Origin of the sequence: Pseudoclavibacter terrae, from assembly GCF_008831075.1 — a bacterium.
Taxonomy (GTDB): Bacteria; Actinomycetota; Actinomycetes; order Actinomycetales; family Microbacteriaceae; genus Pseudoclavibacter; species Pseudoclavibacter terrae.
Genome location: NZ_WBJX01000005.1, coordinates 171,834 through 229,504, shown reverse-complemented (window position 1 = coordinate 229,504; position 57,671 = coordinate 171,834). Strand labels below are relative to the sequence as shown.

General features: G+C 68.2%; 48 protein-coding genes (2 of these 48 cut by a window edge). 19 read left to right on the top strand and 29 right to left on the bottom strand.

Features of this window, described 5'->3' with window-relative positions; translation table 11 throughout:
* Both F8O03_RS14830 and F8O03_RS14825 read left to right on the top strand, forming a co-directional pair.
* Positions 1 to 881 carry the 3' portion of an alpha-mannosidase gene (locus F8O03_RS14830; protein WP_151424550.1) on the top strand. Its footprint begins 2,173 nt before the window's first position, so 881 of the gene's 3,054 nt are visible here — the last part of the coding sequence; its start codon lies beyond the left edge, outside the window; the stop codon is at positions 879 to 881.
* Positions 882 to 1,177: 296 nt separating this feature from the next.
* On the top strand, positions 1,178 to 1,576 hold the full coding sequence (locus F8O03_RS14825) for a VOC family protein (protein ID WP_208851878.1): 399 nt from the start codon (positions 1,178 to 1,180) through the stop codon (positions 1,574 to 1,576).
* A gap of 110 nt (positions 1,577 to 1,686) precedes the next feature.
* Here F8O03_RS14825 and F8O03_RS14820 read toward each other — a convergent pair whose 3' ends face one another.
* A complete protein-coding gene (locus F8O03_RS14820; protein WP_151424651.1) occupies positions 1,687 to 3,297 on the bottom strand; it encodes an L-lactate permease in 1,611 nt (536 codons plus the stop codon).
* A gap of 183 nt (positions 3,298 to 3,480) precedes the next feature.
* On the opposite strand from F8O03_RS14820, the gene F8O03_RS14815 reads away from it, so the two are divergent.
* Both F8O03_RS14815 and F8O03_RS14810 read left to right on the top strand, forming a co-directional pair.
* Positions 3,481 to 4,476, top strand: a complete 996-nt coding sequence (locus F8O03_RS14815; RefSeq protein ID WP_244296307.1) for a Fic family protein — start codon at positions 3,481 to 3,483, stop codon at positions 4,474 to 4,476.
* Positions 4,477 to 4,529: 53 nt separating this feature from the next.
* Entirely contained in the window at positions 4,530 to 5,045 is a 516-nt protein-coding gene (locus F8O03_RS14810) for an O-acetyl-ADP-ribose deacetylase (RefSeq protein ID WP_151424548.1), read from the top strand.
* A gap of 6 nt (positions 5,046 to 5,051) precedes the next feature.
* Here F8O03_RS14810 and F8O03_RS14805 read toward each other — a convergent pair whose 3' ends face one another.
* The gene (locus F8O03_RS14805) at positions 5,052 to 6,215 is read right to left on the bottom strand and encodes a glycerate kinase (protein ID WP_151424547.1); all 1,164 of its coding nucleotides are present in this window, start codon (positions 6,213 to 6,215) and stop codon (positions 5,052 to 5,054) included.
* A gap of 100 nt (positions 6,216 to 6,315) precedes the next feature.
* Here F8O03_RS14805 and F8O03_RS14800 point away from each other — a divergent pair, with 100 nt between their 5' ends.
* From F8O03_RS14800 to F8O03_RS14785, 4 genes are all read left to right on the top strand, one after another.
* Positions 6,316 to 7,353, top strand: a complete 1,038-nt coding sequence (locus tag F8O03_RS14800) for a LacI family DNA-binding transcriptional regulator (RefSeq protein ID WP_104251384.1) — start codon at positions 6,316 to 6,318, stop codon at positions 7,351 to 7,353.
* 108 nt (positions 7,354 to 7,461) lie between these two features.
* Positions 7,462 to 8,619, top strand: coding sequence for a Gfo/Idh/MocA family protein (locus F8O03_RS14795; protein ID WP_151424546.1), 1,158 nt, complete (start codon positions 7,462 to 7,464; stop codon positions 8,617 to 8,619).
* A 14-nt stretch (positions 8,620 to 8,633) separates the two neighbouring features.
* On the top strand, positions 8,634 to 9,821 hold the full coding sequence (locus F8O03_RS14790; RefSeq protein WP_151424650.1) for a dihydrodipicolinate synthase family protein: 1,188 nt from the start codon (positions 8,634 to 8,636) through the stop codon (positions 9,819 to 9,821).
* Positions 9,818 to 10,696, top strand: a complete 879-nt coding sequence (locus tag F8O03_RS14785; protein WP_151424545.1) for a sugar phosphate isomerase/epimerase family protein — start codon at positions 9,818 to 9,820, stop codon at positions 10,694 to 10,696. The genes F8O03_RS14790 and F8O03_RS14785 overlap by 4 nt, the downstream gene beginning before the upstream one ends.
* 167 nt (positions 10,697 to 10,863) lie before the next feature.
* Here F8O03_RS14785 and F8O03_RS14780 read toward each other — a convergent pair whose 3' ends face one another.
* The 3 genes from F8O03_RS14780 to F8O03_RS14770 form a co-directional block, all read right to left on the bottom strand.
* On the bottom strand, positions 10,864 to 11,688 hold the full coding sequence (locus tag F8O03_RS14780; protein WP_244296306.1) for an ABC transporter ATP-binding protein: 825 nt from the start codon (positions 11,686 to 11,688) through the stop codon (positions 10,864 to 10,866).
* Positions 11,685 to 12,740, bottom strand: coding sequence for an ABC transporter substrate-binding protein (locus tag F8O03_RS14775; protein WP_151424544.1), 1,056 nt, complete (start codon positions 12,738 to 12,740; stop codon positions 11,685 to 11,687). Before F8O03_RS14775 ends, F8O03_RS14780 begins: the two co-directional genes overlap by 4 nt.
* A 64-nt stretch (positions 12,741 to 12,804) precedes the next feature.
* Entirely contained in the window at positions 12,805 to 13,656 is an 852-nt protein-coding gene (locus F8O03_RS14770; protein WP_104251378.1) for an ABC transporter permease, read from the bottom strand.
* 223 nt (positions 13,657 to 13,879) lie between these two features.
* On the opposite strand from F8O03_RS14770, the gene F8O03_RS14765 reads away from it, so the two are divergent.
* Complete coding sequence (locus F8O03_RS14765; RefSeq protein WP_151424543.1) at positions 13,880 to 15,208, top strand: NAD(P)/FAD-dependent oxidoreductase; 1,329 nt, start codon at positions 13,880 to 13,882, stop codon at positions 15,206 to 15,208.
* A 184-nt stretch (positions 15,209 to 15,392) separates the two neighbouring features.
* Positions 15,393 to 20,039, top strand: coding sequence for a metallophosphoesterase (locus F8O03_RS14760; RefSeq protein ID WP_151424542.1), 4,647 nt, complete (start codon positions 15,393 to 15,395; stop codon positions 20,037 to 20,039).
* 143 nt (positions 20,040 to 20,182) lie between these two features.
* Here the strand turns inward: F8O03_RS14760 and F8O03_RS14755 are convergent, their stop codons facing one another.
* The 5 genes from F8O03_RS14755 to F8O03_RS14735 form a co-directional block, all read right to left on the bottom strand.
* Positions 20,183 to 20,575: a hypothetical protein gene (locus F8O03_RS14755; protein ID WP_151424541.1), complete on the bottom strand. Its 393-nt coding sequence runs from the start codon at positions 20,573 to 20,575 to the stop codon at positions 20,183 to 20,185.
* A 61-nt stretch (positions 20,576 to 20,636) separates the two neighbouring features.
* On the bottom strand, positions 20,637 to 21,164 hold the full coding sequence (locus F8O03_RS14750) for a hypothetical protein (protein WP_151424540.1): 528 nt from the start codon (positions 21,162 to 21,164) through the stop codon (positions 20,637 to 20,639).
* A gap of 216 nt (positions 21,165 to 21,380) precedes the next feature.
* A complete protein-coding gene (locus F8O03_RS14745) occupies positions 21,381 to 21,563 on the bottom strand; it encodes an antitoxin (protein WP_151424539.1) in 183 nt (60 codons plus the stop codon).
* 96 nt (positions 21,564 to 21,659) lie between these two features.
* Entirely contained in the window at positions 21,660 to 22,430 is a 771-nt protein-coding gene (locus F8O03_RS14740; RefSeq protein ID WP_151424538.1) for an NADPH-dependent F420 reductase, read from the bottom strand.
* Positions 22,423 to 23,511, bottom strand: a complete 1,089-nt coding sequence (locus F8O03_RS14735; RefSeq protein WP_151424537.1) for an LLM class flavin-dependent oxidoreductase — start codon at positions 23,509 to 23,511, stop codon at positions 22,423 to 22,425. The genes F8O03_RS14740 and F8O03_RS14735 overlap by 8 nt, the downstream gene beginning before the upstream one ends.
* Before the next feature lie 96 nt (positions 23,512 to 23,607).
* On the opposite strand from F8O03_RS14735, the gene F8O03_RS14730 reads away from it, so the two are divergent.
* Genes F8O03_RS14730 through F8O03_RS14715 form a run of 4 tightly spaced genes read left to right on the top strand, consistent with a single transcriptional unit; the run spans position 23,608 to position 25,819 of the window.
* The gene (locus tag F8O03_RS14730; protein ID WP_151424536.1) at positions 23,608 to 24,099 is read left to right on the top strand and encodes a MarR family winged helix-turn-helix transcriptional regulator; all 492 of its coding nucleotides are present in this window, start codon (positions 23,608 to 23,610) and stop codon (positions 24,097 to 24,099) included.
* Position 24,100: 1 nt separating this feature from the next.
* On the top strand, positions 24,101 to 25,234 hold the full coding sequence (locus F8O03_RS14725) for an NAD(P)-binding domain-containing protein (protein ID WP_151424648.1): 1,134 nt from the start codon (positions 24,101 to 24,103) through the stop codon (positions 25,232 to 25,234).
* Between the two features lie 40 nt (positions 25,235 to 25,274).
* Entirely contained in the window at positions 25,275 to 25,475 is a 201-nt protein-coding gene (locus F8O03_RS14720; RefSeq protein WP_151424535.1) for a hypothetical protein, read from the top strand.
* A gap of 41 nt (positions 25,476 to 25,516) precedes the next feature.
* Positions 25,517 to 25,819 carry a cupin domain-containing protein gene (locus F8O03_RS14715; RefSeq protein ID WP_151424534.1) on the top strand — a complete coding sequence of 101 codons (303 nt, stop codon included), beginning with the start codon at positions 25,517 to 25,519 and terminating at the stop codon, positions 25,817 to 25,819.
* A 54-nt stretch (positions 25,820 to 25,873) separates the two neighbouring features.
* Here the strand turns inward: F8O03_RS14715 and F8O03_RS14710 are convergent, their stop codons facing one another.
* The gene (locus F8O03_RS14710) at positions 25,874 to 26,254 is read right to left on the bottom strand and encodes an SdpI family protein (RefSeq protein WP_167516600.1); all 381 of its coding nucleotides are present in this window, start codon (positions 26,252 to 26,254) and stop codon (positions 25,874 to 25,876) included.
* 135 nt (positions 26,255 to 26,389) lie between these two features.
* On the opposite strand from F8O03_RS14710, the gene F8O03_RS14705 reads away from it, so the two are divergent.
* The gene (locus tag F8O03_RS14705; RefSeq protein ID WP_151424532.1) at positions 26,390 to 26,746 is read left to right on the top strand and encodes a zinc ribbon domain-containing protein YjdM; all 357 of its coding nucleotides are present in this window, start codon (positions 26,390 to 26,392) and stop codon (positions 26,744 to 26,746) included.
* 65 nt (positions 26,747 to 26,811) lie between these two features.
* Here the strand turns inward: F8O03_RS14705 and F8O03_RS14700 are convergent, their stop codons facing one another.
* From F8O03_RS14700 to F8O03_RS14615, 18 genes are all read right to left on the bottom strand, one after another.
* A complete protein-coding gene (locus F8O03_RS14700; protein ID WP_151424531.1) occupies positions 26,812 to 27,597 on the bottom strand; it encodes an SDR family oxidoreductase in 786 nt (261 codons plus the stop codon).
* Positions 27,594 to 28,187 carry a TetR/AcrR family transcriptional regulator gene (locus tag F8O03_RS14695; RefSeq protein WP_151424530.1) on the bottom strand — a complete coding sequence of 198 codons (594 nt, stop codon included), beginning with the start codon at positions 28,185 to 28,187 and terminating at the stop codon, positions 27,594 to 27,596. The genes F8O03_RS14700 and F8O03_RS14695 overlap by 4 nt, the downstream gene beginning before the upstream one ends.
* A gap of 998 nt (positions 28,188 to 29,185) precedes the next feature.
* Entirely contained in the window at positions 29,186 to 30,235 is a 1,050-nt protein-coding gene (locus F8O03_RS14690; RefSeq protein ID WP_151424647.1) for a PLP-dependent cysteine synthase family protein, read from the bottom strand.
* Between the two features lie 102 nt (positions 30,236 to 30,337).
* Positions 30,338 to 30,922, bottom strand: a complete 585-nt coding sequence (locus F8O03_RS14685; RefSeq protein ID WP_151424529.1) for a hypothetical protein — start codon at positions 30,920 to 30,922, stop codon at positions 30,338 to 30,340.
* A gap of 138 nt (positions 30,923 to 31,060) precedes the next feature.
* Positions 31,061 to 32,014 carry an ADP-ribosylglycohydrolase family protein gene (locus F8O03_RS14680; RefSeq protein ID WP_151424528.1) on the bottom strand — a complete coding sequence of 318 codons (954 nt, stop codon included), beginning with the start codon at positions 32,012 to 32,014 and terminating at the stop codon, positions 31,061 to 31,063.
* 83 nt (positions 32,015 to 32,097) lie between these two features.
* Entirely contained in the window at positions 32,098 to 32,781 is a 684-nt protein-coding gene (gene deoC / locus F8O03_RS14675) for a deoxyribose-phosphate aldolase (RefSeq protein WP_151424527.1), read from the bottom strand.
* A gap of 32 nt (positions 32,782 to 32,813) precedes the next feature.
* Positions 32,814 to 33,827 carry an ABC transporter permease gene (locus F8O03_RS14670; protein ID WP_151424526.1) on the bottom strand — a complete coding sequence of 338 codons (1,014 nt, stop codon included), beginning with the start codon at positions 33,825 to 33,827 and terminating at the stop codon, positions 32,814 to 32,816.
* Positions 33,824 to 35,335: a sugar ABC transporter ATP-binding protein gene (locus F8O03_RS14665; protein ID WP_151424525.1), complete on the bottom strand. Its 1,512-nt coding sequence runs from the start codon at positions 35,333 to 35,335 to the stop codon at positions 33,824 to 33,826. The genes F8O03_RS14670 and F8O03_RS14665 overlap by 4 nt, the downstream gene beginning before the upstream one ends.
* On the bottom strand, positions 35,332 to 36,279 hold the full coding sequence (locus F8O03_RS14660; RefSeq protein WP_151424524.1) for a sugar-binding transcriptional regulator: 948 nt from the start codon (positions 36,277 to 36,279) through the stop codon (positions 35,332 to 35,334). Before F8O03_RS14660 ends, F8O03_RS14665 begins: the two co-directional genes overlap by 4 nt.
* On the bottom strand, positions 36,276 to 37,799 hold the full coding sequence (locus tag F8O03_RS14655) for an FGGY-family carbohydrate kinase (RefSeq protein ID WP_151424523.1): 1,524 nt from the start codon (positions 37,797 to 37,799) through the stop codon (positions 36,276 to 36,278). Before F8O03_RS14655 ends, F8O03_RS14660 begins: the two co-directional genes overlap by 4 nt.
* 44 nt (positions 37,800 to 37,843) lie before the next feature.
* Entirely contained in the window at positions 37,844 to 38,887 is a 1,044-nt protein-coding gene (locus F8O03_RS14650; RefSeq protein WP_208851877.1) for a galactitol-1-phosphate 5-dehydrogenase, read from the bottom strand.
* Positions 38,888 to 38,941: 54 nt separating this feature from the next.
* Entirely contained in the window at positions 38,942 to 39,913 is a 972-nt protein-coding gene (locus F8O03_RS14645; protein ID WP_244296305.1) for a substrate-binding domain-containing protein, read from the bottom strand.
* Between the two features lie 209 nt (positions 39,914 to 40,122).
* Positions 40,123 to 41,490 (bottom strand): APC family permease, encoded by a 1,368-nt coding sequence (locus F8O03_RS14640; protein ID WP_151424521.1) that lies wholly within the window; start codon positions 41,488 to 41,490, stop codon positions 40,123 to 40,125.
* A 166-nt stretch (positions 41,491 to 41,656) separates the two neighbouring features.
* Positions 41,657 to 42,928, bottom strand: coding sequence for a Fic family protein (locus F8O03_RS14635; protein WP_151424520.1), 1,272 nt, complete (start codon positions 42,926 to 42,928; stop codon positions 41,657 to 41,659).
* Positions 42,929 to 43,014: 86 nt separating this feature from the next.
* Positions 43,015 to 46,437: a helicase-related protein gene (locus F8O03_RS18135; protein WP_167516599.1), complete on the bottom strand. Its 3,423-nt coding sequence runs from the start codon at positions 46,435 to 46,437 to the stop codon at positions 43,015 to 43,017.
* Positions 46,434 to 48,317 (bottom strand): phospholipase D family protein, encoded by a 1,884-nt coding sequence (locus tag F8O03_RS14625; protein WP_151424519.1) that lies wholly within the window; start codon positions 48,315 to 48,317, stop codon positions 46,434 to 46,436. The genes F8O03_RS18135 and F8O03_RS14625 overlap by 4 nt, the downstream gene beginning before the upstream one ends.
* Positions 48,310 to 49,524: a DUF6361 family protein gene (locus F8O03_RS14620; RefSeq protein WP_151424518.1), complete on the bottom strand. Its 1,215-nt coding sequence runs from the start codon at positions 49,522 to 49,524 to the stop codon at positions 48,310 to 48,312. Before F8O03_RS14620 ends, F8O03_RS14625 begins: the two co-directional genes overlap by 8 nt.
* Before the next feature lie 4 nt (positions 49,525 to 49,528).
* Positions 49,529 to 50,527, bottom strand: coding sequence for a CBS domain-containing protein (locus F8O03_RS14615; protein WP_167516598.1), 999 nt, complete (start codon positions 50,525 to 50,527; stop codon positions 49,529 to 49,531).
* Between the two features lie 126 nt (positions 50,528 to 50,653).
* Here F8O03_RS14615 and F8O03_RS14610 point away from each other — a divergent pair, with 126 nt between their 5' ends.
* From F8O03_RS14610 to F8O03_RS14595, 4 genes are all read left to right on the top strand, one after another.
* The gene (locus F8O03_RS14610; protein WP_167516597.1) at positions 50,654 to 51,790 is read left to right on the top strand and encodes a PASTA domain-containing protein; all 1,137 of its coding nucleotides are present in this window, start codon (positions 50,654 to 50,656) and stop codon (positions 51,788 to 51,790) included.
* A gap of 54 nt (positions 51,791 to 51,844) precedes the next feature.
* Entirely contained in the window at positions 51,845 to 52,606 is a 762-nt protein-coding gene (locus F8O03_RS14605) for a DUF4839 domain-containing protein (RefSeq protein WP_151424515.1), read from the top strand.
* Positions 52,607 to 52,692: 86 nt separating this feature from the next.
* A complete protein-coding gene (locus tag F8O03_RS14600; RefSeq protein WP_151424514.1) occupies positions 52,693 to 55,590 on the top strand; it encodes an SNF2-related protein in 2,898 nt (965 codons plus the stop codon).
* Positions 55,590 to 57,671, top strand: the start of a protein-coding gene (locus tag F8O03_RS14595) for a DNA methyltransferase (RefSeq protein ID WP_151424513.1). The gene runs 2,628 nt beyond the window's last position; 2,082 of the gene's 4,710 nt are visible here — the first part of the coding sequence; it begins with the start codon at positions 55,590 to 55,592; the stop codon falls past the right edge of the window. The genes F8O03_RS14600 and F8O03_RS14595 overlap by 1 nt, the downstream gene beginning before the upstream one ends.

Sequence of the window (57,671 nt, the reverse complement as noted above, 5' to 3'; positions counted from 1 at the left end):
AGCGCCACGGCCGGCCGATCCGGTCGGTCGAGTCGGTCGAGGTCGTCTCGGAGAGCGCCGACCGGGTCGTCGTGAAGGTGTCGCGTTCGGACGGTGCGAGCACGTTCGTGCAGGAGCTGTCGCTGAGCGCGGGGCGCCCGACGCTCGACCTGACGACGGACGTCGACTGGCACGAGCGGCAGAAGCTGCTGAAGCTGGCGTTCCCGCTCGACGTGCACGCGGAGCGGTCGTCGTCGGAGATCCAGTTCGGGCACGTGAACCGGCCGATCCACCGCAACACGTCGTGGGATGTGGCTCGGTTCGAGACGAGCGCGCACCGTTGGGTGCACGTCGGCGAGACCGGGTACGGCGTCGCCGTCGCGAACGACTCGACCTACGGGCACGACGTGACGCGCACCACCCGGGACGGCGGCGGCACGACGACCCTCGTGCGGGAGTCGCTGCTGCGGGCGCCGACGTTCCCGGACCCGCACGCCGACCAGGGCCGGCACGTGCTGCGCACCTCGGTGCGCGTGGGTGCGGACGTGCTGGATGCGGCCGCGGAGGGCTACCGGCTCAATGTCGGCCCGCGCCCGGTGACGGGTTCGGCGCCGATCGAGCCGCTGCTCACGGTCGACAACCCCGCGGTTGTCGTGGAGGCCGTGAAGCTGGCGGAGGACAGGAGCGGCGACGTGGTGGTCCGCTTCTATGAGGCTCGCGGTGCGAAGGCTCGGGCGACGGTGACGCCCGGGTTCGCGTTCGAGGCGGTCGCTGAGACCGACCTGCTCGAGCGGGACGTCGACCAGACGGCGATCGTGGATGCCGAGGGCGCGCTGGCGCTGTCGGTGCGCCCGTTCCAGCTGGTCACGCTGCGCTTCCGTGGGGTGTCAGCGCTGCGCTGACATCTGGGGAGACCGGGCGGCGCAGACTGCGCTGCCCGCCCGGTCCGACGCTGTGGCGAACCGCACCTCCCGCTCCTGGGTGCCGGTTCGCCACAGCTGCGTCCGGGCGCAACGTTGTGGGCAAGCGCGCTCGCGACGCGCCGCAACCGCACTCACCCACAACCCTGCGGGCGATGCCGGCGCCCGGCGACCCTCCCACTGCAGGCACCCTCCCACTGCATGCCGGGGCTTCCCAGTCGGGCAGGCGTTAGATGGGTGGCGGAGCGCGCTGCCCCCGACGCGCGCAGGAATGAGCGATGGTGCCCACCTTCACGAACATCCATCACCTTGCCGTGACCGTGCGCGACCTCGATGCGAGCGTCGCCTTCTACGAGCAGGTGTTCGGCTTCGAACCGGCGACCGAGCTCGACGACGAGACCCTGCGCCGCACGCTCTTCGCGCTGCCCGGCGGCACGAACCTCGGGCTCACGCAGCACGACCGAGGCGGTGACGGTTCGGGGTCGTTCTCGCCGTTCTCGCCGGGCCTCGACCACCTCGGCCTCGCCGTCGAGACCCTCGATGAGCTGGATGCGTGGGCCGAGCACCTGACCGGGTGCGGCATCGAGCACAGCGGCATCGTCGAGGCGCCGTACGGCTACGCGCTGAGCTTCAAGGACCCCGACCAGATCGCGCTGGAGTTCTTCGTCTCGAAGTGAGGCCCTCGTTCTTCCGCAACGTTGTGGCAGAACGCTGGTCGCCGCGCTCGGAACCGCACCACGCCACAACTCTGCGCCCCTGACGCGCGCCGGACCAGCGGATGCGCGGGCTACCCCGGCAGCAGCACGGACAGCGTGTAGCTCCACACGCAGATGAAGGCGAGCATCCCGAGGCTGTAGCCGATGGAGGTCCGGAGGATCTCGCCCTCGCGCCCGGACAGGCCGACCGCGCCCGCGGCGATGGCGATGGACTGCGGCGAGATGACCTTGGCGGTCGTGCCGCCCGCCGTGTTCGCGGCGACCAGCAGCTCGGGCGAGACGCCGATGCGTCCCGCCGTCGCGACCTGCAGCGGCCCGAAGAGCGTGTTGTTGTTGACGACCGAGCCGGTGAGGAACACGCCGAGCCACCCGATGATGGGTGCGAGGAGCGGGAAGACGGGGCCGACTGCGGCGAGGGCGCTGCCGATGCTGGCCGACCCGCCTGAGTAGTTGGCGATGTTGGCGAGCACGAGGATGAGCGCGATCAGCACGAGCGCCTGCCAGAGCTCGCGGAGGGTTGCGACGAGCTCGTGCCACAGGTCGGCGGCCTTGAGGCTCGGCGTCGTCAGGAACGACACGATGACGGCGAGCAGGATCGCGGTGCCGGTGGCGCTGATGGGCGCGAAGTCCCAGGTGCTGGCGACGGGGTCGCCGCTTGGCAGGGCGACCTGGCCGGTGAGTCCCGGGATGGGGAACTTGATGACGGCGGCAGCGAGGGGGCCGTCGGCGGCGAAGAGCTGCTTGAAGGCGGGGATGCTCCACACGAGGATGAGGGCGGTGAGGATGTAGAAGGGGCTCCAGGCGACGGCGATCTCGCGCACGCTGTGCCGTTCGACGGCGGGTGCCGCTTCTCCGCTCTCGCGGAAGATGCGCTTCGGCTGCCACACGCGGCCGAAGGCGAAGAGGGCGAGCATGGCGGCGAGGCCAGAGCCGAGGTCGGCAAGTTCGGGGCCGAGGAACCAGAGGACGCTCGCCTGCACGCCGCTGAAGACGACGCTCACGAGGAGGGTCGCCGGCCAGGTCTCGCGGAGGCCCCGCCATCCGTCGAGGATGATGACGAGCAGGAACGGGACGAGGAACGTGAGCGGCTGGAGCAGGAGCATCATGGTGCGCGACATCTCGAGCACCTCGACACCCGCGACCTGCGCGCCGACGATCACGGGGATGCCGATGGCCCCGTAGGCGCCGGCGGCGACGTTCGCGACGAGCGACAGCATGGCGGCCTTCACGGGCTTGAACCCGAGCTGCACCAGGAGGGCGGCGCAGATGGCGATGGGCACGCCGAAGCCTGCCGCGCCTTCGAGGAACGCGCCGAACGCGAAGCTGATGAGCAGCACCTGGATGCGCTGGTCGGGCGAGATGCCGGAGATGGATGCGCGGATCACGTCGAAGCGTCCGCTCGCGACAGCGAGGCGGTAGAGCCAGACCGCCATGACGATGATGTAGGCGATGGGCCAGATGGCGGTGAGGATGCCGAGGAGCCCGGACCCTGCGACGGCGGTTGCGGGCATCCCGAACGCGATCAGGGCGACGATGATCTCGGCGACGACCGCGATGCTCGCGGCGAGGATGCCCTTCATCTTCAAGGCCGTGAGGCACACGAGGAAGACCGCGATGGGGATCACGGCGACGAGCGCGGACAGCCACGGGTTCCCGAACGGGTCGATGTCCTGCATCCACACTGCTTCAGTGACCACGGGAGGCTCCGTTCGCTGCGGGGCGGAGCGCATCGGGGAGAGCGCGCTCAGCTCTGCTGGTCACAGTAGCGGGCGCGGGTGTCCTGGTGCGAGCGTTTCCTCCCGGCACTGGCTTAGTGACACTTCCCGCGGGAAATGTTATTAAGTTCGGACCATGATGACATCGGGGTGCTGGGCACGGGAAGCGCAGCGCTCGGGCCGATGTCGGCCATCCTGCTTCGGACAGAGAGCGCGTCCAGCTCGCAGATCGAGAACCTCACCGTGAGCGCCAAGCAGCTCGCACTGGCTGAGATCGGTGCCGGTTCCTCCTCGAACTCGCGAACGGTCATCGGCAACGTTCGTGCGATGGAAGCCGCAGTCGCGCTGACGGAGCGTCTGTCCGTCTCGGCGATCCTGTCCATGCACCGTGAGCTGCTGGCGCGCCAGCCAGGCATGGAGGAGCATGCCGGTCAGCTCCGCAGTGAACTCGTCTGGATCGGGAAGGGGAATGCGGGTCCACGCGATGCCGACTTCGTCGCCCCCCCCCAACCCGACCTCATCACCTCGGCGCTCGCCGATCTGCTTGCGTTCGCGGATCGCGCGGACCTGCCGGCTCTGCTGCAGATCGCTGTCGCGCACGCGCAGTTCGAGACGATCCATCCGTTCATTGATGGGAACGGACGAACGGGTCGCGCCCTCGTACAGATCATGCTGCGCGCCGGCGGCATCGCCTCGCACACCACCGTGCCGCTTTCCGCTGGGTTGCTGACCGATCTCGATCGCTATCTCGATGCCCTTGGTGCGTTCAGGGCCGGGGACGCCGAGCCGATCGTGCGCACCTTCGCGGGGGCCGCGAGGTTCGCGGCAGCAGCAGGTGGGGACCTCGTGGATGCGCTGCGCTCGGCGCTCGACGAATCGCGCGAGCTCCTCGCGGGCGTGCGCCCCCAGGCGACCGGGTTGCGGCTGCTGCCGCTGCTGGTAGGGCAGCCGATCGTCGATTCGGCCTTCGTGCAGCGTGCTCTCGCCGTCGATGCCGTGACCGCGAATCGCGCGCTGTCTCTGCTGACGGAACGCGGCGTCCTCACGGAGCTAACCGGCAGGCGCAGAGGGAAGGTGTGGCAGCACTCGGGGATCCTCGACGCCCTGGAGGACTTCGCGGCGGGCGTGGGACGCGCCCGTCGGTGATCTCAGCGCCGCATTCACCGGTTCCGTTGACGCCGCTGCGGGAGACTGCTCGCATGACGCGCATCGTGCCGGTTCTCGGCGACATCACCCAGCAGGAGGTCGACGCCGTGGTGAACGCCGCCAACAACGGCATGCGCGGAGGTGGCGGCGTCGACGGAGCCATCCACCGCGCGGGCGGGGCCGCCGTGCTGCGCGACTGCGTCGCCCGCTTCCCCGACGGCCTCGCCACGGGGGACGCCGGATACACGACGGCAGGTGACCTCCCGACTCGGTGGGTCATCCACACGGTTGGGCCGGACTACGGCTCGGGCCAGCGCGACCGATCGCTGCTCACCTCGTGCTATCGACGCTCGCTCGAGATCGCCGACGAGCTGGGCGCGACGACCATCGCGTTCCCCCTCATCAGCGCGGGCATCTACGCGTGGCCGCTCGACGACGCGATCGCCGCGGCGGTCGACACCATCGCGGAATCGGGGACCGCCGTCGAAGAGGTGCGCCTCGTGGCACGCGACCAGCGGATCTTCGCGGAGGTCGAGCGCGCGCTCAGCGCTCGAGGCCTCGGCATCTGAGTCGCGCTAGCCCGCCACCTGGAACTCGAGGGCCTGCGCCATCCGCTCCCCTGCGACCTCGACCCAGTGCAGGGTCTCCTCCATGGCACGTTGCCCCGAGCCGGCCAGCTCCGACAGCGACAGGATGCTGACCCCGGCGAGCGCCAGGGCCTCGCGCTGCTCCGCGTCGAGCCCCACCCGCCCCGCGATCACCCCGAAGCGCGCGCCTTCCTCTTCCGCGAGCGCGCGCACGAGCGACGGCACCTTGCCCGCCTCGGACTGCGCATCGAAGCTGCCCTCCCCCGTGATGACGAGGTCCGCGCCGCGCACCAGTGAAGGCAGACCGATCGCGTCAGCGACGGCGACGGCCCCCGCCGAGATCTCGCCGCCGATCGCGAGCACCCCGAACCCCGTCCCGCCCGCCGCTCCAGCACCCGGCCGAGCCGTGAGCGCGGCCACATCCCCGCTCGTCTCCGGCGCCCCGCCGAGCACCTCGGCAAATCGTGCGAGCCCCGCCTCGAGCGTCGGCACGTCATCGGCGGATGCGCCCTTCTGCGGTCCGAAGACGGACGCGGCCCCGAGCTCGCCGAACAGCGGATTCACGACGTCCGTCAGCGCGACGACGCCGTCGACGGGGAGCGGCGCGAGGCCGGACACGTCCAGCGTCTCGAGCGCGTGCAGCCCGCCGTTACCCGGAGGGATGACCGCCCCGGCACCATCGAGCAGCCGAACGCCGAGCCCCGCGAGGAGGCCAGCCCCGCCGTCCGTCGACGCGCTGCTGCCCAGCCCGACCAGCACGCGCCTCGCGCCGTGCTCGGTCGCGTACCTGATGGCCTGACCGAGCCCGACGGTCGACGCGCGGAAGCACGAGTCCCGGTCGACCCGCTCAAGGAGGGCGATACCGCTCGTCTCGGCAAGCTCGACCACCCACGTGCCGTCGGGCAGCTCGACGAGCTCAGCATCCACCGGATCGCCGAGCGGCCCCTCGACCGTGACGACGACAACGCGCGCCCCTGGCACCGAACCCGCGATCGCAGCCGTCGTGCCCTCGCCCCCATCGGCCATCGGCACCTCGACGCACTCATCGTCCGACCTCGCGCGCTGCCATCCCCGCCTGATCGCCGCGGCGACCTCCGCCGCCGAGGCGGTGCCCTTGAACGAGTCCGGTGCGATGACGATTCGACGCTGCATGCCGCCAATCTACCGACGAGCACAGCCCGAGGAAAGCGTTTCCCGCTAGGCTCCTTCTCGTCAGAGCGGCGCGCAACGCTGCACGCCGGGGAGGAGACTCGTGAGTCGGCACGGAAACCACGTCACGCTCGGTGAGGTCGCGCAGGCCGCCGGCGTGTCGATCGCCACCGCCTCGCGCGCCATCAACGGCAGCGCGGGCAGGCGCGTGAACGAGGAGATCAGGAAGCGCGTCCAGGAGACCGCGGACCGGCTCGGCTACTCGCCGAACCTCTCAGCGCAGGCCGTCGCGAGGGGCGCATCCTCGACCATCGCCGTCGTCGTGAGCGACATCGCCGACCCCTACTTCAGCGCCATCGCCGCAGGCGTCATGCGCGGGGCCGAAGAGGCGAACCTCATCGTGACGATCGCCGCGGCCGAGCGCAGCGTCACGAACGAGCTCGAGATCGTACGCACCCTCCGCGGACAGCGCCCCCGCGCCATCATCTTGACCGGTTCGCGCCGCGTCGACGACCCGCAGCAGGGGGCGCTCGAAGAGCAGCTGCTCGCCTATGCGGCTTCCGGCGGGAGGGTCGTGCTCGTCGCCCAGGCCCCGTCGCCGTTCGACGTCGTCGAGCTTCGCAACCGGGCTGGCGCGCAGGAACTCGCCCGCCAGCTCGTCGGGCAGGGTGGCCGCGAGTTCGGCATCGTCACGGGCCCGCTCGAGCTGCTCACGAACCGCGACCGCGTCGACGGGTTCCGCGAGGGCCTCGCCGAATCAGACCTCCGAGTCGACGACGACGCCATCATCTCGGCGGCGTTCACTCGCGACGGTGGCTACGAGGCCCTTCGCACCCTCCTCTCCCGGTTCCCGAACACGGACACGATCTTCGCGACGAGCGACCTCATGGCCACCGGCGTCCTCACCGCGCTCCGGGACCTCGGCAGGGAACCGGGTCGGGATGTGTCGGTCGCGGGCTTCGACGACATCGCGCTCGTCCGCGACGTCACGCCCCCGCTGACCACCGTCGTCGCGCCGTTGAGCGACATGGGCTACCGCGCGGTCCGGCTCGCTCTCGCCGAACGCGGTGAGGACGGGCCGGTCGTGCTCCCCGTCAACACGGCCGTCGTCATCCGGGAGAGCACCCCGCGGCGCAGCTGACGGCGGCGTGCTCCGCCGTGCGATCTTGTTCGTTCCGCTTGTTCTGGTAAGCGCTTTCCAATACGCTGATCAGAGCCTCAACGCCGAGGCTCAGACGAGAGGATGAATATGACCACGGACAAGCTCGGGATCATCGTCAATGGCGCGACGGGGCGCATGGGCTACCGCCAGCACCTCGTCCGCTCGCTGCTGGCGCTTCGCGACGAAGGCGGCATCCCGCTCTCGGACGGGACACGCCGCCCGATCGAGCTCTACCTGGTTGCCCGCAACGAGGAACGACTTCGCGAGCTGGCAGCGAAGCACGGCATCGACAAGTACACGACCGACCTCGACGTGGCGCTCGCCGACGACGACTTCCCCGTCTACTTCGACGCCCTCATCACCCGCCTGCGGGTGCCCGTGATCCGCAAGGCCATCGCGGCCGGCAAGGCCATCTACACCGAGAAGCCGACCGCTGAGAGCTACGCGGATGCGCTGGCGCTCGCCGAGGAGGCCGAAGCCGCAGCCGTCAAGAACGGCGTGGTGCACGACAAGCTCTACCTGCCGGGCCTCCTGAAGCTGCGCCGCCTCATCGAGAGCGGCTTCTTCGGCGAGATCCTCTCGGTGCGCGGCGAATTCGGCTACTGGGTCTTCGAGGGCGACTGGCAGCCGTCGCAGCGCCCGAGCTGGAACTACCGCGCAGAAGACGGCGGCGGGATCGTCGTCGACATGTTCCCGCACTGGAACTACGTCATCGAGAACCTCTTCGGCGAGATCTCCTCCGTCTACGCGGAGACGCGCACCCACATCCCAGAGCGCGTCGACGAAGCGGGAAAGCGCTACACGGCCACCGCCGACGACGCCGCCTACGCGATCTTCGACCTCGTCGACGGCCCGATCGTGCAGTTCAACTCGAGCTGGACGGTGCGCGTCAACCGTGACGAGCTCGTCGAGATCCACGTCGACGGCACGCACGGCAGCGCCGTCGTCGGCCTCTTCGGCGCGAAGGTGCAGCCCCGGAACGTGACACCCAAGCCCACGTGGAACCCCGACCTGCGTGATGAGCACGACTACGCAGCCGACTGGATCGAGGTGCCGCAGAACGACGCCGTCGACAACGGCTTCAAGCTGCAGTGGATCGAGTTCCTCCGCTACGTGCTCGACGACGGCACGCACGACTACGACTTCCGCTCGGGCGCCAAGGGCATGCTGCTCGCCGAGGCCGCTCTCGAGTCGAACGCCGCGGGCCGCCGGGTGTCGCTGGCAGAACAGGGTGGTGCCAAGTGACCGCGACGCAGGTGATGGACGGGGCGCGCCACGCGACCGGCACGCGCCTCGCACTGGTGTCCGCCGACGGCGACGCGTCACGCGTGGGGCTTCTCGAGGCGCCGGCGTTCCAGCGACCTGCGGGTCCGCTGCGCTCCCGCGAGCTGTACGCGGCGGCGCACGTCATCCCGCGACCGACGGGCGAGAACGTGCCGGGCGCACCCGCCGACATCGACTGGGATGCGACGCTCGACTACCGCAGGCAGCTGTGGTCGTGGGGGCTCGGCGTCGCGGACGCCATGGACACGGCGCAGCGGAACATGGGTCTCGACGCCGCCGCCACGCGGGAGCTCATCGCCCGAAGCGCGGCCGCGGCGAAGGAAGCCGGTGGCAGCATCGCCGTCGGCGTCAACACGGATTCCCGCACCGAGGAGGTGCTGACGCTCGACGAGATCGAGCACGCCTACCTCGATCAGCTGGAGTTCGCGGAGGCGCAGGGCGCGCTGCCCGTCATCATGGCGAGCCGCCATCTGGCCCGCGCGGCGCAATCCCCCGCCGACTACCTCCGCGTCTACAACCGCGTGCTCGGAGCAGTCTCGTCGAAGGCGGTGCTGCACTGGCTCGGCACCGCCTTCGACCCGTCCCTGCGCGGCTATTTCGGTGCCGACGCCTGGCAGCAGGCGTCCGACCTCGTCATCGCCCTCATCGAGGAGCATGCCGACAAGGTCAGCGGCATCAAGATGAGCCTGCTGGACGCGGACGCCGAGCGGGCCGTGCGCGCCCGGCTGCCCGAGGGCGTCACGATGTTCACGGGCGACGACTTCAACTACGTCGAGCTCATCGAGGACGACGCCGACGGCATCCACTCGGACGCCCTGCTGGGGGCCTTCAGCGTGCTCGCACCGAACGCCTCCGCCGCCGTGCAGGCGCTCGACGCGGGTGACCCCGCGGAGTTCCGGCGCATCCTCGAGCCCACCCAGGAGCTCTCGCGCCAGGTGTTCGCCGCCCCCACCTTCTACTACAAGACCGGTGTCGCATTCCTGAGCTGGCTCAACGGGCATCAGGATGCGTTCCAGATGGTGGGCGGCCTGCACGCGGCCCGCAGCCTCCCGCACCTCTCCCGCATCGTGGAACTCGCGAACGCGTCCGGGGCGCTCGAACGCCCCGAGCTCGCCGCCGACCGCTGGCACTCGATGCTGCGCCTGAACGGAGTCGACGCATGAACCCGCATCCACGCCTGTCGATCAACCAGGCCACCATCAAGCACGCCTCGCTCCGCGAAGCCATCGACGCGACCGTCCGCCAGGGCGTGCAGAGCATCGGGCTCTGGCGTGAGCCGGTCGCCAAGGCCGGCCTCGCCGAGTCGGCGCGCATGCTCGCCGACTCGGGGCTGCGCTTCTCGAGCCACTGCCGCGGGGGGTTCGCGACGATGCCGGAGGGCCCCGAGCGACGAGCCGCGCTCGACGACAACCGCCGGGCCATCGACGAGACGGCGACCCTCGCGGCCGCCGGCGCCGATGGATCATCGGCGTCGCTCATCATCGTCGCTGGCGGCATCCCTGAGGGCAGCCGCGACCTCGTGGGAGCCCGCGGCCGCCTCGAGGAGGCCATCGCCGAGCTCGCGCCGGAGGCGCACGCCGCCGGTGTGACGCTCGTGCTCGAACCGCTGCACCCGATGTACGCATCCGACCGGGCCGTGCTGTCGACGCTCAAGCAGGCGCTCGACCTCGCCGACCGCGTCGGCAGCCCAGCCGTCGGGGTCGTCGTCGACTCCTTCCACGTGTGGTGGGACCCGGATGCCGAGGAGCAGATCGCGCGGGCGGGCCGTGACAGACGCATCGCCTCCTATCAGGTCTGCGACTGGGCCACTCCCCTGCCCGCAGACGTGCTGCTGAGCCGGCACCTCCCCGGAGCCGGTGTCATCGACTTCGCGCGGCTCACGACGTGGGTGAACGACGCCGGCTACACGGGCGACGTCGAGGTCGAGGTCTTCAACGCCGAGCTGTGGGCGAAGGGCTTCGACGAGGCCGTCGCCGACACCGTCACGGCGTTCGGCGAGCATGTCAGCACGCATCTGGCGGTGCCCGTCCACGGTTGAGCCGGCCGTCGCGATCCAGCAGAGCGCCTGCCCCCACCCGGGGCAGGCGCTCTGCTGTGTCCGTGCCGTGCTGCTCCGCCGTTGCCTGACTGCTCGCGCACGAAGAGGCCCGCCCACCGTGCGGTGAGCGGGCCTGGTCCTTGCGTGTCGCCGGTTCGTCCGGGCGGTCAGTCGCCGCCCATGGGGCTGCCGAGCAGTTCGCGGATGCGACCGGCGACCTTGTGGAAGCGCGGGTCCTCGAGCGTCGGCTCGTACGCGCGTTCGCGAGGCAGGTCGACGTCGAACTCCTGGATGATCGTTCCGGGACGCGGCCCCATGAGGACGACCCGGCTCGCGAGGTAGACGGCCTCCGGCACGGAGTGCGTGACGAGCAGCACGGTCAGGTCGGTCTGCGCCCAGAGGCGCTGGAGCTCGACGTTGAGGTGCTCCCTCGTGAGCGCATCCAGCGCCCCGAAGGGCTCGTCCATGAGCAGCACGTCGGGGTCGTGCAGCAGCGCTCGGCAGAGCGAGACGCGCTGCTGCATGCCGCCGGACAGCTCGTGCGGGAGCGCCTTCGCGAAGTCGGAGAGGCTCGTGAGCTCCAGGAGCTCGTCGCAGCGCTTGGACGCCGCGGCCTTGTCGAGGTTTCGCATCTCCGCCTGCAGCATGATGTTGCCGCGCACGTCGCGCCACGGCAGCAGCGCGGGACGCTGGAACACGAACCCGACGTCCTGCCTCGGCGAGGTGACGCGGGAGCCGCGAAGCTCAATGGTTCCCTCGGTGGGGATCGTGAGCCCGGCGACTGCCCTCAGCAGCGTCGACTTCCCGCATCCGGATGGCCCGACGATGGAGACGAACTCGCCCTTGCGGACGTGCAGGTCCACGTCGCGGAGCGCTTGCACGCTGCGACGCTTCGTCTCGAAGCGGATGCCGACGTCGTCGATGCCGAGGAGGTAGTCCTGGCTGCCGCCGCTCGAGGCGGGGGCGGTGCGCTCGTTGATCGTCATGCTCATTCTGCCGCTCCGCTTGGCTCGAAGCTGGCGTCGAAGTACTCCTCGACGGGCTTGGCCTCGTCGATGAGTCCCGCGGTGGAGAGGACGTCGATGGTCGCCTCCCAGTCAGCGGTCGTGTTCACGCCGGGGGCGTTGCCGTCGCTGTCCGGCGAGGTCAGCAGCGGGATGGTGTTGTTCCACTGCTCGATGAGCACTTCGGCGGCGGGCATCTGCGGGTCCTTGCCGTCCATCGCGGCGACTGCGTCTTCTGGCGCCTCGGTGGCGGCCGCGTACGCTTCGGAGGTGGCGGCGACCATGTTCTCGACGAGGTCTGGGTCGCTCTCGATGAGGTCGGTGTTGGCGATGAGGCCGTTGCTGAAGAAGTTCAGGCCGACATCGGAGTACTTCAGGTAGGTGACGTCCTTGCCGCTCTGGGCGGCGATGGTCGGCCCCTGGTCGTGGGCGAAGCCGATGAGGCCGTCGACCTGCCCGTTGATCATGGCCGCCATCTTCCCGGCGGCGTCGAGGTTCTGCTGCGTGACGTCGCCTTCTTCGAGGCCGGCCGCTTCGAGGAAGAGCGGGAAGGTCGTCGTCGGCGCGTCGCCGGCCGAGGTGGCGATCGTCTTGCCCTTGAGGTCGGCGGGCGTCGTGATGCCGGAGTCGGTGAACACCTGCACTGCGGACGGGGTGGTCTGGAGGAAGACGCCGACGCTGCGGATGCTCACGCCCTTGTCGATGTTGGCGAGCACGGCCGGGGTATCGGCCCAGCCGAAGTCGACCTGGCCCTGGCCGACGGCCTGTGCCGTCTTCGTCGACCCTTGACCTGCCTGGATCGTGAGGTTGATGCCGTGCTCTTCGAAGATGCCCTGGTCGACCCCGTAGTAGAACGGCGCGTGCTCGCCGTAGGGGTACCAGTTGAGCATGAGGGTCACGTCGGTGAGGCCGCCTTCGCCTCCCGCGTCACCTCCGCCGGCTGCTGGCTCGGTGGATGCGTTGCCCGAGCAGGCGGTGAGCAGCAAGGCGCTGGCGGCGACAGCGGCGACGAGCCCGGTGCGGATTGTCTTCTTTGACATGAGGGGCCTTTCGTAGTTCGGTACGGGGTCTTGGGTGGGTGGACGCTGCAGCGCGGGGCGCGGATCAGCTCTCGAGGTTGCGACGCGAGGCGTGCCAGGGCACCAGGAAGCGCTCGGCGACGAGGATGACGGCGAAGAGCAGGATGCCGAGGAGCGACATGATGATGAGGGCGGCGAAGAGCATGGCGGTGTCGACGTTGCCGTTTGCCTGCAGGATGACGTAGCCGAGGCCCGCGTTGGCGCCGACGAACTCGCCGACCACGGCACCGGTGACGGCGAGGGTCGCGGCGACCTTCATCCCGGAGAGCAGTTCCGGGAGGGCGGCCGGGAAGCGCACCTTCACGAAGGTCTTCCAGCGTGAGGCGCCCATGGTGCTCGTGAGTTCCAGGATCTCCGGGTCGATCGTGCGGAGCCCGCTGATGCCCGCGATGACGATCGGGAAGAACGCCATGAGCACGGCGACGAGGATCTTGGGCTCGGGTCCGAACCCCATCCACACGATGAAGAGCGGGGCGATGGCGATCTTCGGGATGACCTGCGCGAAGAGGATGAGCGGGTAGAAGGTGCGCTCGAGGGTGCGCGAGTAGACCATGATGACGGCCACGGCGATGCCGAGGACCACGGAGAGCGCGAAGCCGATGACGGTCTCGACCGTGGTCACCCACGTGTTGTCCCAGAGGTACTGCGGGTTGTCGGTGAACGCCGCGAGCGTGTCGGCCGGTGAGGGCAGGATGTAGGAGGCGACGGTTCCGGTCTCGGTCACGGCCCACCAGGCCGCGAAGGCGACGATCAGGAAGATGGCCGGGTAGGTGTAGCCGGAGAGCCCCTTGGCGATGGAGCGCCGTCTGGCGGGAGGGGGTGTCTGCGCGTCACTCGGCGAGCCGATGACCGGGGTGTTGGTGGTAGCGCTCGTCATGCGGAGCTCCTTACAGCGTTGTAAGAGTTGGATTCGGGTGAGGGAGCGACAGGCGGTAACCGCTTTCCCGACTGCTCAAACATAACGCGGAATGATCCCCGAGACAACCGTCAGTGATGCAGGGAGCGCTTTCCGTGGCGGTGGGCCTCCGGCCTCTCGAGGACATCCGCGTGGTGCGGCTCCTCCCAGGTGCCACCCGAGCGCGGTTCGTAGCCTCGGGAGCATGAGCGCTTACGACTACCTGATCATCGGCGGCGGAATGGTGGCGGATGCGGCGGCCCGCGGCATCCGGGAACGAGACGAGGCGGGGACCATCGGCATCCTCAGCGCCGACGTCGACGAACCCTACGCGCGCCCCGCGCTGTCGAAGAAGCTCTGGGTCGACCCCGACTTCACCTGGGACCAGACACCGCTCGGCACGAGCGAGGCGACCGCCGCGGAGATCACGCTCGGGACCCTCGTGACCGGCATCGATCGCGCGGCCAAGACGGTGACGACGGGCGGCGGCGAGACCATCACCTACGGGAGGCTGCTGATCGCGACCGGTTCGAAGCCCGTCGAGGTGGCCGCCCCCGAGAGCGACCGCATCTTCTTCTTCCGCTCCGCGAGCGACTACCGACGCCTCCGCGCACTGGCGGCCCACGGCTCGCACGCCGTGGTCGTCGGCGGTGGCTACATCGGCACCGAGATCGCCGCCGCCCTCGCCCAGAACGACGTCGAGGTCGACCTGGTGTTCCCCGATGACGTGCTCGGCGCGTCCACCTTCCCGCCCGCCCTGGCGTCGCGGTTCCAGGAGCTCTACGTCGAGCACGGCGTCGGCCTCATCCCGGGGCGGCGCGTCGAGACGGTGCGCGACGAGGTGCGCGCCGACTTCGAGGTTGCCGCGGATGCGCACACGCTCCAGGACGCATCCGAGCAGGCCGCCGACGGGATCGCGGCGGAAGCCGCCGCCTCCGAGGTGCGAGCATCGCCGACCGCCACCACGGGCGTCACGGTCGTCTTCGACAACGGCGCTGAGACGGAGGCCGACTTCGTGGTGTTCGGGCTGGGCGTGACCCCCGTCGTCGACCTCGCGGAGGAGGCGGGCCTCGTCGTCGACGAGGGTGGCGTGGTCGTCGACGAGCAGCTGCGCACCAGCGACCCGTTCATCTGGGCGGCCGGCGACATCGCCGTCTACCCCGACCCGGTGCTCGGTCAGACGCGCGTCGAGCACGTCGACAACGCCACCGAGATGGGCACCGCAGTCGGGCGCTCGATGGCAGGCGCCACCGACCCCTACTCGCACACGCCGTACTTCTACTCGATGGTCTTCGGCACGCGGTGGGAGGCGGTCGGCACGCTCGATCCGGAGCTCGACGTGCTCGAGGCGGAGCTGCCCGAATCGGGTGAGTCCGACGGGAGCCGCGTCTTCTACTACCGCGACGACTCGGGTGCCCCGGTGGGCGTGCTGCTCTGGGACGTCGGCGAGGATGAGGCGCTGCGCGACGCCGCGCGCGCGGTCATCGACGAGGGCGTGACGTCGACGGAGGAACTGCGCGCGCGCATCCGCTGACCACCTGACGCACGGGGCGGGGTCACCAGTCGGCGACCCCGCCCCGCCTCGCGCGGTAGCAGACGTCGGTAACGCGGCCGGCAACCTCCCCGTCACCTCCCATCGACCTGATGTCACCGGCCGGTTGCTCGTCCGTCATACGGTTCCCCGGGTCCCCCACATGCTCCCGGAGGTGCATTCCCCCATGCCACGCCACCACGTCAGAGCCCCGCTTGCTGCGCTGACCACCGCCTGCGTCGCGGCCGCCGTCCTCACGATGGCCCCCGCCGCGTCCGCCGCCGTCTCGGACCGGCTGCCAGCGGCTCCCGTCTCGTCGCCCGCAGACACGGGCCGGTCCGCCATCATCGTCACCGAGATCGTCGCCAACAACGTCGGCGACGACAACTTCGAGTACTTCGAAGTGCACAACACGTCGGCGGCCCCCGTCGACCTCGCGGCCGAGGGCTATTCCTTCGCGTACTCGTACGTCGACTCGGACGACCGCTCCCGCGACGTCCCCCTCACCGTCGAGGAGCCGCTTGTCCTCGAGCCCGGCGAGACCGCCGTGCTCTGGCTCAGCTACACGAGCGCGAACGGCGCCGTCGACTCGTCGGCCCGCACCGTCGACGAGTTCCGCGCCTATCACGGCGTCGATGCTGGAGCCCAGGTCGCGCGCGTGACCGGCCAGGCCGGCATGGCCAACGGCGGCGACCGCGGCATCCGGGTGCTCCGCGGCGAGGCGCTGACCTCGTGGTCGCATGCGCCGAAGGACTCCATGGGCGAGGACCTCGCCGTGCACTTCCGGGTGCCCGCGGAAGCCTCGAAGCCGAGCCTCGACGTCTTCGGGCAGCAGGCTGAGCGCTCCCCCGGCGTGGTCGTGCCCGAGGCGCTCCAGCCCGGCGCGCCAGAGGATGGCGAAGAGGAACCCGCCGAGCCGGAGCCCACCGAGCCGACGCCGACGGAACCGACGCCGACGCTCCCACCCGAACCGGGATTCGATCCGCAGCCGGACACGAGCGTCGTGACGTCGCCCCTCCAGATCACCGAGCTGCTCCCCGACTCGAGCAACGTCGGCACGGGCGACGGCTACGAGTTCATCGAGGTGTACAACGCGTCGAGCGAGGCGATCGGCTTCGGCGACTACGCCCTCACCTACCTGTACCCGGACAGCGGCACGTCCGCGCTCTGGCCCGCGACGCCCGCGGATGTCAGCATCCCCGCCGGTGAGACCCTCGTGCTGTGGGTGAAGAACGGACAGAACGACGACCTCGGTGACGCCGACTTCAACGCCAAGTTCGGCACCGAGCTGACACTCGGCGAGAACCTCGTCGAGGTCTTCTCCGGCGGCATGGCGAACAGCGGCGCCCGCGGCATGGAGATCGCCACCAACACGGGGCACACCGTCAACCAGGCGTTCTACAACCGGACCCCCGGCACGGATGACACGCAGGCGGATCAGGGCATCCGCTACACGACGTCGGCCGCGGACCTCGCGAAGCAGGACCTGCAGGGCCTCGCCCCGGCGACCCCGGGCTCCGTGCAGGCCGACCAGGTTCCTGCCGGGCTCACGATCGTGCCCGTGGATGCGACCCCGCCGACCGTCGAGGACCGCACACCCGCCGAGATCGACCCGGCAGGCGACTTCGAGCTGCGCTTCGCGGCGAGCGACGAGACGCAGCTGCGCACCGTCGCCGTCGAGCTGCGCAACGACGTCGACGCGACCCCGGTCCGGCTGAACCTGACGGACGCGGGCGACGGGATGTTCACGACCTCGGTGAACGTCGCCGACCTGACGGGCAAGAGCTGGTACGAGTACACGGTCACCGTCTCGGACGGCACCAACCGTGTCATCAGCGAGCCGCGGCGGGTGCAGGTGGCAGGCGCGAGCTCGGCCCCCGTGCGGCTGAACGTCGACGAAGGCCAGTACGTGGGCGGCACGACCACGATCGCCGCCGCGGGCGACCAGTACCCGAGCCCGATCGAGCTGTCGATCGGCGGGCAGCCGCAGCAGACGTCGCCGTCGCTCGAGGGCGCTCCGGTCTTCGCCTTCGAGGCGACCGGGGTCGACTACTACTTCAAGAACGGCGTGCGAGTCGGCGACGACGTGCTCACGATCTTCGACCAGGGCATCTACGAGGGATCGGAGACGATCGTCACGCCCGTGCCGCTCGAGTACACGAAGCTCGGCGACGAGCTCGTGGTGAGCATCTGGGCCGGCTCGAAGAAGGCGCCCGAGATCGACGAGGCCGAGAACAACGACGACTTCACGGTCTGGGACCTGCGCCTCGTCCTGCCGGATGGCCGCACGTTGCGCCCCATCGGCTACGACGACCCCGCGCTGCGCCTGGCCATGGGCGACAGCGCCGGGAAGTACGACTTCTACGACGCGCGCTTCGCGTTGCCGGACGACGCGTTCGCGGCGGCCTCGGCGCAGTGGGACACGACGACCACCGCCGACGGCCCGGTCGAGATCGCTGCGACCGACGGCACCGACAGCGTCACCAGGCAGGTACTGGTCGACAACACCGCCCCCACGGTCTCCTCCGAGCTCCGCGACGGCGGTGAGTACCAGGGCGAGTTCGTCATCGACGCCCAGGTGAGCGACGCCGGGTCCGGGGTCCGCGAGGTCACCGCGACCCTCGACGGCACCGCTGTCGAACTCCCGCACACCACCTCCTCGGTGACGCTGCCCGCGGGCGGCCACGAGGTGGAGGTGACGGCGACGGATGCGCTCGGCAACGTCGAGACGTGGCGCACCGGGTTCACGACCCCAGAGGAGCACCCCTCCTCGTCGTCGATCTGGCCCGCGGAGGGAGCCGAGGTCGAGGCGGGCGGTGTCGAGCTGCAGGCCAAGGTCGAGGACCCGACCGGTGACGCGCTCGACGTCACGTTCCTCGAGGGTCGTCAGGCGGACCTCGCTGATGGCGGCGTCACGACGTCGGCGGGAACCGTGAACGACGCGGCCAGCGTCGACCGCGACCCGACGAGCGTCCCGACCGGGCCGTCCCTCGAGCAGCTCGCGAGCGTCGATGGCCTGACCGCCGAGGTGACCTCGAACGCCGAGTTCCCCTATCAGCTCTTCGACGTCGCGCTCCAGGACGGCGAACAGGATGCGCAGGTGCGCGTGAGCTGGGACGGCACCGCGAACGCCGACGGCACCGTCATCCTCTCCGCGCTGCGGGCGGACGGCAGCGGCTGGGACGAGGTGACCCGGCACACCGCATCCGCCGACGACGAGCAGATCTCGCTCGAGGGGACCGTGGATGCGGCGGCGTACACCCGAGACGGGGCCGTGCGGGTGCTCGTGCAGCACTCCGAGGGCTTCGCCGGGGAGAACCTCAGCGACCGCACGACCGCGGTGACCCCCAACAACGAGGCGGACACGCCCCGCTCCGAGTACGACTTCACGCTCGCGTGGGAGTCGGACACGCAGTACTACAACGAGAACACGATGGAGGGCGAGCCGTACAAGCACCAGCAGGCGATGCACTCCTACCTGCTCGAGCAGCGCGAGGAGCTGAACCTGCAGTACCTGTTCCACACGGGCGACATCATCGACGACTACGACCAGCGCTACCAGTGGGAGAACGCCGACCCCGAGTACCAGCGTCTCGACGACGCCGGCCTGCCGTACGGCGTGCTGGCCGGGAACCACGACGTGGGCAACGACCTCGAGGACTACTCGTACTACGGCGAGTACTTCGGCGAGGAGCGCTTCGCGGGCAACCCCTGGTACGGCGGCTCCTACGAGGACAACCGCGGCCACTTCGACCTGGTGTCGGCCGGGGGCATCGACTTCCTCATGCTCTACACGGGATGGCTGCCGAACGACGACAGCATCGCGTGGATGAACGAGGTGCTCGCCGAGCACCCCGACCGGGTCGCGGTGATCGCGCAGCACGAGTTCATGCTGACGACCGGCGGACTCGGTGAGATCCCGCAGCGCGTCATGGACGAGGTCGTCGCGCCGAACCCCAACGTCAAGATGGTCATCTCGGGGCACTACCACGACGCGTTCACGCGGGTCGATGAGTTCGACGACAACGGCGACGGGACGCCGGACCGCAAGGTGCACTCGATGCTCTTCGACTACCAGGGCCTGCCGGAGGGCGGCCTCGGGTTCCTGCGCCTCATGCACTTCGACAATGAGGGCGAGCGCATGATCGTGCGCACCTACTCCCCGTCGCTGGACGTGCACAACTCGGACGACCCGAGCCTCGCCGATGCGCCGCAGGAGTTCGAGCTCCCGTACGCTGACCTGGGGATCGTGCCCGGGGAGCGGACGCTTGGCACGGACTCGTTCTCAGCGGAGATCCTCACGGGCGACGAGATCGCCTCGTTCCAGGACGTGGCGAGCGGCACCACCCTCACGGCCAGCTGGGCGGATGCGCCCCTCGGCGAGCTCGGCTGGTACGTGCGCACCGCCGACCCGTTCGGAGCGGTGAGCCTGTCCCGCGTGTCCGAGCTGACGGTCATCGAGGCGACGGGTCCCGGGGAGACGCCCGGGCCGAGCGAGCCTGGCGAGCCCGGCGAGCCCGGCGAGCCCGGTGAGCCCGGCGAGACCGGTGAGCCCGGCGAGCCCGGTGAGCCCGGCGAGACGTCTGCTCCGGAAGAGCCCTCCGAGACGACGACGCCATCGGATCCCGGCCAGAGCGGCTCCCCTGACGGATCGGGCGAGACTGACGGCTCGGGCGAGGCTGACGGCTCGGATGCACCCGAGGCCGACGGTGGCGAGCTTGCGGCGACGGGCGCCGACGGTCCGACGCTCGCCGTGGTGCTCGGGGCGCTCGCGCTCCTCGCGGGAGGCGCCGCGCTCACGCTCATCCGCCGCGGTCGAGCTGAAAGCGCGTAGCTGACAGAGCGGCGGCGCAGGCCGCGTCTCGCTGCCAGCGGCGAGTCAGCGGCGGAGACGCCAACAGACTGCGGGCGGTGGAACCCCTGTTCCACCGCCCGCAGTCTGTCGTTCAGGGCGTGCGCCGTCCCGGTGCGCGCCCGTCAGCCGTTCACGGTTCGGCCCGCTCGTCCCTCGGAGAGGGAGCGTGCCAGCTGCGCGAGCTGCAGCGCCGATCCGAGCGGGAGCGCGTAGACCAGGAGGCCGCCCTCGAGGCCCGTGAGGGCGAGCGTCGCGGTGATCCCGATGCTGGCCGCGATGGCGACGCCGAGGTAGGTCGCGGATGCGCGGCGGCTGGCGGCTGCGGGACGGGAGCGCGCCACCCAGGCTGTCGCGGCGAGCAGGATCAGCGCGAGCACGACTGGTCCCGCGAGGAGCGCATCCGCCCACCCGGCGGTGGTCTGCGTTGCCGATGCGGCGACGGCACCTCCGAGGAAGACCGCTGCTGCTGCGACGGCCAGCCGGCTGCCGTCTCGCTGTTCAGTGCTGCTGCTCATGGGGAGGACTCCTCTTCGTCGTGTCGTCTGCGGTCGTGGACCGGGTGTCAGCGGGGTTGTCTCAGCTGTCGCCGCCGAGGGCCAGGATGATGGCGGAGTTCGCGCCGAGGCCGAGCGCCTTGAGGCCCGAGATGACGAGCGGCTTGTTGGCGTTGATGAGGGTCACGACGACGGGCTTGGCTGCGGCACCGAAGGGGATGCAGCCGATCACGGTCTGCGCGATGAAGTCGACGGGGTCGCCGGACTTGTAGGACGAGTAGGCGCCGTAGCCGGCGGAGCCGATGCAGGCCGCCACGACCGCGAACGGGATGAGCGGCAGCGCGGCGCGGCCTTCGACCGCCTCGGCTTCGGCGCTCGCCTCCGCCATGAGCTGCTCGACGCGGGCGTCCTGCTCCTCGGCGCTGAGGGAGGCGGTGTATTCGACTTCTGCGGCGAAGGCCTCTTGCGAGTATCCCCCGCTGTCTGCGGTGGCGGACGCTGCGGTGACGACGGGTGCTTGGGCGGCGTTCGCGGCCGTGCTGCCTGCGACGCCGAGGGCTCCAGCGACGACGATGGATGTGGCCAGGGTGACGGTGTTCTTCAGCTTCATGATTCCTCCGTGAGTGTGCTCATCGAGTGCATGTTGCGTGAGTGCCGGTTGTGGCCCGACGTCTTCGACCCTATGAGGCTGGGTCTGGGGTCAGTCAAATGGATTCACGGGACGCCCAGGCTTCCGGATGCTTCGTCCAGGAAGCGGCCCGGACGCAGGAAAGGCCCGCCGGTGGCGGGCCTTTCCTGCGCTGTCAGGCGAGCTGGTCGCTCGTCGTCACTCGGTGCCGACTGCCTCGTCTGCGCCGTCGCGCATCTTCTGGATGTGCTCGTCGTGCTGGTTGCCGATCGCGGTCTCCGCGTGGTCGCCGGCCGCGTCGAAGGCGTGGTCGGTGAGCTGCTCGCCCTGCTCGCTGTTCGCTGCCTGGGCTGCTTTGTCGCCGATGTTCTCGAACACCATGGTGGTCTCCTTCGCTTCGTCGGATCAACGCGATTGCGTTGCATCGAGTTGAGCATCCTGACGTGGATGCGCGGTGTGCGGGAGCTTGGTGTCCGGTCAGACTCGCACGGTGTCCGCTGGTACCGTCCCGGCGTTCTCGGCCCGCCGCGCGGTGAGTTCGAGGGCGCGCTCGGTGCCCGGGAAGCGCGCGGCGGCGGCGCGAACCTCGTCGGCGGGGAAGTTCGCGCCGAAGAGCTCGCTGCCCGGTTGCAGCAGGAAGCTCTCGTGCAGGGTGCCGACGAGCACGGGGTCGAACCCGGCCGCATCCACGAGCGTCGCCGCGGCGGCGAGGTCGGCGTCGTCGTCGCCCGCGATGCCGATCCCCCGCCTGCCGGGGGCGCCGGTCTGCCTCGGACCTTCGTCGAGGTCGTGATAGCCCATGTGGTTGAAGGCCTTCACGACGCGCGAGTCGGACAGCAGCTGCTGCACGAGCTCGCTCGTCGCCACGGTCGGGTCGTTGAGGTCGTCGCGCACGCCGTCGATCTCCCACCAGTAGTTCATGGCGTCGATGACGAGCTTGCCCCGCAGCCCGTCGAGCGGGAGCGCGTCGCGCTCGGCGAGCGGCAGGGCCTTGCCGAGCGGCAGGGCCAGGATGACGATGTCGGCCTCGGCCGCGACCTCGGCGCTCGTTCCCGTGCTGGCGCCCGGCACGAGCACGTCGATGATGAGGTCGATCTTGCTCGGCGCCCCGGACCCGGCGATGAGCACCCGGTAGCCGCTGCCGAGGAGGAGGCGGGCGAGCACGGTGCCGACCTTGCCCGCACCGAGGATGCCGATGGTGGGCAGGCTCCCTGCCGACCCGTTCCTGTTCGTCTGAACGCTAGACATTGATGGACTCCTTCGCGAGCAGTCGGCGCACTCGGGGTGCGACTTCGGTGCCCAGCAGGCTGATGGTCTGGGCGCGGGCGTCCGTCGGCAGGCCGATGACGTCGTACTTGAGGTCGAAGCGGCTGATGCGGAGAACCTCCACCATGCGCACGATCTTCTTCGCGACCGTGTCGGGCGAGCCGACGAAGAGGGCGCCGGTCTCGAGCTCCATGAGGTAGCGCTCCTTGGTTGGCGGGTAGAAGCCGCGCTCCTTCCCCATCATCTCGACCATGGGCTTCCACGACTCCCACCAGGTCTCGGCGGCTTCCTCATCCGTCTCGGCGACGAGGCCGAGGGCGTGCTGGCCGACCCGGTTCGCGGGCATCCCGAACTTCTCGAGCGCACGGAAGTAGAGGTCGACGTGGCCGGCGAAGCGCTCGGGCTGCCCGCCGATGATGGCGAGCATGAGCGGCAGGCCGTAGCGGGCGGCGCGCACGACCGAGTCTGGGCTGCCGCCGACGCCCACCCAGGTGGGGATGCCACCGGGGCGCATGGTCGGATGCAGCGTCTGGTTCACGAGCGGCGCGCGAACGCTGCCCGACCACGTGACCGAGTCGCTGCGCTGCAGCTGCATGAAGAGGTCGAGCTTCTCCTCGAAGAGCTGCTCGTAGTCGGCGATGTCGTAGCCGAAGAGCGGGAACGACTGGGTCTGCGAGGCGCGGCCAACGACCATCTGGGCGCGTCCGTTCGAGAGCGCGTCGAGCGTGGAGAACTCGTTGTAGAGGCGAACGGGGTCGTTGGTGCTGAGCACGGTGACGGCCGAGCCGAGGCGGATGCGCTCGGTCGCGGTCGCGATGCCGGCCAGGATGACGGGGGTCGCGGAGTCGACGAAGCCCTCGCGGTAGTGCTCGCCGATGCTGAAGACGTCGAGGCCGACCTTCTCTGCGAGGCGGGCCTCGTCGACGAGCAGGCGAACCGTCGCTGCGTCGGACAGGGGCGTGCCGTCGACGTTCGGCACGTCGCCGAACGAGTTGAGGCCGATCTCGAATGGGAGCTGGGCTGCATCCACTGCGCTCATCTGCGTTCCCTGCTGCGTGCTCATGGGTCCTCCAAGTAGTTGACGCGTCAATCATGCGTCAGGGTAGTTGATATGTCAACTACGTGGCATGATGGAGGCATTCCGAACCCTGGAGGCCTCATGAACGCATCGCCGAGAACGCAGATCAGCGCCGAGGACTTGCGCGTCTGGCGCGGGTTCATCGAGACGACGGGCGTGCTCAACTCCCGCCTCGCGAGCCGCATGCAGAGCGAGTCGTCGCTGTCGACGGGTGACTACGGCGTGCTGCTCGCCTTGCGTGAGGCGCCAGGGCGCTCACTGCGCTCATCCGAGCTCGCGGCGTCGGTCGGCTGGGAACGCAGCCGCCTTTCTCACCAGCTCGGCCGCATGGAGAAGCGCGGCCTGCTGCGCCGCGACCCGTGCCCGGAGGACACGCGCGGGTCGGTGGTGAGCCTCACCGAGGAGGGGGCGACCGCCTTCCGCCGCGGGTCAGTTCCGCACCTCAAGGCCGTGCAAGAGCTGTTCCTCGACGCCCTCTCCCCCGAGCAGCTCGCTCAGGTCGAGGCCCTGACGGACACGATTCGCGGGCACCTGGGGCTCGACAGGTCAAAGGACGGCTCCGATCTTGACTGACATCACCCCGCGCTCCGCGACGGTCGTCGTGATCGGCGCCGGCCAGGCCGGGCTGTCGGCGGGGTTCCACCTGCAGCGGCGCGGCTTCGTGAGCGCCCTGGACGAGCCGGCGGCCGAGCGCACCTTCGTGATGCTCGACGCGAACCCCGAACCGGGTGGCGCGTGGCAGCATCGCTGGGAGTCGCTGACGATGGCGACCGTGAACGGCATCTTCGACCTGCCGACGTTCGCGCGGACACCCGGCAGCGAGGACGAACCGAGTCGGGATGCGGTGCCGCGGTACTTCGCGGAGTTCGAGCACGCGCATCCGCTGCCCATCGTGCGGCCGGTTCGGGTGCTCGATGTCTCGCGCGTCGGTGCAGACCCCCGCGGCGAGCTGCTCGTGCGCACGGATGCGGCCGGCGTGTGGCGGGCGGGCGCGATCATCAACGCAACGGGCACCTGGAACAACCCGCTACTGCCGAGCATTCCGGGCCAGGAGACGTTCGAGGGGCGTCAGCTGCACACGCGCGACTACGTGTCAGCGGAGGAGTTCGCGGGTCAGCGGGTGGCGGTCGTGGGCGGCGGCATCTCAGCCGTGCAGCAGCTGGAGGAGATCTCGCGTGGGGCCCGGACGTTCTGGTACACGCGGCGCGAGCCGGTGTTCTTGGAGCACGGCTTCAACCCTGAGGTCGAGGGGCGGAGCACGATCGCGAAGGTGATCGCCGACGTCGAGGCGGGCGAGCCGGCGAGCAGCGTCGTCTCGTACACGGGCCTCGGCTGGTCGCCGTACGCGATCGCCGCGCGCGACCGTGGGGCGCTCGTGCGGCGGCCCATGTTCACCGCGATCGAACCGGGCGGGGTGCGCGAGGCCGACGGCGCCTTCACGCCCGTGGACGCGATCCTCTGGGCGACCGGCTTCCGCGCCGACCTCGCACACCTCGACACGCTGGGGCTGCGCAACGAGCGCGGCGGCATCACGATGCGGGGCACGCAGGTCGCCGACGAGCCGCGCATCCACCTCATCGGGTTCGGGCCGTCGCAGTCGACGGTCGGCGCCAACCGGGCGGGACGAGATGCGGTGCGAGCGATCGAGAGGCTCGAGCTGGGGCGGAGCGAGCGCACCGCGGGTCCACGGGAGTCGGCAGTCAGCTGATGATCTGCGGTCGTCCAGCCTCGGTGCGTACGGTCGCGCCATGACGACCCCACAGAACGTATCCCCCGCGTCCGGCGACTCGAACGACTCCTCGGCCGGCGACGAGAACCTGCGCGACATCATCGAAGAGGTCGAGGGCGAGCACGGGCGCGACGGCGCAGCCGCGATGGCCGACGAGCTCCGCGACCGCACCGAGGAGACGCAGCAGGAGGAAGAGGACCCCGCTGAGGAGCAGAACTAGGCGGATGGGCGTTGCATCGTCGTGACCGGTAGCGTCGTGTCATGACTCGCCCCGCCGCCACCCCAACCGTCCAGGTCGACGACGACCGATTCCGCGTGACCGAGTGGCGCTTCCCTCCCGGTGCCGAGACCGGCTGGCATACGCACACGATGCCGTATGTCGTCGTGCCGCAGACGACGGGAACCCTGACCGTCGAGACCGAGACTGCTGACCCGTTCGCGATGGAGTGCACGGCGAGCGTGAGCTACAGCCGCGAGGCCGGCGCACGCCACAACATCGTGAACGACCGCGACGAGCAGTTCACGTTCGTGGAGGTCGAGGCGAAAGCGGCACCAGGGTCTTGAGTCGGGCCCCGCTGCGGCGCCTTCAGTCGGCTGAGGCTACGACTGCGATTACGACTACTTGGCCGATCCCCTCGGCCTCTCCCCGACCTGCTTCGCCGCTCGGACGCCAACGCGGGCACCGTAGAGGACGAACCCGAGCAGGGCCGCACATCCCGCCAGGACAACCCCGATCATGACCGGGCTCGGCATCGGGATCAGCACCACCAGGCCGGTCACCAGCGCCAGGATGCCGGCGGTCATCGTGGCGCGCTTCGACCGCACGTGCGCGGCGAGCCAGGCCACGTCGCTTGACATCGCGCTCGGCGTCCGGATGCCGGCGATGTCGTTCCGCTTCAGCTGGCCAGAGGCGGCGGCCTGGGCCATCCACATGACGATGAGCCCGGAGCCTGCCATGACGATTGCCAGCACGATTCGAGCGGCAAGGGGAGTATCCATCTGCACCATCGTACGGAGCAGGCCGCCGTCGCGTTCCCGCACGCAAGCGCGTACTCCTCGTTCGATGCGGCGACGCCTCGTGCCCTAGCGTTGTCGGCGTTCCTGTTCGGCGAGATTCCCTGGAGGTCAGCCTCGATGCCTGATCAGCTTCCCCCGTGTCCCGAGTGCGCGAGCGAGCTCGCCTACGAGATGGGAGCGCTGCTGGTGTGCCCGATGTGCGGCCACGAGTGGGCGCCCGGTGACGCCGACGATGCCGAGACACACCTCGAAGTTCGGGACTCGGTCGGGAACGTGCTGGCCGACGGCGACTCCGTCACGATCGCGAAGGACCTCAAGGTCAAGGGCGCAGGCGGCGGAACAGTCAAGGTGGGCACGAAGGTCAACGGCATCCGCCTGATCACGGACGGTGTCGGCGACCACGACATCGACGCGAAGGTGCCAGGGTTCGGGCAGATGCAGCTGAAGTCGAGCGTGGTCAAGAAGGTCGTCTGACGACGAAGCCGACCGACGGCGGGATTCCCGCCGCCGGCCGGCGCCATTGGGGCAGCCGGGGCTCGCTACACGAGCTCGGGCCGGCGGATGCTCTCCGCTCCCCCGTCGATGAAGATGATCTGCCCGGTGACGTAGCCGTTGTCCTCGCTCGTGAGCCAGGCGAGCAGGTTCGAGACCTGGACGGGGTCGGCGGCGGGGCCCCCGTATGGTGCCGGGGCACCCGCATCCAGTGCCGCACGGCCCTCCTCAGTCTCGAGCGCGGCCGCGGTCATCGGGGTGAGGATGACGCCGGGCGCGACGGCGTTGAGCGCGATGCCGGCCTTCGCCCACTCGGTGCTCGGGGCGTTCCTGCGAACCCAGCGGGCGATCGACAGCTTCGAGGTCGTGTAGAGCACGGACGAGCCCGTCGCGTTGGCGGTCGCACCAAGCGAGTCGGCGTAGGCGAGCGCGCCAGCTTCGTCGCCCGACTCGATGAGGTCGAGGAGCTGCTGGTCGACCTCCTCGAGGGCGGCGAGGGATGCGACGACGGCGGCGCGGGGCGCATCCGACTTCGCGAGCAGCGGCCGGAGGCCCTCGAGCGTGGCGACGGCGCCGAAGTGGTTCACGGCGACGGTGACGGGGGCCGGGATGACGAGGCCCGCGATCGCGAGCACGCCATCGACCACGCCACCGCTGAGCTCCTCGGCGCGGGTGACGAGCTCGGCCCGGCCCTCGGCGGTCGTGAGGTCGGCGTTGATGTCGGCGTTCTTGAGGTCCACGCCGATGACGGTGTGCCCGTCGGCGCGGAGCTTGTCTGCGGTGGCCTTGCCGATGCCGGAGGCCGAGCCGGTGACTACGTAGGTGCGGGTCATGAGGGGGTGTCCTTATCGTCGTTGATGAGCCAGGCGGGGAGGAGCGCGAGCAGCTGCTGCTGGACGCGTTCGGTGGGTTCTGGGGTGTCGCTGAGCAGCCAGGCCGTGATGACGGCGAGGCTGCCGCCCGCGACGTACTCAGCGGCGACCTTCGGGTCGAGGCCTGCGGGAACAGTGAGCTGCATGGTGCCGAGGGCCTGCTCGGCGAAGGCCGCGCGGACGGCTCGGGCCGCTTCCGTGGTCGTCCGGCTGCCGAGCACGCCGGCGTAGAGCGTGCGGCGCTTCGCGAATTCGGCGACGAGCTGCGACGTCGTCGCCCGGGCCGTCTCGATGGGGGTCGCGGACGCGCGCAGGCTCAGGTCGAGTTCCTCGATCTGCGTGAAGACCTCAGTGAGGATGCGGACGGCGAGCGCGTCGAGGTCGCGGAACTGCGCGTAGAAGGTCGAGCGGCTGACGCCGGCTTCGGCGACGATCGCGGGCACCGTGACCTCGTCGCCACGAGCTGACAGCTCCTCGACGGCGGCGACGATCGCGGCCTGTGTCCGGGCGGGGCGAGGGTCAGGCGAGCGGGGCGTGGCGGTCGTTGGCACACGACGAGCCTAGCAAGTTTCGGACGGTTGTCCAGAAAGTGCGCTCTTGCCACCCGCGGCACCTCGTGGCGAGTTGTCCGCCACGAACACCGCTATGCAATTCGCAAGACAAGCGACACACACGAACCGTGCATGCTCAGCATTTCGACGCCATCGATTCGGGAAGAATAGCGGATCACTTAGAGTCAATAGGGGTTGGCGGAATCGAACAACTCCAAGCACCTTTCCCGCACGCATACGGAGCCATAGATTTGGCGAATGACGAAATGCACTGCACCCGTAAAAGGCCACTACCGAGCCACAGCATTTGACCGTTGCCCTACCTGTGGCGGATCAGGTCGCGGAGGGTGGCCCCGACCTGATTCGCACCTATCCGCAGCGGGTAACCGCGCCAGAAATCTGACAGCCGCAACATTAAGAAAAAGCGCGGGCCCCGTCGGTGCCGAGATCAGCGCAAAGACCGTCTCTGCTGCTCTCGAGCTCATCCTCTCGACTACCGACGTTGCGATCCTCGCGGCTGCGGCGGACGACTTAGCTCGAAGCGCCGCGAAAAAGGGGAAAGGCTCACACTGGCTCTGTGAACTCTTCGCAGAGGCGGCGGACGCCCTAGACCCGTCCTGGGCATCCGAAGCCGTGGGCGGCGCCTTCGCATCCGCACTAGTTCAGTGCGGGCTCCCCGACTGGGCCGCACGGGGCGCCGGAACAGCAATTGCGAAAGCCACGGCCGGAGCCCTGAGCGCTGCTAGTCCAGCGGAGCAGCTGTACCTTGGCCTCCGGATTCTTGGCATGCTCATTTGCCCGAATACGGACACCTGCCCAGTGCAAGATCGCCTCGCGGGTGGCGTACTTCAGGATCTCCTCACTGAAGCATCCGACTAATCAGATGGCTCAAAGCACCTATCCACCGCAGGAATCAGGGATGCGTTCGGAGCGCTCCGGCCTCGCATCTACGTGGCTCCTCTCGAACACTCGTGAAGGGCAGCCCTGCGCGCGCTGAGTCAGTCATTCCACTGCCCCGTGTCGAGGAACGCATGCATCCGGTCGAGGTGGGGCTCGAGCTCCCATCCTTGCGCGGCGACCCAGGCGTCGTCGTAGTAGGTGTTCGCGTAGCGGGCTCCCCCGTCGCAGATGAGGGTGACGACGCTGCCCCGCTCACCGGCGGCGAGCATCCGCGCGATGATCTGGAAGGCGCCCACGAGGTTCGTTCCGGTGGATCCGCCCGCCCAGTGCTGAGTGCGTTCGCGGAGGACGCGGATCGCGGCGACGGAGGCGGCGTCCGGCACCTGGATCATGTCGTCGATGACGGTCTCGATGAACGACGGCTCGACGCGTGGGCGTCCGATGCCCTCGATCTTCGAGCCCCGACCGGTCGCGTGGCTGCGGTCTCCGGTCTTCCAGGCCTCATAGAACGCCGAGCCTTCCGGGTCGACGACGGCCAGACGGGTGTCGTGCCCGCAGTACCTGGCGTAGCGGCCGAAGGTCGCGGAGGTGCCGCCGGTGCCGGCGCTGACCACGATCCAGCTGGGAATGGGGAAGCGTTCCAGCGTCATCTGCGAGTAGACGCTCTTCGCGATGTTGTTGTTGCCGCGCCAGTCGGTGGCGCGCTCGGCGTTGGTGAACTGGTCGAGGTAGTGCCCGTCGAGCTCGGCGGCGAGCCGTTCCGCCTCCGAGTACACGTGGAGGGGCTCGTCGACCAGGTGGCAGCGGCCGCCGTAGAACTCGATGAGCTCGATCTTCTCGGGGCTCGTGGTGCGGGGCACGACCGTGACGAACGGCAACCCGAGCATCCGCGCGAAGTACGACTCCGACACGGCGGTCGACCCGCTCGACGCCTCGACGAGCGTGGTGCGCGGACCGACCTGCCCGTTCACGATGGCGTAGAGGATGAGGGAGCGCGCGAGGCGGTGCTTCAGCGACCCAGTCGGGTGCACCGACTCGTCCTTCAGATACAGGTCGATGCCCCACTCCGGCGGAAGCGGGAACACGTGGAGGTGCGTGTCGGCGCTGCGGTTCGCGTCAGCCTCGAGCACGCGGATCGCCTCGCGCATCCACTGGCGTCGGTCTGGGGTCTCGGTTGCGTGTGCCACCGATCCAGTATGCGACGCGAGCGGCCGGATGCTTCCCCCTGGCCTGCGGGGTCGGCGCGTCGGTCAGTCTCGGCGTTCGACGACCATCCCGGTCGGGACCTCGGGCACGTCGCCGGGCCACGGCCCGAGCCGCAGCGCGTTCTCGGGTACCCCCTTCTCGGCGGCGGAGTCGGCGACGGGAACGGACACGCTGGTGAAGCCGTTGTCGGCAACCCCAGGAGTCGAGGAGGTGCTCGGCACCCACCCGGCTTCGATGCCGACGGCGGTCATGTCGATGTCGTCGTCCACGGGGCCCATGTAGTGGATCTCGACGGCGATATTCGGCATGTAACCGTCGCGCACCGACCACGCCGATTCGGTGAGGAAGACGAGGAGCGCGCCAGGGTTGGCGAGCTGGTACCCCTCCTCCAGGGTCACTTTCATCCCGAACCCGGTGTTGCCCTTGATGCTGGGATCCGACCCGCCGACGTCGGAGAAGGTGAGCCCCTCAATGGAGTCAAGGGTGTCCTCGAGCTCGACGAGCGTCTGCCCGCCGGTCTCGGCGTCGCGAGGGATCTCCGGGTACGCGGGCCCGCATCCACTGAGCACGGTGGAGGCGAGCAGCGCAGTCGCGAGTGCCGCCAGGCGTCGTGGATGCGCGGAGAACATACCAACAGGCTACGGGTCGGCCGCAATGCCAGTCGGCCCGAGACCGATCGGCTCGCGCAACCGGGGTGAGGAGTCGGCTCGCATGTGCGTCAGCAGGCCGGGGCACCCCGTGCGCGTGCGTTCAGGGACTCCGTTACGTTAGGCGCCCCGCTTCGCGACGGCTGAGTCGGAGAGCGCGATGAGGTCGGCGCCGTGCAGCCGCGGCCAGCCGTGCACGGGGTCGACGAGGACTCGTGGCAGCGCGTCCGCGCCGTGGACGGCACCGGCGAGTGACCCGGCGATGGCGGCGACGGTGTCGGTGTCGTTGCCTCCGCGGACGGCGCGTTCGAGTGCATCCACTGCTGACGTGGCACCGGTGATCGCGGCGAGTGCGCCTTGGAAGGCGCGGACGACCCAGCCGTTCAGTTCGGAGAAGTCGCGGGGGTGGGCGCCGGACGCGAGCGCTTCCTCGGTGAAGCCGCGCCACCTGTCGCGGCGTTCGCTGGGGAGGGCGTCGAGCTGGCTGAGGACGTCGAGTTCGCCGGTGCGGATGGCGTGGCGGATGCTGAGGCACCAGAGCACGCAGGCGTCGGCGTTGTCGTCTTCCCAGTGGGTGAGCTGTGCGATGCGGGTGGCGGCGTCGGCGAGGTCGCGCTCTTGGCCGTCGGCGAGGTAGCCGAGGGCGACGGGGCCGGTGCGCATGAGGGCGCCGTTGCCGCCGCTTCGGCCGGCGCGCGCGTGGACGTCGCGGGCGGCGCCGCGGGCTCTGTCCTCGGTGACATCGCCGTCGAGGGCGGACAGCACGGTGCGCGTCTGCGCGCCGACGTCTTTCGCATCCCGAGCCCACTCGCGCCAGGCGACGACGATTCGTGCGAGCACATGGGCGTCGTTCAGCGACTCCCCCGCCGCGAGGCCCTGGAGGATCGGCATGGCCATGGAGGTGTCGTCGGTCCACTCGCCGACCCCGTGGCCGAACACGCCGACACCGTAGGACACGGGCGTCGCATCCGAGAGCGGCGGCCCGAACTCGTACTGCGAGCCGAGGGCGTCGCCGACAGCTGATGCGAGGACGGCGCCGCGTGCGCGGTCGAGCTGGGGTGCGGTGAGGGTCATGTTCCTAGTGTGCAATGTGCCACCGACAAAGCGGTGGGCCAGAGTCAACTGGGCCACCGCTCGGTCAGGAAGTCTTGCTCGACTCAGTACCCGGCAGCAGCCGTCGACTCCACGTCGTCCTTCAGCAGCGCCCGACTGCCGGACACACCGAGACGGCTCGCTCCGGCGGCGATGAATGCATCCGCTTCGGCTCGCGTCCTGACGCCCCCGGACGCCTTGACCTCCAGCCGGTCGCCGACCGTGCGCTTCATGAGGTCAACCGCGTGCAGGCTCGCGCCTCCCGCAGGGTGGAAGCCGGTGGATGTCTTCACGAAGTCGGCGCCGGCGGCCTCCGCTGCACGGCAGACGGCGACGATGGCGTCATCAGAGAGGGCTGCCGACTCGATGATGACTTTCAGCACGGTGGGGGCCGGGACAGCGGCACGAACCGCGCGGATGTCGTCCTCGACCGATTCGTACGCGCCGTCAACAGCCGCTCCGATGTCGATCACCATGTCGATCTCGTGGGCGCCCTGCTCGACCGCGGTTGCGGCTTCCAACGCCTTGACGTTGCTCTGGTGGCGTCCGCTTGGGAAGCCACACACCACGGTGAGCTTGAGGTCGGATGTGGCGGGGATCGTCACCGGCAGCACCGAAGGCGAGAGGCAGACGCTGTACGCCCCCAGTTCGGCGGCCTCGGCGATGGTGGCCTCGACGTCGGCGCGAGTCGCCTCTGGCTTGAGGAGCGTGTGGTCTAGGTATGCGGCGAGGGGGCGTGCACTGGTCATGGGTTGGAAGGTCCTTTGCTGGTTGGTGGTTGTCACGCCGCGGATGCCTGTGCGCGGCTGTCGAGGAACTTGTTGAGGATGAGGGCGAGCACGAGGATGATGCCGGTCGCGATCATCTGCACGAAGGACCCGATTCCCATGAGGTTGAAGAGGTTCTTCAGGACGGAGAGGAGCAGGACGGCGATGAACGTGCCGCCCACGCCGCCTCGACCGCCGAAGAGGCTCGTGCCGCCCAGGACGACGGCCGCGATCGCATCCAGCTCGGCTCCCTGGAAGGCCGTGGGCTGGCCGATGGTGAGGCGACTCGTGAGGAGCACCCCGGCGAGCGCTGCCGTGAACCCGGAGAAGCCGAAGACCGCTGCCTTGACCCAGTTGACCGGGATGCCGGAGAGGCGTGCTGCTTCTTCGTTGCTCCCGACGGCGTAGATGTACTCGCCGAAGGTCGTGTAGCGGAGGATGACGGCGGTGAGGAGCGTGACGCCGATGAAGATGAGGCCGGTGAGCGGGAGCAGCCCGAGGTAGCCGCCGCCGATGATCGTGAACTCGGCAGGCAGGTTGGTGCCAGCCGGGCGCCCGTCGGTGAGCGTGTAGGCCCAGCCCCGCACTGCCGTGAGTCCAGCGAGCGTCACGATGAAGGCGGGGAGTCGCACCCAGGACGACACCGCACCCATGAGGAGCCCGATGCCGATGCCGGCGGCCAGGGAGATGACGATCGCGAGCACCACGGGCATGCGGCCGTCGAGCAGGATCGCCACGGTCATGCCGCTGAAGGCGGCGATCGAGCCGACCGCGAGGTCGATGCCGCTCGTGAGGATCACGAGGGTCATGCCGATGGCGATGATGCCCGTGAGGCTCGACTGCTGCAGCAGGTTCGACACGTTCCGGACGGTGAGGAACTCCGGGCTGAGAATGGCCGCCAGCGCGCAGATGATGACGAACACGATGAGCAGGTTGCCCTTGATGAGCCAGCTCGAGCTGCGCTGCTTCCAGGTCTTCGCGCTCGCGCGCTCCTCGGTTGGAGCTGGCGTTGTGGTGGTCGCGTTCATGATGCCTTCCCGCTGATGATTGCGTGACTGATGCGTGCTTCGCTCGAGACGAGCGGGTCGAAGTCCGCGACGTTGCGGCCTTCGTGCATGACGACGATGCGGTCGGCATTCGCCATGAGTTCGCCGAGCTCGCTTGATGCGACGAGCACGGCGGCGCCCTGGTCCGCGAGGATGCGGACCTGGCGATAGAGGTCGGCCTTGGCGCCGATGTCCAGGCCTCGAGTGGGCTCGTCCAGCAGCAGCACTCTCGTGTCGCGAGCGAGCCACTTGGCGAGGACGACCTTCTGCTGGTTGCCGCCAGAGAGGAGACGGATCTCCTGCCCAGGCTTGCCGAACTTGACCGAGAGACGCTCCAGAATGGGCGCCGATTTCGTCCAAGACCTTTCGCGCGGCAGCACTTGGGAGGAGCCGCGGAGCGCGGCGATGCCAGCGTTTCGGGCCACGGAGAGCCCCAGGAAGAGCCCCTCCGTCTTTCGGCTCTCGGGAACGAGCCCGAAGTGGTGATTGACCGCGGCTCGCACGGAGTTGAGGGTCGCCTGCTTGCCGAAGACCTGGACGTCACGCTTCGCCTTGCGTGCTCCGAAGAGCGCAGAGAGGAGCGTGGTGCGCCCCGCCCCGCCGAGGCCAGCGAGACCGACGATCTCGCCCTTGCGCACGACGACGTCCCGGACATCGATGAGCCCGTCGACCGACACGCTCTTGATGTTGAGGGCCTCGACGTCGCTGAATTCCCGCGCATCCCTGTGCTCGGTCAGCTCGGCCTTCTTGTCTCCGATCATGTCCTGGATCCAGCGGTCCGCGTCCGTGTCAACGACGGGGTACTTCGCCGCGTTGTAGCCGTCGCGGAGCACGGTTATGCGTGTTCCGATGTCGCGGATCTCGTCCATCCGGTGGGAGATGTAGATGACGGCGCGCCCCTCTTCGGTGAGGCGGCGGATGACGTTGAAGACGTTCTCGACGTCCGACTCGCCCAGCGTTGCCGTCGGCTCGTCCATCACGATGATGCGTGCATCCGTCGTGAGGGCGCGCGCGATTGCGGTGAGCTGCTGGTCCGCGAGCGGAAGGGTGCCCACGACGGCGTCAGGGGAGAACTTCGCCCCGACGCGCTTGAGGTAATCGGCGGCGAGGCGCCTCCTGGTCGAACGCTTCACGACTCCACCGACGCTTGGCGTGTGCCCGAGGAAGAGGTTCTGCGCGACCGTGAGATCGGCGAAGAGGTCAAGTTCCTGATAGATGACGCTGATGCCGGCGCGAATGCCGTCGAGGGGGCCAGAGAACTTCACCTCTTCACCACCGATGGAGATCACTCCCGCGTCAGGCGTGTAGGAACCGGCGAGGATCTTCATGAGCGTCGACTTGCCAGCCCCGTTCTCGCCGAGCAGGCAGTGCACCTCGCCCGGGTACACGTCAAGGTCGACCGACTTGAGGGCGAGCGTGCCTGGGAAGCCCTTGCGGATGCCGCGCATGGTCAGGACCGGCGGCCTTGCTTCTTCAATGACTGCGGTCATCGTTTCCTCGCTTCTTTGAGGTAGTTGGCGCACTCGTCGTCCGTGACGAGCACTGAGCAGAACTTGTTGTCGACGACCGCGTGGCAGACGGGCCACTTCTCGCGGCCGGAGATGACGGCGACGGCGGTGCGCGCGCGGCTGAGCGTTTCGAGTTCGAGACCGAGGGTTCGAGCGTCGAGGGCTGGGTCGACGATGTGTCCGTCGGCATCGATGTAGCGTCCGAGCACGTCGCCGACGGCCCCTTTGCGTTCGAGGGTCCGCACGTCCTCCGCGGTCAGGTAGCCGCTGGATACGAGTACCGACTTGGTGTCGACGGGGCCTGCGCTGAAGACGACGGTGGATGCTTCCCTCGCCTTGTCGAGGATCGTCGAGACGAACCGGTCGCTTTCGATGGCCTCGCGCGTCGCCGCCTGCTCGAGGATCGCGGGGCTCGGGAGGAGAGTCACCGTTCCCTTTCCCTTGGATGCGATCGTCGTGGCCGTGGTCGAGGCCATACCGACCCGCCGGTTCACGGTCACCCCTCCGTTGACCTGCACGACGTCGACGCCGTCGGCCCAACCGTCTGGCAGCGCGTCGGCGACCTGCTGGAGGGTGCGCCCCCAGGAGACGCCGAGCGTTCGCACCCGAGGCCGAAGTGTCGCGAGGTAGTCGGCTGCCGCTTCGGCAACTCGGATGCGCGTCTCGGCGTCGTTGTTCGAGCTCGGGACGACGATCGCGTCGGCGAGCCCGTAGAGCTCCTGCAGCTCGCGCTCGAGTGGCAGCCGCCTGGCCTTGGGGTGCACGATCTCGATGCGCACGAAGCCGCGTTCCTTCGCCTGCGCGAGGAGGCGGCCGACCTTCCAGCGCGTCACGCCGAGGCGGGCGGCGATCTCCGACTGGTTCTTGTCGTCTTGGAAGTACAGCTCAGCGGCGCGAATCGCGAGAAGCTCGTCCTCGCCGTTCATGCTGCGCCGACTCTCGCGGTCGTCTGCGTCGATCTCGCGAGCTCGTGGCTCATGCCGGTGAGCAGCTGCGTCGACCGCTCGTACCGCTCATAGGCGTCCGCGAGCGGCTGAGTTGCGGCGGGGTTCGGTTCCACGATGATGTGGTCCGGGGCGAAGCGTCTGGCGACCTCGGCGCGGCCCTCGCCGGTGTCTGCGGCGACCCCCAGGATTCCGAGCGCGAGGGTCGTGAGGTTCTCCCCCGAGACGAGGTTGACGGGGCGGCCGAGTGCATCCGCTGTCGTCTGCAGCCAGAGCGGGTTGTGCCGGATGCCACCGGTCAGGAAGACGTCGTCGGAGTCGACCCCGACGGCCTCGAAGGATTCGAGCACCTGCCGGGTGCCGAAGGAGACGGCTTCGACCGTGGCCCGGTAGAGCTGGGCCGGGGTCGCGCCGAGCGAGAGGCCGAGCACCGCGCCGCGGAGGCTCGGGTCACGGTGGGGCGTGCGGTTGCCCATGAAGTGGTCGAGCACGAGGATGCCGTGTTCGGCAGCCTGAACCTCGGTGGCGCTCGCGACGAGCTGGCCGAGTCTGTCTCTCGGCACGCCGAGGATCCGCTCCGAGAGCCACGAGAGCGCGGATCCGGCTGACACCTGGCCACCCTCGATGAGCCAGCGATCTTGGGTGAGCGCGCCCGGGTAGGGCCCCCAGATCGTGGGCGAGAAGACAGGCTCGTCGAGCTCCGCGATGAAGGCATTGGAGGTCCCGGCGACGATCGCCACCGGGTTGCTGCTGACGCCCCTGAGCGCAACGAGCGCAAGGTGGGCGTCGATGCCGCCGGCGAAGACGATGGCGCCCGGCTCGAGCCCAAGCTCTGCGGCGGCCGCACGGCTCAGCTCGCCGACGACATCGCCCACCGCGGCGATGTCGCGCGGCAGTTTCTCCGCGAGGTCTGGGATGCCGAGCTGCGCGTAGAGGTCGGACGGGAGCGCATCCTCTCGGTGGTCGTAGTTCCATTTGCAGGTCGCGTTGAGTCGCGAGCCCACCCAGCGCCCGGTGAGGCGCAGGGTCATGTAGTCGACGGATTCGCCGATGTGCGTCGCTGCCGCGTAGGTCTCCGGCTCGTTGCGGGCGAGCCACATGGCCTTGGGGACCAGCCACTCAGAGCTGTCGGATCCGCCCGCGAACCGCAGAGACGGGTGGTCGATCTCCGCGGTGCGCTCGGACTCCGCGCCTGCTCTGCTGTCCATCCAAAGCAGAGCAGGGCGGATGGGGGTGCCTGTGTCATCGAGGATCACGACCGACGAGGAGGTCGTGGCGACGCCCACTGCGCGGACGGACCGCACCGAGGCGGTTTCCAACGCTTCCCTTGCGGCGCGCACGGTGGCGCTCCACCAGTCGCGGGGGTTCTGCTCGGCCCAGCCTGGGTGCGGGTACGCGGTCTGGTAGGGGGCCGACGCGGTGGAGACTCGTGTCCCTGCCTCGTCGAACACTCCGGCGCGCGCGCCTTCCGTGCCGATGTCGATTGCCAAGTAGAACGCCACTGTTCTGTCCTTCGTGTTGTGGTTCGGGCCTCGAGGGTGGGGTGTCAGTCTCGGTTGGGGAGGAAGAGCACCTTCGAGCTGAAGATGGAGCGTTCACCGAGCTGCTTCATGGTCAGGGGAAGCTCGTCGAGGCTGAGCTCGTGCGTGATCATGAACTCCCACTTCAGGCTGCCGTCTGCGAAGGCTCGCGCCGATTCGACCCATTCTCGGCCCGGGAAGGGCGCCGAGAAGGAGTTCCAGCTGCCGTGGAGGGACACTTCCTTGCGGAGGAAGTGGCTGAAGACCGCCTTCTCGAGCTCCACCGTCTTGTGGGGGATGCCGATGAAGGCCGCCTCGCCGTGGCGTGCCGTGAGCTTCGTCGCGAGGGCGATCGTTGCTGGCACGCCGGCGGACTCGATGATGACGTCGAAGCCCTTGCCCGCGTGGGCGATGGCTTCTTCGTCGTTGACGGCCGTGAGTGTGGCCCCGGCTTCGACCGCCATGTCGGCCTTCTGCTGACTCACGTCGACTGCGAGCACTTCGCTCGCGCCCATGAGCTTCGCCCACTGGATGGCGAACAGGCCGATGGGGCCCGCGCCGATGACAGCGACCCTGGAGCCTTCTCCGAGCTTCGTCTTGTAGATGGCGTGGAGCGCGATGGCAGACGGATCCATCATGGCAGCGGCCCGCGGGTCGACGCCCTCCGGCATGAGAAAGATGTTGCCCGCGTTGACGACCACGTACTGTGCGTAGGCCCCGTCCTGGCGGCTGCCGAAGTAGCCGTAGTTCTCGCAGAGACTGAAATGCCCGTCGAGGCAGCTCTCGCATTCGTTGCACGGGATGAGCGGCGGCACGGTCGCGAGCTGGCCGATCTCGAGGCCTTCGACGTTTGCGCCGATTTCAACGATGTGGCCCGAGAACTCGTGCCCGCAGATGATCGGGAGCAGGTAGGCGCCGGCGAAGTTCATGCGTGGAATGTCGGAGCCGCACACGCCGCACGCGGCGACCTTGAGCAGCACGTCGCCGTCACCCGGCTTCGGCACATCGACGCTTTCCACGCGGATGTCGCCAGGTGCGTGCATCACTGCCGCGGTCATGGTCTCGGTCATTGTCGCTTCCTCCAGGGATCGATGGTGGTTGGGGGTCTCACGGGTGGGCGTGGCTTACTTGCCGCCCTGCGCGAAGAGCGTGTCTCCGACCAGGTCGCCGGCGTTGTCCTTCGTGACGAGCTCGGTGCCAGCGTCGATCTCGGCCTCGACGTCTTCGCCGGCTGCCGCGCTGAGCGCGGTTTCAGCGGCGACTGTGCCGAGTGCGATCGGGTCGTTGAGCGAAGTTGCGACGTACTGGTTTCCCTCGGCGATTGCATCCACTGCTTCCATGAGGCCGTCGACGCCGGCCACGAGCACGTCCGTGCGCCCGTTCTCCTGCAGCACCTGCAGGGCGCCGAGAGCCATGTCGTCGTTGTGTGCGTAGACCACCTTGACGTCGGAGTTCGACTGCAGGAGGTCCTGCATGGCGGTGACGGCGTTCGAGCGGATGTACTCGGCGTACGGTCCCGCGACGATGTTCACGGACGAGTCGCCCTCGAACACGCTGTGGAAACCTTCAGAGCGGTCCATGGCGACCGTTCCGCCGGCGTCGCCCTGGATCTCGATGATCTTGCCGCCCTCGGCGCCGAGCGCTTCCTTGACTTGCTCGCCGACGAGCTTGCCCATCTCGACGTTGTCGCGACCGACGTGGGCGATGGCGCCCTCCGCGGATCGGTCGACGGTGACAACGGGGATGCCCGCGGCTTCTGCGGAGGCGATGCTCTGCGCGATGCCTTGCGGGTCGACGGGGTTGATGAGGAGGACATCCACGCCCTTGGTGATGAGGTCTTCGATGTCGTTGTTCTGCTTGGTGACGTCGCCGTTGGCGTCGACGTACTCGAGGTCGGCACCCGCCGCGTCCGCGGCTTCCTGCACGCCAACGCCGAGCTCGACGTAGAACGGCGACTGCTGTGTGGCCTGGCTGAAGCCGATCGAGATGGTGCCGTCGTCGGCACCGCCTGCGCTGGCCCCCTCCCCTCCTGGGGTGGTGGTGACAGAGCAGCCGGTCAGCAGCAACGATGCTGCAGCGACAGTGGTGAGAAACAAGCCTGATTTCTTCATTGAAATGACCTCCTTGGTCCGGATGACTGAGGACAAGGTAGGTCGGGCTTGAGCGCGACGGCAACAGCTGAGCATCTTTTCGCTCATCTGAGCACGGGCACTCGCGAAAGGTGCTCAGATGCGCACGCAAAAGAGCACTCCAGGGGCCGAGCGAAGGCGTTCGACCCCTGAAGTGGAGATTGTGCAGGAAGGCGTCAGCGCTTGCTGGGCAGCAGCATCCCGATCGCGAAGAACCCGGCGAGCACAACACCCCAGATGATCGCCGCGAGGATTCCGCCGACGAGGAACGGGAAGTTCCAGATCGCGATGATCAGCACGAGGACGAGCCCGATGCCGCCGGCGAGCGACGCGACCGTCACCCACGACGAGGCCGTCCGTTCGGCTGCATCCCGCTTCAGGCGCGCGCGGAAGGCGACGACGGCGAAGCTCGCGAGGGTCATCATGACGATGACGCCCACCGCGCCGGCTCCCGAGTACCAGGTGTAGATCTGCAGCACGGGGTCGAGCTGCGCGAGCGCGGAGACGACGACCACGACGGCGGTGATGATCGTCACCCACAGGGATGCGCGTGACGGTGCCGAGTGCTTCGGGTGCACGGCGGCGAGGGTGCGCGGCAGCACGTCCCGCTCCCCCAGCGTGAACAGGTAGCGGGTGACGATGTTGTGGAACGCGAGCATGCACGCGAACATGCTCGTCACGACGAGGACCTGCACGATGTCGGCCATGATCGGCGCGACCACGTCGCCGGCGAGGCCCACGACGACGCCGGCTGGGTCCTCGTCGGAGAGGGCGACCGCGTTGTCGGCGCCGAGGCCCGCGATGACGAGCCAGGACGAGACGAAGTACAGGGCCCCAACGGCGATGACGGCGATGTAGGTGGCGCGGGGGACGGTGCGCTCCGGGTCGCGGGCCTCGTTGCGGAACACCGCAGTTGCTTCGAAGCCGAAGAAGCCGAGGAACGCGAACAGCAGGCCGAGTCCCGGGGTGCCGGAGACGGCCTCGCTCACGCTGAAGGGCAACGTCGTGAGCTCGCGCCCGGAGGCGAGCACGCCCACGTCGATGACGATGACCGCGACGACCTCGAGCACGAGGACGACTCCGAGCACTTTCGCGGAGAGGTCGATGTTGCGGTAGCCGAGCAACCCGACGATCCCGATCATGAGGGCCGAGATGAGCCACCAGGGCACCTGCATCCCGGTCCACAGCTCGAAGAGGTTGCCGGCCTGCACGCCGAGGTAGCAGGTCATCGACACGGTGAGCAGCACGTACGAGAGGAGGGCGATGGATGCGGTGCCCAGCCCCAGGCGTCGCCCGAGCCCGCGGTCGACGTAGGAGTAGAAGGCGCCCGCGTCTGGCACGTGCGGGGTCATCCACGCGTAGCCGACGGAGAACAGCAGCAGGATGGCGGTGGCGACGAGCACCATGAGCGGCGCCCCGACGGAGCCGGAGACGCCGAAGATGATCGGGAAGTTCGCGGCGACCACGGTGATGGGTGCGGCGGCCGCGATCACCATGAACACGATTCCGGGCACGCCGAGCTTGCGGGTGAGTGTCTGCGTCAAAGGGGAGTCCTCTTCTCGGGCGAGCCGAAGACAGGGGGTGGGGCTCGCGCGGGTACCCCTGAACTTTAGTGGGGTGGCGGGCCCCCGGATGCGCGGAGCCGAGCGGCCGTGCTGGAGTTCGCACTGTCCTGCACCGTGACGCATGGCTGCAGTGGAGAAGGAGGTGTCAGTCGCCCCTGAGGTTCCCGAGGACACTGCGATCGGGGGTGTCCGGCCCGCGTGGTGGAGTCCGGCCGGCGGTGTCGGCGCCGCCGACTCTGTTGCTGCGTTCGGTGAGTGCGACGAGCGCCAGGTGTCGGTCGGCGCTCCAGCAGACGACCCGCCCCTTGTGGTCCGTGTTGCGGGAGAGCACGCCGGCGTCGCCGAGCTGCGTCAGCGCTTTATGGGCTGCGACGTTGGACACGCCGTGGGCGGCAGCAACAGAGTCTGTGGTGACGACTGGCTCGGTTGCCAGCCTGCCGAGGATGCGCAGCGCGACAGCGTCGCGCCTGGGTCGCGCGGGCGACAGCTGCTGCTGGGTGCGCCATTCGATGAGCTGCTCGAGGGTCTCGGCGTCGAGTCGTTGCACGTCGTCCGCGAGACGAACGGCGTTGGCGGCGGCAAGCTCAGCGGCTTGAGAGAACGCGATGACCCATTCGTCGACGCGTTCCGCCCGGTACGCGGTGAGCCCTTCGATGTACGCGTTCTTGGCGCCCGCGAAGACCGTGCTGATGGGGATGAGGATGTTGCGGAGGGCATCCGCGCGCTTGAGGACGGTGTGGATGAGGGCACGACCAGTGCGCCCGTTGCCGTCCACAAAGGGGTGAATCGTCTCGAACTGCGCGTGCGCGATGGCAGCGCGCACGACGGGATTCCCTTCGGTGGCGGTCACGAATTCGGCCAGGTTGCCGACGAGTCGACCCACTTCTGTTTCGGGCGGCGGGATGAAGTCTGCGCGAAGGGGTGAGTAGCCCGGGCCGCCGACCCAGTTCTGCTCGGTGCGGATGCCGAGCGTGAGGCTGGGTTCGATGGTGTGCTGGAGCGCCTCGATGTCGGCGACTTGGATGGGTCGCGTGTGGTCGGCGAGGGCGGCGATCGCGTCTTCCGTGGCGCGCACGTTAGCGACCACGTCGAGCGCGACGGGCTTGCCTTGGCGCAAGAGCTCGGCGATTGCCAGACGCTTGGGCGTGACGCGGTTTCCTTCGATCCAGGACGAGGAGATGCTCTCGGATCGAATGAGCAGGTGGTTGAGGAATCGACCATTCGTTCCGACGCGCTCGTCTGCGCGAGTGAGCGCCTGGAGCGCGTCCTGCGCGGCGCGTTCGGCTGCTGCCGACAGGGGCGCGAGTTCGGGGTTGAGTTCGTCGGGGACGAATGCGCGGTACCTGCCGCCCGCGCGGTCCTTCCGGCTCACGCCGAAGGTGTCCTGTGGCTCCCAGATGCGGTCGACATAGACCATCGGGGCCTCCCTCCTCGGTTTGGCGCGTGCGCCATGCCTTAACTTTAAAGCATCTAAAGTTAAAAATGACGGCGCTGGGCCCAAGGTTACGTTCGGGAAGGCCCCGGTGGCCGTAGGTCGATCGTGGGCAGAGCATCCGCCTCCGCCCCGCGCTTCGCCAGCAACTCGAGCATGTCCTCTTGCCGTGGTTGCCCGAGCGTGAGTCGATAGAGCGTCAGCGCTTCTCGTAGCCGCTCGTATTTCACCGCATCGCGACTCAGCGGGTATTGCGCGATCACGCGATGGATGCGCGCCGGCCCCGGGTACACCCACCAGGGCGAGAACTCCCCCAAACCGTTGTCGACACGCGTGGCTGCGTCGAACGCGGCCCGCCAGGCGCGCGCATCCGTCGATGCGAGGGCGTCAGCCCAGTGCGCGGCCGCGACGTTCTTGCGCACGGCGTGGCCAGCGAATCGGTTCACGCGTCCTTCACGCTGCTCGAAGTCGACGGGGTTCGACGGCAGGTTCCAGTGGACGACGGAGTGGCTCCACCAGTGGAAGTCGATGCCCTCCTGTCCGACACTCGTTGAGGCGAGGACAAACGGCGCGAAGGGGCTGTTGAAGGCTCCTCGCACTTCGCCCTGGCGGGCACCGCTCTTCGCGTCCGCGTCGGTGTTCTGCTTGCCGCCGTAGCGCAGCGCGAATCGCGCCGTCAGTGGGATGTCGCCTCGCTCGAGAGTGGTGTCGTGGGCCACGTACCGGGCGGGGCGCAGCGTCATGGCCTCGACCGCGCGCCTGGCCAGAGCGAGCAACTCATCGTCGCCGACCTCTGCCCCACCGTTCTCGCTGTGCAGCTGGAAGAGGTACTCGTCGAGCACGGCGCGCAGGTTGCCGTCGGCGCAGTAGTCGAGCACGCGGCGCCACCGCGTTTCGTCTAGGTCGCGGGAGCCCTCCCCGTTCCTGCCGTACAGGGTCTCGAGCAACGCGATGCTCTCTGGTCGATTGAAGAGTGAGCGGATGCCCTCCGCGAGCGCGAATGCCGCCCGCCATGCGCCGCCCTCAGTGACGAGGGGCCCGGCGACCGACCGAATCGCTCCGAGGGCAGCATTGCCGGGTGCGAAGGCGGCAAGGCGGGCGAGGTCAGTTCCGCCAGCGCTCTGGCCCGCCTCGGCCCCGTAGGCGCGACTAATCACCTCGTCGCTCATCTCGTGCCCGTAGCTCGCAGGGCCAACCGTTCGCGCAAGGTCGAAGGCTTCCGCGACGTGCAGTGTGAGCCCCTTGGAGCCACGTTCAGCCCCGCGGAGTTCTCCATGGCCCTCGCCTTCGTCACCTGGGTCGTGCACGTCGCGGATGAGGTCGGACGCCGACGCTGAGGCGAGGTCTTTGGGCACGGCTCCGGGGTAGGCGAAGTAGGCGTTCGCCCCGGTCGCGGAGCTCCTCCCGGCCAGTCTGCGTTCGACTCGTTCGAGCAGCTCGTCTGCGCCGAGCAGCGTCCCGGCGTAGCCAGCAACCTCGGATCCCGCGGAGCGTGCGCCGGCGAGCGGGTCGCCGATACTTGCGAGGGCGGGATGCGGCCAGAACAGGGCGAGTGTGGACATCGCGGCGGGTCGCTCGCCTTCGCTGAGGTTGTATGCGAGTCGTCGCGCGGCGACTGCCTTGCGCCCGTCGGCGGAGTTCTCGCGGAACAGCGAGCGTTCGCCGGCCATGCGTCGCTCGGCTTCGTAGCTGAGGAGTCCAGCGACGGCGCCCGGCACGGCGGACCAGGCCGAGAAGATGACCTGCTTCGTCACCGAGCCATCGGCGAAGGGCTCGTAGACCACGCCGGGGGTCACGTAGGGCATCGTCGGGGGCACCCACAGGAGCTGCCACCAGCCTTGACCGACGGTGTCGTCGGCGAGGGCCCTCAGGTGGCTGTTGCCGAGGTCGACGGGGTCGAAGCGACGCAACGCGTCCGGGTCGAGAGAGCGGGTCGCGGCGAGGGCAGCTGCGATGGCGGTGTGGTCGATGCTCGTCGAGCTGCGAGTGGATGCGCCATTTCCGAACGCGGCGCCCCTGCTGAGCCCCGCCTGCTGGATAGCCTGCGCGTCCTGCGAAACCTGGGCGCCGGCCCCGGCAGACGTGTTGGTGGGAGCCGCCGCGCCCGATGGCTCGACTACCGTCGGCGTTACGGCCCGAGCCGCATCCCGCGCCGCGGTGAGCCGGGCTGCTGGCTTGTAGCCGTCCATGAAGTTCGAGAAGTACGGGATCGACTTCCAGTATTCGAGATCGATGGGCGCCTGGAGCGCGCCGCCGAGCCTTTGCAGGGTCACCCAATCGAGAACGTCAGCGGCGGTCGGGTCCTGCGAGCCGAGGTGCCTGACCTGCACGAGGTCCTCGCGCTCGCCGAGTGCGGGCCGTTCCGAGCGGGTCATCACGGGGCGCAACGCACGGCCAACGCTGGTGGCAGCGGCGGCGGCATCTCCCCCACTCGTCAGCGCCTGACGGTACGCCGCGAGGGCGTCCGCGACTGGCACATCCGCACCCGCCTGCCCTCCCATGAGGAAACGGATCGTCGCGAGGAAGTCGGCACTGTGGTCCTCGTCGTCGTCGGCGTTGGTGAAGGGCTTGTACGGGGTGGCCGAGAGCAGCAGCACCTTCGCGGCGGGGTGCTGGAAGAGGGCGTCGGCGAGTTCACCCGCTTCGCCGCTCTCCGGGTCCAGTAGATGCTTAAAGCGCTGGAACTCGTCGAGGATGATGAGGTCGGGTTGCAGGGTGTCAACGCCGGCCTTGCCGAGCGCGTGGCGCAGCTTTGCGATGGAGTTCTGCACTCGGTTCCAGAGCCCCGACGGGATGCGCTCAAGGCCGCTCATCTCGTCGCGCAGCTGCTCGAAGCGCGCAAGCTCACCTGAGTGCTCAATGTCGGCGTGGAAGGCGGCCGCGATGACCGCATCTGGTGGACCGTCCAGCTCGCGCTTGAGCCAGTCGACGCGTCGCGCGAAGGCGTCCGTAGTCTTGACTGTCCCGGTTAACATCACCCGCGTCGCCCTGCGCTGCGTTGCATCCGCTCCCGTCAGATGGTCGAGCATGACGGCGAGCATGGCGCGCTCGTCGGCGTTGCCCTGCCGCCAGCCGCCGCCGCTGAAGGACGTTCCGGGGGTGAAGGAGACGAGGTTGACCTTGGAGTTGCCGGCCTCGCCGCCGTCGAGTTTCTTGCTCTGCTTCGCGAGCAGCGTGAGTCGCGTGGTCATCTCGATCTGCGTCTCGCCGGTGACGTTGAGGCGCTTCAGGTTCTGTCTGGCGAGGTCCTGGTTGCTGCACACGTAGACGACGTCGATGCGTGGGATGCGCCTGCGTTCGAGTTCTTCGACGCTGCGCGCGACGACGCCTCGGGCGATGATGCTCTTCCCGAGGCCGGTCTCGTCTGCGACAAGGAAGCGCCCGGAGGCGGCGACGCTGTCTGCACCGTAGAAGCGGTCGATGACGTGGGCGACGGCGTCTCGCTGAAATCCCTTGAGTCCGTCCATCACGGCGTTGACGTCGACCGCGCTCATGCTGTGGCTCCCGTGAGTTCGAGGTGCGCGGCCCACACCTGGTTCCAAAGACTGTCGAAGCCTGGAGGCATCATGGCTTGGTCTTCGCCGTGTTTGGCGAGGTAGTCGATGATGCGCTTCGCATCGGCGAGCCCGTCGTGCCCGGCGGCGACGGCGCGGAGGAGCGCTTCGAAGAGCCCGGCCCCCACGACCGCATCGCTTCCGGCCGCCGTGCCGAAGAAGCCCGTCGCCCCGGTCGCCTCGACGGCGGGCATCGCGACGCCCGAGAGCTCGAGCAGGAGGGTGAGGAGCCGCACGAACGACGCCCGGTCGGTGAGCTGGCTGGCGATGATCGCGTCGCGTCGCTCGGCGATGTCTCCCTCGAGCTGGGCCACCACGATGGTGCTGCGTTCTCGTCCGTCCGGGTCGCGTGCGGTGAGTACCACGAAGGGGCTGATGTCGGTGAGCGCCACCTCGTCGAGCGTCTCTCCCTGCGGGTTGGCGAGGGTGGATGCGGCCCGCCGCAGGTCGGGCCGTGGCAGGAGGTGCCAGTGCAGCGTGGCTCCAGCTTTTGCGCTGCGGCGTTCGAATGATGCCCGGTCGCCACCGTCGAGCTGGACGCGCAGCGAGTACGGTCCGTCGCCGCCGATTTCGATGTGTATGCGGAGGCCCGCGAGCCCGCGAAGGAGGTCCTCGAGACGAACTTCGGCCGCTTCGTCCTCGGGCTCCGATGCCCCGCCGTCGCTCTGGTAGGGCTCGATGAGGTTGCCGAGGGCCGAGAGTGTGGCGTCAACACCGAGTACGGAGGTCTTGCCGATGAGCTCGACCATGACTTCCACGTTTGTCCCCCAGCCGGGGCTTGTGGCATTGGCGGAGCCGAGGAAGACGCGCGAGGTGTGGTCGCGGTCGACGATGACGATCTTCGCGTGGAGCCCGACGAGGCGGTCGGCCGGGCGGACAGGGGTGGTTTCGACTACCGCGGCGACCCCTGCGTTGTGGTCTGCCGTGTCGCCGTCGGCCCTGTCATCGTGTCCGGTCTCGATGTCGACCGTGTCGTTGGCGGCGCCGTCGAGCACATGCGTCCGCAGCCTCGAGCTGCTCAGCGTCGCGGGTGTGAGCCGGTCGATGGTCTCGACGCGCGAGACGAGGTGCGTCTCGCCCCAGAGATCGCCGCGGAGTGCGGCGAGGCCGTCGTCGGTGACGAACGGTGAGACGACAAGGGCTCTGCGCCCTGGCAGCTCTGGGCGGGTGGAGGCGGCAGCGCCGACTCCGAACGCGTGGAACGCCAGGTCTCGCACGCCGGTCGGCAGTTCCCACTGGACGGTGCCCCAACGGTCGGCGAGCGCGTCGATACGGGCGATCCGGTCGGCGGCGACGGGGTGCCCGGCGAGCTTCGGAAGCGTTTTGAGGAGAGTGACGAGCGGCTTGTTCTTGCGTGTCGCATCCAGCTTCTGGCCCGCGGGGGCAGGGGTGCCGTCGAGGCGCACGAGAGTGTCCCAGCTGCGGTCGGCGGTGAGGTTGCGGCTGGCGCAGAGGAACCGGTAGCTGCGGTGCTCGCCTGCCGCGTATTCGAGATACCAGACCTTGGGGTGGAAGATCCCGCGGGCGGTCACGGGGTGGAGCATCGGCTCGAGGAAGGCGACGAGCTTGCTGGTGGTGCCCATGGAGATCTCGCCGGCTTGCGCGAACACGTCGATACGGTCTGCGGCACGGCGGATGGCGTTGAGGATGCCGAGCTGGTCGTCGGCGGCACTCACCCGGTGCGAGGCGAAGCAGAGGGGAACCGTGAGCGCGGTGGCGAGGTCGAGGGTGAAAGTCGTGCCGACGGCGTGCACGAGTTCGTAGCCGGGTGGTGGGGCGAGCTGCTCGGTGAGGGCGGCCCTGGTCTGTGGTTCAAGCATCGTTCGCTCCCCTCCGGGCATTGAGGCCCGCGTGCAGGTCGACGAGCATCCGTCGCACGCTGTTCCACCGGTAGGCGAGGGCCCCCGCGCCGGACCCGCCGCTCCAGTTCACGAGGCGCTTGGGGTCGCCGATGCGGGCTTGGGCACCTTTGCTCTCACGTTCGCATTTGATGACGAGTGCCCTCGCTTCGCCGTTGTCGGCGAGCTCGTCGAGTGTGCTGTGTCGCAGAAGCGCGGTCCAGGCGGTGACGAAACGCCGCGTGCGAGCGGGCACGATCTGCCCGCGCTGCAGTTCCACTCGGTGGATGAGCTCGTCGACGTTCCAGGTTTTGAGGTCGACGTGTTCGGGGAGTGTGGTGGCCCAGGCGGTGAGGCGCTGCCGGTAGTCGTCGACGGGGTTGGTGACGTCGTCGTAACCGGCGGCTTCGTAGGCTTCGGCGAGCAGGAGGTTGTAGAGCAGTTGGGCGCCGTGGACGACGGCTGAGAATGCGCGTGCGTGGTCGAGGACAGTGCGCGCGTCGCCTGAAGCCCGGAGCACGGCGGGGTCTTCCCAGGGTGCTCGGCTTTCTTCGCCGGGGCCGTCTTGCGTGAGGTGCGCGAGGAGTGTCCCTGGCGTGGTGGTGAGGATGCGTTCGCGAAGCCATTCGGCTTCGTCGCGGCGGAGCGCGAACCCGCCCGGTAGCTCTCTTGGGAAGCCTGGTGGTGGATTCGGGATGCTGGTGTGCCAGGCACTGTGCTGGGTTCCGGCTTCGTCGAGGTCTCCCCCGCCGTTGGCGGCCAGGTGCTCAGCGAGCGTGTCTGCTCGGGATGCGCCGGGGCCGGCACGGATCTGGAGGCGGCCGAGGAGGCCCCAGTACATCGACGACGGGAGGGTGCGCACAGCCGCGCCGGCGGTCAGGCCGATGAGACCGCCGTTGTCGTCGGTCTTCCTGATCGCACCGATGAGCGTGCGTTCGAGGTTGTCGGCCTCGGCGGCAGGGTTGGCGTGGGTGGATGCGCGTGCGTAAACCCACGGCACGAGCAGCAGGTACCGGGCTCGCGTGTGGAGCACGGAGGTGCCGGGGAAGAGCATGTCGCCGAGCGGATCGCGGATCGCACTGAGCCCGAGCTCGTCGCGGCTTTCACGGTCGGTGAAGAGGCCGATGATGTCGCGCATGCGACGCTGCTCTTCGGAGGACGCGTCGAGCCAGGCGATGGTGGAGGGCATGAAGTCAGTTCCGCTCCGGAGGAGATTTTGGGTGTGAAGACTTTGCCGTGGGGATTTCGACACTCTCTCCAAGAGACGCCGCGGTCCTTCCCGCTCCCACTGTCGCAATCACGCGATCCGTCATTCGCACGAGTTGAGGGAGCACAGCAAGCGTGTCTGCCTCGGCTTTTTCGAGAGGCCGAAAGTGCATCAGCTGATTGCGTAACGCCACGACACGTCCGACCTGCTCCTGCATCAGCTTCGGATCGAAGAACGCGTCCGCTCTGCGCCAAACTTCGAGTCTGTTGAGCGCAGTGACCAGCTCGCCGAGGGTGTGCTCGTCGGGCGCTCGGTCCGGTTCACCGTCCGTATCGATAGTCCTATCTGCGAGATCTCGCTGGGTGGCCCAGTTCAGTAACGCCCTCAGTCGGAACTCCAATCTCTCGATGAGCAGGAATGGGCGCGCCAGCTGATCGAGAGCGACACCTAGATCTGCGCTCGTCACGATCCCGCTGAGCGTGCGGTCGGGGCCAAGTACGAGCGCGTATCCCGATTCGTTGATCTTCGGAATCACGTCCAGCAGCTCATCGGTGATCTTGACCGTCGGTGCTTCACGGTCGATACAGTCGCGAAGCTGAGCATTCACGTCGTTCAGCAGGGCTTTCCCGATGCTCTCCCAGGTGACCGCACCAACGGGCCGCCGGCCGTGCAGTACTGGCAATTGCGAGAAGTCGTGAAGTTCCATGAGCGTCCGAGCTGTTGCCACGGAGTCGCTCTCGTTCACTGAAAACACGGGCTCAACCGTGGCACTCGGCAGATAGGCGATGGTGAGGTCGCTGCCTGGTTCTCGCGTTTTGTTCACGAGGAGAAGACTAAGCGCGGAAACAAACCACTTCACCGTCTGCGCCGAGTCGAACGTCCTGCCCGAGACGGAGCCGAGACACCTTGCAAACACCCGGGGAGCACCCGGTCCTATCGCTTTTCCTCCGCATCCGCTTGCATATGCAGAGGTCGTGAGCGTCAAGCTCACGTGCGTGAGAGCGAGACGACGATGACCCCTGACCTCCAACCTCATTGGCGCAGTTCAGATCCCGAGGCTACTTCGACCCCAGAGCGCACCCCCGCTGCCGTACATGCGGCTCGTAGCTGGGTGGCATTCACGAGGTGGCTCGGCAGCAAGAAGGGCCGCTGGCTGACCATTGGGTCGCTCGTGGCGATACTCGCCGTCATCGGCGCGGTCGTGTTGAGCAACCTCACGCACGTGCCCTCACTTGCTGGTGAATCGCTCGCCTCAGGTGAAGGTGAGCTGGCGTCAGCACGACTCGATGTCGGCAACATCGACTGGGTGCCTGGTTTGGATAAGGACTTCCAGATCGTCAAGGCTCAAGATCCCGCCGCGGATACGACGGTGTGGGCCAAGAGTTCGGTCGAGCTTGAGATGGAGGCGGCCCCGGCGACGATCCCCGACTTCCTCGCGGGCGATGTGGCGAACGCGAAGGAGCTGGCTGACGAGCTGGGGATCGCAATCCGAGTGGACTTCCCGTTTTCCGATGCTCAGACTTGGAAGGTTCTCGCGCAAGATACCGCCGCTGGGTCACCTGGGTTTGCAGGCGATATCGTCAAGCTCACGGTCGAAGTCCCTGAGGTCAACGTCCCCGACCTCGCAGGCCTCACCTCCGCAGACGCTGCCTCTGCCCTCGAGGACATTGGATTGAAAGGCAAAGCCCTCCCGACCGATCACGAACCCGATTGGACGGTCGCCGGGCAGTCAGTCGCTGCCGGGACCAGTGTTCCCTTCGGCACAACCGTGGACTTCACTCTCCAAGCGCCGCTCGTGACGGTGCCAAATGTGATCGGCAAGAGCGCGTCCAGTGCAGACTCCGAGCTGAAGGCACTCGGCTTCGTCCCAGCCTCGGCAACCCCCACTGCGCGACCGAATTGGACGATCACGAGCCAGGAACCGGCAGCCGGATCTCCGGTCACTGAGGGCACGACCGTCACATACACGCTGACCGGCCCCACAATCACGTTTGAAGTCACCGGAAACGGCTCGACAGCCATGGTCACTTGGGCTCCCCCGGGTTCTTTCTCGATCTCGCAAGACACCAACGCATCCGTGCCGTGGTCGATGACGTTCCCCGACAATGGCTACGACCGTTACGAACGCGGGAACTTCAACGCGCAGATGATGGACGGCGACAGCATCACGTGCACGATGTACCGCAACGGCGAGGCCATTCTGACGAACACATCAAGTGGGCCGTACGCAGTCGTCACGTGTGGGTGACCCTGCGCGATCGAGAGCATCAACCTTCCATTTGAACCCGAGAGCGGCCGCACTGTGTCCACTGAAAACCAGAAGTTCGAGTCGAAGACAATCCGTGCCATCCGAGGCACGGAGTCCCGCGCGATCGCCAAATGGCAGGCAGACGGATGGGAGGTCGTCGGGCAGTCGGCGGGCCGGTTGAACACCGAGATTAGGCTGCGACGTCCGCAGCCCAAGAAGAACTGGTTCCTCATCGGAAGCATCGCGGCAGCCGCTGCCGCGTTCATCGTGTTCGCGCTCATCATGGCGGCTCTCGAGGGGCCAGAGCCTACGCCCGGCAATGAAGCGGCGGCTACCGACGCTGCGACGGCCAGCTCAGAAGAAAGTTCAGAGAGTACGGCAGCGTCGGAAGCGGCCCCGTCCGCGCCCGAACAGGTCGCGGCCCCACCGGAGATCATCACGTCCAACAACAATTCTGAATTCGCGGCGCTCCTCACTCTCACTGACACCTGCAGCGCAGACATCACCGCCTTCGCCGAGAAGTACGCGGGACAGACCATCGTGTTTGATGCGAGCATCGACAACCTCATACCGCATGGCGACTACGACACTCGGTTCGATTTCCTTGTCACGGCCGGCAATTACAGCATGACGGAGAGCAGCGGACCGAATTTCCTGTTCCGAGACTTCAACTACTCCGACCTGAACCTCACCGGCGCGAACGTTCCGGACGAAATACGAGGAGGCGAGAATGTACGAGTCACCGCTACTCTCGACGAATTTGTCGTCCAGCAATGCCTGTTCCTCGTCGAGCCCGTTGAGACAGCCATGAGGTAGCCAGTCCGGTATCGAGGTCGGACGCAAGTCGGACGCAACCCGGCAGATAGTCTTGAGCAGTCGTATCCGCACGCCGAGGGAGCCAGTTGAGCAACGTTGCCGCATCGTCTGATCTGAATGTCGCCCCCGGTTCGGTTGTCGTGGTTCGCGACGAGGAGTGGCTGGTCGTGAAGGTGGAGCAGTCTGTTGATGGGCAGCTCCTTCGGGTGCAGGGCTTGTCGGGGCTGGTGCGTGACACGTCGGCGTCGTTCTACACGGCGCTCGACAAGATTCGGGTGCTCGATCCGGCTGCTGCCGAGGTGAAGGGTGACCCTTCTTCCGGCTACCGCCGGGCGAAGCTGTGGGTGGAGGCGACGCTGCGGAAGACGCCAATCCCCTTGACATCGTCGGATGTGTCGACGAGTCAGCGCATGTTGGCGGATGCGCTGCCCTATCAGCAGGCTGCTGTCCGTCAGGCGCTCGACCCCGAAAACCTCCGCCCGCGCATTCTCTTGGCGGACGCCGTCGGGCTCGGAAAGACCCTCGAGATCGGCATGATCCTGTCGGAGCTTGCGGTGCGCGGTCGTGCGGAACGGATCCTTATCGTGACACCGAGGCACGTGCTCGAGCAGTTCCAGCATGAGATGTGGACGAGGTTTGCCTTGCCGTTTGTGCGGCTCGATTCGCAGGGCATCCAGCGCTTGCGCCAGAAGCTGCCGGCCGCGCGGAATCCCTTCGCGGTCTACAAGCGGGCCATCATTTCCATCGACACGTTGAAGAACGACCGCTATGTGCAGCACCTCCGCAAACAGCGGTGGGATGCGGTGGTCATCGACGAGTCGCACAATCTCACGAACTCGGGCACGCAGAACAACCGCCTCGCCCATCTGCTCGCCCCGACGACGGATGCGCTGATTCTCGCGTCAGCGACTCCGCACAACGGCCGCAAGGAGTCGTTCGCAGAACTGATTCGCATGCTCGAGCCGAGCGCCGTCCGCCCTGACGGCGAGTTCGACGAGGCCGAGGTTCGGCGACTCATCATTCGGCGTCACCGGAACAGCCCCGAAGTGGCAGAGGCCGTCGGTAGCGACTGGGCTCCCCGTCAGGAACCGAATCACCTGCTCGTCGATGCGTCTCCAGAGGAGAACGCGGTCGCCGACGAGCTCGTGCAGACCTGGCTACACCCAGTCGGCTCGTCGCCCTACTCAGGCCGAAACGGTTCACTCTTCCCATGGACGCTCGCGAAAGCGTTCCTCTCCTCCCCCGAAGCGCTCCGCGAAACGGTTCAGGCTCGAGCCCGTCGCCTCGGTGACGGCTCGGGTGAGATGGCTCGTGAGCGCGCTGCGCTGGAGCGCCTGGCGGAACTTGCCCAGGCCGTGCCGCCCCGCCGCTCCGCAAAGTACCAAGAGCTCGTCAAGCTTGCGAAGAGCATCGGCGCCGGCCCGAGCAGCCCCGAACGACTCGTGGTGTTTGCAGAGCGCGTTGCGACGCTCAAGGCGTTGCAGGCCAACTTGCCGAGAGATCTGCGTCTTCCGTCGGATGCGGTCGCCGTGCTGCACGGTGGCCTGACCGATGAGGAACAGCAGAAGGTGGTGGAGAGTTTCAAGCTTGAGTCGTCGCCGATTCGTATTCTTGTGACCGGAGACATCGCCTCGGAAGGTGTGAACCTGCACGCGCAGTGTCATGAGCTGGTTCACTTCGACATTCCGTGGAGCCTTATCCGAATCGAGCAGCGCAACGGCCGCATCGACCGGTACGGCCAGAAGCACAACCCGCGCATCAGCACGCTGCTCCTGGCGCCAGACAACGAACGTTTCGCCGGTGATTTCCGCGTACTGGCGCGCCTCCTGGAGCGCGAAGATGAGGCTCACACGGCGCTTGGTGACACGGCTTCACTCATGGGTGAGCACTCGGTGGAACGGGAAGAGGCGCAGATCATGCAGATGATCGCTGGCCGGCGCGACCTCAACTCTGTCGTTCGTTCCGTCGACGAGGTCCAGGAGTCGGACGACTTCGACGCGTTCTGGGCGTCGTGGGACGCACCGTTCGACGACATCACACCGGTCGAGCAGAGCGGAAACGGCGCCGGCGCGGGCCTCTTCGCGAGCGAGACCGAATTCTTGTCGCAGGCACTCGAAGAGGTCTACACCGAGCCAGGCGCTTCGCCTCGCGCGGGCGGTGTCGGCTGGCGAAACCACGGCCACGAGGGCATCGTTGAGTTTACCCCGCCGGCTGACCTTGTGCAGCGTCTGAGTGCGCTTCCGCAAAGCTATCTGGACGAGCGCTCCGTCACGTCGTCGTTGAAGTTGGCGGTAACCACCGATCGCGGCAACGACCGTCTGGTGGCGGCCCGCTCGGGCACGCAGAGCTCCCAGTGGCCCGACGCGCATTTCCTGGGCCCGCTGCATCCGGTGGTCGATTGGGCCAGCGACCGCGCGTTGTCGCGGCTCGGTCGAAATCAGATCTTCGCGGTTCGCGGAACTGTCGATGAGCCCGTCGTCGCGCTCTTGGGCACGCTCACCAACGGGCGCGGGCAGGTCGTTGCAGCCTCGCACATGGCGGCGTTCTTCGGCGGCTACCCCGACTCGCTGGCGTGCGTTGTGCAGCCGCACGCGTCCGCAGCCGATCTCTACGCGAGCCTCGGGCTGACGGGTGAGCTTTCGAACCCGGGCGCAGTCGACGTCACGGAGCTGCAGCCGCTGATCGCTCGTGCGGTACGGCAGGCGGATGGCGCGCTTGACGGGCTGTTCGCGGCAGCGACCGCGGAGACCGTTGCTCGCGTGGAGCGTTGGGCAACTCGTGTGGGTGCGTGGGAAGACGACGCGAACGCGCTCGTGCAGCGAAGAGACCTACGTGAGAGACGGATGACCATTGAGGCTGAGCGGAGCCTCGCGGCTGCGATGCAACCGAGCCGTCGACTTGTGCGGCCGCTACTTGTCGTTGTGCCGGAAGCTTGGCCGGTTGCCGGCTTGAACGTATCTGTTTTCCAAGGGGAGGCCCGCTGATGGCGGCAAGCGACGCAATCGTCATCGGTGACGACTGGATCAGCGAGCACTACCTGACGACGGACGCTCCGAGCCAGTCGTTCACGGCTCGAGTGTTGACGAGGCGCAAGGAGTGGGATGCGGCGAAGCAGAAGGGCATCCCTTCGACGCGGTCGCGCTTCACTGAGCATCGCGGTGAACTCGAGCAGGCGTTGGCGTCGTTCGACGGCGCGACGGATGCGACGGACGTCTCTGCTTTCTACGACGAGGTGCTGCGGGTGCTCGGGTATACCTCAGGCGGAGCGCGCTGGCAGGCCGAGGGCCCCGTGCGGCGTCTCGTGTCGGAGCAGGTTGACGAGCCGTCGGCGCTGGTCGTCATCGAGGCGAAGCCAGTTGGCGGCCTCGAGTCGTTGCTGGAGCGGGGCACGAAGGGTGACGCTCCTCAGACGATGCTTATGGACGTGGTTCCAGAGGATGGGGAGCCGATCACGGCCGTCACTCGCCTGCTGACGGCCCTGATGGTGGGCGAGGATGCCCCGCAATTTGCTCTTGTGCTGGCAGGCCGGTGGGTACTGCTGACTGACCGAGAGCGGTGGCCGGAAGGCCGCTATCTCGCGGTGAATCTGCAGCTGGTCGCGGAGCGCAACGATGCGAAGCGCGGCGGCGAGATTGACCGTGCACTGACGATCCTGGATGCCGAGTCGCTGGTGCCCGCGCTCGACACCGGCGAGATCTGGTGGAGCGGTGTTCTCGAAGACTCGTCGAGACACACGATTGGCGTGTCGCAGGATTTGCGCGATGGCGTGCGGAAGTCGATTGAGATCATCGCGAACGAGGTCGTCGCTCGTCGTCGCTCGCAGGGCTTGCCTCCGTTGCCGAAGGACCAGGCGCAGCCCCTGGCGGTGCAGTCGCTGCGGTTCCTGTATCGGATTCTCTTCATGCTCTACGCGGAGGCATCCCCCGAACTTGGTGTGCTGCCGGTCGGCGCGGCCGAGTACGACGAGGGGTACAGCCTTGATCGTCTGCGTGAGCTCGCGCTCGTGGCACCCGACGCGGTCGCGGCCGATGGAACGCATCTGCATGAGTCGCTGAGTGTTTTGTTCCGACTCGTTGACCGTGGGCACTCGCCCCAGGCCCCGGGGCCGCTGGACACGACTGAGTTCGGCTCGACTCTCGACGAGGGCTTGACTTTCCATTCGCTGCGCGCTGACCTCTTCCACCCGAATGCCGTCGCGTTGATTCACGAGACGGGTCTCGGCAACGCCGCGCTGCAAGAGGTGCTGTCGCTCTTGCTGCTCAGCAAGGAGCGGAAGGGGAGAGACCGCGGCTTCATCTCATACGCGGAACTTGGTATCAACCAGCTCGGTGCTGTCTACGAGGGCCTCATGTCGTATACGGGGTTCTTCGCCGAGGACGACCTGTATGAGGTTGCGAAGGGTGGCAATTCCGAGAAGGGCTCGTGGGTTGTTCCCGTGTCTCGAGCCGAGGGCATCGCCGCGGCCGACTTCGTGACCTTTGAGGATGCGGACACGGGCCAGCGCAAGCGCGTGCTGCACCAGCATGGGTCGTTCGTCTACCGCCTGGCTGGCCGTGAGCGCCAGCAGTCTGCCTCGTTCTACACCCCAGAGGTACTCACGAAGTTTGTGGTTTCGCAGGCGCTCGAAGAACTGCTCGATCAAGATGGCGAGACAACTCCAGCCTCGCGCATTCTGGAGCTGACGGTGTGCGAGCCTGCGTTGGGTTCCGGGGCGTTCGCGATCGAAGCGGTTCGTCAATTGGCTGAGCAGTATCTGACGCGACGACAGGCTGAGCTTGGCGAGCGCATCGACCCTGAGTCATACCAGCGTGAACTGCAGCAGGTGAAGGCGTCGATCGCCCTGCATCAAGTGCACGGCGTTGACCTCAACTCGACCGCTGTGGAACTCGCGGAAATTTCCCTCTGGCTCGACACGATGGTCGCCGGCCTCGACGCACCGTGGTTTGGCCTCCACCTGCGCAGAGGCAACTCACTCATCGGTGCGCGGCGGGCAGTGTTCTTGAGAGCAGATGTCGAGCGCAAAGCGCATCTCACCGAAGTGCCGCGCGATGTTTCGGTGGCGGAG

Bases quoted from the DNA above. Each gene is read 5' to 3' on its own strand.
- F8O03_RS14765 (WP_151424543.1), top strand. From the start codon at position 13,880: ATGAGCGCTTACGACTACCTGATCATCGGCGGCGGAATGGTGGCGGAT.
- F8O03_RS14670 (WP_151424526.1), bottom strand. From the start codon at position 33,827: ATGAACGCGACCACCACAACGCCAGCTCCAACCGAGGAGCGCGCGAGC.
- F8O03_RS14750 (WP_151424540.1), bottom strand. From the start codon at position 21,164: ATGAAGCTGAAGAACACCGTCACCCTGGCCACATCCATCGTCGTCGCT.
- F8O03_RS14760 (WP_151424542.1), top strand. From the start codon at position 15,393: ATGCCACGCCACCACGTCAGAGCCCCGCTTGCTGCGCTGACCACCGCC.
- F8O03_RS14745 (WP_151424539.1), bottom strand. From the start codon at position 21,563: ATGGTGTTCGAGAACATCGGCGACAAAGCAGCCCAGGCAGCGAACAGC.
- F8O03_RS14785 (WP_151424545.1), top strand. From the start codon at position 9,818: ATGAACCCGCATCCACGCCTGTCGATCAACCAGGCCACCATCAAGCAC.
- F8O03_RS14685 (WP_151424529.1), bottom strand. From the start codon at position 30,922: ATGTTCTCCGCGCATCCACGACGCCTGGCGGCACTCGCGACTGCGCTG.
- F8O03_RS14780 (WP_244296306.1), bottom strand. From the start codon at position 11,688: ATGAGCATGACGATCAACGAGCGCACCGCCCCCGCCTCGAGCGGCGGC.
- F8O03_RS14680 (WP_151424528.1), bottom strand. From the start codon at position 32,014: ATGACCCTCACCGCACCCCAGCTCGACCGCGCACGCGGCGCCGTCCTC.
- F8O03_RS14625 (WP_151424519.1), bottom strand. From the start codon at position 48,317: ATGCTTGAACCACAGACCAGGGCCGCCCTCACCGAGCAGCTCGCCCCA.
- F8O03_RS14735 (WP_151424537.1), bottom strand. From the start codon at position 23,511: ATGAGCACGCAGCAGGGAACGCAGATGAGCGCAGTGGATGCAGCCCAG.
- F8O03_RS14795 (WP_151424546.1), top strand. From the start codon at position 7,462: ATGACCACGGACAAGCTCGGGATCATCGTCAATGGCGCGACGGGGCGC.
- F8O03_RS14705 (WP_151424532.1), top strand. From the start codon at position 26,390: ATGCCTGATCAGCTTCCCCCGTGTCCCGAGTGCGCGAGCGAGCTCGCC.
- F8O03_RS14740 (WP_151424538.1), bottom strand. From the start codon at position 22,430: ATGTCTAGCGTTCAGACGAACAGGAACGGGTCGGCAGGGAGCCTGCCC.
- F8O03_RS14775 (WP_151424544.1), bottom strand. From the start codon at position 12,740: ATGTCAAAGAAGACAATCCGCACCGGGCTCGTCGCCGCTGTCGCCGCC.
- F8O03_RS14825 (WP_208851878.1), top strand. From the start codon at position 1,178: ATGGTGCCCACCTTCACGAACATCCATCACCTTGCCGTGACCGTGCGC.
- F8O03_RS14790 (WP_151424650.1), top strand. From the start codon at position 8,634: ATGGACGGGGCGCGCCACGCGACCGGCACGCGCCTCGCACTGGTGTCC.
- F8O03_RS18135 (WP_167516599.1), bottom strand. From the start codon at position 46,437: ATGAGCGCGGTCGACGTCAACGCCGTGATGGACGGACTCAAGGGATTT.
- deoC (WP_151424527.1), bottom strand. From the start codon at position 32,781: ATGACCAGTGCACGCCCCCTCGCCGCATACCTAGACCACACGCTCCTC.
- F8O03_RS14805 (WP_151424547.1), bottom strand. From the start codon at position 6,215: ATGCAGCGTCGAATCGTCATCGCACCGGACTCGTTCAAGGGCACCGCC.
- F8O03_RS14660 (WP_151424524.1), bottom strand. From the start codon at position 36,279: ATGAACGGCGAGGACGAGCTTCTCGCGATTCGCGCCGCTGAGCTGTAC.
- F8O03_RS14770 (WP_104251378.1), bottom strand. From the start codon at position 13,656: ATGACGAGCGCTACCACCAACACCCCGGTCATCGGCTCGCCGAGTGAC.
- F8O03_RS14700 (WP_151424531.1), bottom strand. From the start codon at position 27,597: ATGACCCGCACCTACGTAGTCACCGGCTCGGCCTCCGGCATCGGCAAG.
- F8O03_RS14690 (WP_151424647.1), bottom strand. From the start codon at position 30,235: ATGCGCGAGGCGATCCGCGTGCTCGAGGCTGACGCGAACCGCAGCGCC.
- F8O03_RS14665 (WP_151424525.1), bottom strand. From the start codon at position 35,335: ATGACCGCAGTCATTGAAGAAGCAAGGCCGCCGGTCCTGACCATGCGC.
- F8O03_RS14635 (WP_151424520.1), bottom strand. From the start codon at position 42,928: ATGGTCTATGTCGACCGCATCTGGGAGCCACAGGACACCTTCGGCGTG.
- F8O03_RS14715 (WP_151424534.1), top strand. From the start codon at position 25,517: ATGACTCGCCCCGCCGCCACCCCAACCGTCCAGGTCGACGACGACCGA.
- F8O03_RS14710 (WP_167516600.1), bottom strand. From the start codon at position 26,254: ATGGATACTCCCCTTGCCGCTCGAATCGTGCTGGCAATCGTCATGGCA.
- F8O03_RS14650 (WP_208851877.1), bottom strand. From the start codon at position 38,887: ATGACCGAGACCATGACCGCGGCAGTGATGCACGCACCTGGCGACATC.
- F8O03_RS14720 (WP_151424535.1), top strand. From the start codon at position 25,275: ATGACGACCCCACAGAACGTATCCCCCGCGTCCGGCGACTCGAACGAC.
- F8O03_RS14810 (WP_151424548.1), top strand. From the start codon at position 4,530: ATGACGCGCATCGTGCCGGTTCTCGGCGACATCACCCAGCAGGAGGTC.
- F8O03_RS14730 (WP_151424536.1), top strand. From the start codon at position 23,608: ATGAACGCATCGCCGAGAACGCAGATCAGCGCCGAGGACTTGCGCGTC.
- F8O03_RS14620 (WP_151424518.1), bottom strand. From the start codon at position 49,524: ATGCCCTCCACCATCGCCTGGCTCGACGCGTCCTCCGAAGAGCAGCGT.
- F8O03_RS14755 (WP_151424541.1), bottom strand. From the start codon at position 20,575: ATGAGCAGCAGCACTGAACAGCGAGACGGCAGCCGGCTGGCCGTCGCA.